The 57671-nt window shown below is 60.3% G+C and carries 46 protein-coding genes (1 of these 46 running past the window's edge); 17 read left to right on the forward strand and 29 right to left on the reverse strand.

The annotated features are described in order from the left end of the window. Window positions 1-102 precede the first annotated feature (102 nt). The 9 genes from EIEH_RS10775 to EIEH_RS10815 all read right to left on the reverse strand — a co-directional run bounded on the left by EIEH_RS10775 (window position 103) and on the right by EIEH_RS10815 (window position 15925). On the reverse strand, window positions 103-705 hold the full coding sequence (locus EIEH_RS10775; protein WP_015872520.1) for a DUF5384 family protein: 603 nt from the start codon (window positions 703-705) through the stop codon (window positions 103-105). A gap of 12 nt (window positions 706-717) precedes the next feature. Next, complete coding sequence (locus EIEH_RS10780; RefSeq protein ID WP_015872519.1) at window positions 718-1233, reverse strand: hypothetical protein; 516 nt, start codon at window positions 1231-1233, stop codon at window positions 718-720. An 891-nt stretch (window positions 1234-2124) separates the two neighbouring features. Continuing rightward, the gene (lpxL, locus tag EIEH_RS10785) at window positions 2125-3051 is read right to left on the reverse strand and encodes an LpxL/LpxP family Kdo(2)-lipid IV(A) lauroyl/palmitoleoyl acyltransferase (RefSeq protein WP_015872515.1); all 927 of its coding nucleotides are present in this window, start codon (window positions 3049-3051) and stop codon (window positions 2125-2127) included. Between the two features lie 560 nt (window positions 3052-3611). Next, a complete protein-coding gene (locus tag EIEH_RS10790) occupies window positions 3612-6659 on the reverse strand; it encodes a chondroitinase family polysaccharide lyase (protein WP_015872513.1) in 3048 nt (1015 codons plus the stop codon). A gap of 65 nt (window positions 6660-6724) precedes the next feature. Then, complete coding sequence (locus EIEH_RS10795) at window positions 6725-9793, reverse strand: chondroitinase family polysaccharide lyase (protein WP_015872512.1); 3069 nt, start codon at window positions 9791-9793, stop codon at window positions 6725-6727. Between the two features lie 28 nt (window positions 9794-9821). After that, window positions 9822-11912: an autotransporter family protein gene (locus EIEH_RS10800; protein ID WP_015872511.1), complete on the reverse strand. Its 2091-nt coding sequence runs from the start codon at window positions 11910-11912 to the stop codon at window positions 9822-9824. A 35-nt stretch (window positions 11913-11947) separates the two neighbouring features. After that, the gene (locus EIEH_RS10805) at window positions 11948-12832 is read right to left on the reverse strand and encodes an OmpG porin family protein (protein ID WP_015872510.1); all 885 of its coding nucleotides are present in this window, start codon (window positions 12830-12832) and stop codon (window positions 11948-11950) included. Between the two features lie 147 nt (window positions 12833-12979). Further along, window positions 12980-14545 carry a sulfatase family protein gene (locus EIEH_RS10810; RefSeq protein WP_035609534.1) on the reverse strand — a complete coding sequence of 522 codons (1566 nt, stop codon included), beginning with the start codon at window positions 14543-14545 and terminating at the stop codon, window positions 12980-12982. A 444-nt stretch (window positions 14546-14989) separates the two neighbouring features. After that, complete coding sequence (locus EIEH_RS10815) at window positions 14990-15925, reverse strand: LysR family transcriptional regulator (RefSeq protein ID WP_035609551.1); 936 nt, start codon at window positions 15923-15925, stop codon at window positions 14990-14992. 145 nt (window positions 15926-16070) lie between these two features. Here EIEH_RS10815 and lysA point away from each other — a divergent pair, with 145 nt between their 5' ends. The 3 genes from lysA (at window position 16071) to hycA (ending at window position 20651) form a co-directional block, all read left to right on the forward strand. Next, complete coding sequence (gene lysA, locus EIEH_RS10820) at window positions 16071-17330, forward strand: diaminopimelate decarboxylase (RefSeq protein ID WP_015872507.1); 1260 nt, start codon at window positions 16071-16073, stop codon at window positions 17328-17330. 416 nt (window positions 17331-17746) lie between these two features. Further along, the gene (gene flhA / locus EIEH_RS10825; RefSeq protein WP_015872506.1) at window positions 17747-19879 is read left to right on the forward strand and encodes a formate hydrogenlyase transcriptional activator FlhA; all 2133 of its coding nucleotides are present in this window, start codon (window positions 17747-17749) and stop codon (window positions 19877-19879) included. 301 nt (window positions 19880-20180) lie between these two features. Continuing rightward, window positions 20181-20651, forward strand: a complete 471-nt coding sequence (gene hycA, locus EIEH_RS10830; protein ID WP_015872505.1) for a formate hydrogenlyase regulator HycA — start codon at window positions 20181-20183, stop codon at window positions 20649-20651. Between the two features lie 47 nt (window positions 20652-20698). Here the strand turns inward: hycA and hypE are convergent, their stop codons facing one another. From hypE to galR, 18 genes are all read right to left on the reverse strand, one after another. Beyond that, complete coding sequence (hypE, locus tag EIEH_RS10835) at window positions 20699-21727, reverse strand: hydrogenase expression/formation protein HypE (protein WP_015872504.1); 1029 nt, start codon at window positions 21725-21727, stop codon at window positions 20699-20701. Window positions 21728-21729: 2 nt separating this feature from the next. Then, entirely contained in the window at window positions 21730-22848 is a 1119-nt protein-coding gene (gene hypD, locus EIEH_RS10840; protein WP_015872503.1) for a hydrogenase formation protein HypD, read from the reverse strand. Between the two features lie 3 nt (window positions 22849-22851). After that, window positions 22852-23145, reverse strand: coding sequence for a hydrogenase maturation factor HybG (gene hybG, locus EIEH_RS10845; protein WP_012849729.1), 294 nt, complete (start codon window positions 23143-23145; stop codon window positions 22852-22854). Beyond that, a complete protein-coding gene (gene hypB, locus EIEH_RS10850) occupies window positions 23145-24203 on the reverse strand; it encodes a hydrogenase nickel incorporation protein HypB (RefSeq protein ID WP_015872502.1) in 1059 nt (352 codons plus the stop codon). Before hypB ends, hybG begins: the two co-directional genes overlap by 1 nt. 25 nt (window positions 24204-24228) lie before the next feature. Then, complete coding sequence (gene hypA / locus EIEH_RS10855) at window positions 24229-24570, reverse strand: hydrogenase maturation nickel metallochaperone HypA (protein WP_015872501.1); 342 nt, start codon at window positions 24568-24570, stop codon at window positions 24229-24231. A gap of 70 nt (window positions 24571-24640) precedes the next feature. Continuing rightward, on the reverse strand, window positions 24641-26965 hold the full coding sequence (gene hypF / locus EIEH_RS10860; protein WP_015872500.1) for a carbamoyltransferase HypF: 2325 nt from the start codon (window positions 26963-26965) through the stop codon (window positions 24641-24643). Between the two features lie 306 nt (window positions 26966-27271). Further along, complete coding sequence (gene hydN, locus EIEH_RS10865; protein WP_015462257.1) at window positions 27272-27814, reverse strand: electron transport protein HydN; 543 nt, start codon at window positions 27812-27814, stop codon at window positions 27272-27274. A gap of 176 nt (window positions 27815-27990) precedes the next feature. Then, a complete protein-coding gene (locus EIEH_RS10870; RefSeq protein ID WP_015872499.1) occupies window positions 27991-30135 on the reverse strand; it encodes a formate dehydrogenase H subunit alpha, selenocysteine-containing in 2145 nt (714 codons plus the stop codon). Window positions 30136-30437: 302 nt separating this feature from the next. Next, window positions 30438-30917 carry a hydrogenase maturation peptidase HycI gene (gene hycI, locus EIEH_RS10880; RefSeq protein WP_015872498.1) on the reverse strand — a complete coding sequence of 160 codons (480 nt, stop codon included), beginning with the start codon at window positions 30915-30917 and terminating at the stop codon, window positions 30438-30440. Then, window positions 30910-31353, reverse strand: a complete 444-nt coding sequence (locus tag EIEH_RS10885) for a formate hydrogenlyase maturation HycH family protein (protein WP_015872497.1) — start codon at window positions 31351-31353, stop codon at window positions 30910-30912. The genes hycI and EIEH_RS10885 overlap by 8 nt, the downstream gene beginning before the upstream one ends. Next, the gene (locus tag EIEH_RS10890; RefSeq protein ID WP_015872496.1) at window positions 31350-32174 is read right to left on the reverse strand and encodes an NADH-quinone oxidoreductase subunit B family protein; all 825 of its coding nucleotides are present in this window, start codon (window positions 32172-32174) and stop codon (window positions 31350-31352) included. The genes EIEH_RS10885 and EIEH_RS10890 overlap by 4 nt, the downstream gene beginning before the upstream one ends. Further along, window positions 32171-32728 (reverse strand): formate hydrogenlyase complex iron-sulfur subunit, encoded by a 558-nt coding sequence (locus EIEH_RS10895; protein ID WP_015872495.1) that lies wholly within the window; start codon window positions 32726-32728, stop codon window positions 32171-32173. Before EIEH_RS10895 ends, EIEH_RS10890 begins: the two co-directional genes overlap by 4 nt. Before the next feature lie 19 nt (window positions 32729-32747). Beyond that, window positions 32748-34448, reverse strand: a complete 1701-nt coding sequence (locus tag EIEH_RS10900) for a hydrogenase large subunit (RefSeq protein WP_015872494.1) — start codon at window positions 34446-34448, stop codon at window positions 32748-32750. Window positions 34449-34523: 75 nt separating this feature from the next. After that, a complete protein-coding gene (locus EIEH_RS10905; protein WP_015872493.1) occupies window positions 34524-35462 on the reverse strand; it encodes a respiratory chain complex I subunit 1 family protein in 939 nt (312 codons plus the stop codon). Window positions 35463-35474: 12 nt separating this feature from the next. After that, window positions 35475-37376 carry a proton-conducting transporter transmembrane domain-containing protein gene (locus tag EIEH_RS10910; RefSeq protein ID WP_015872492.1) on the reverse strand — a complete coding sequence of 634 codons (1902 nt, stop codon included), beginning with the start codon at window positions 37374-37376 and terminating at the stop codon, window positions 35475-35477. Further along, window positions 37373-37987, reverse strand: a complete 615-nt coding sequence (locus EIEH_RS10915; RefSeq protein WP_015872491.1) for a 4Fe-4S dicluster domain-containing protein — start codon at window positions 37985-37987, stop codon at window positions 37373-37375. The genes EIEH_RS10910 and EIEH_RS10915 overlap by 4 nt, the downstream gene beginning before the upstream one ends. Before the next feature lie 186 nt (window positions 37988-38173). Continuing rightward, window positions 38174-39184 carry a LacI family DNA-binding transcriptional regulator gene (locus EIEH_RS10920; protein WP_015872490.1) on the reverse strand — a complete coding sequence of 337 codons (1011 nt, stop codon included), beginning with the start codon at window positions 39182-39184 and terminating at the stop codon, window positions 38174-38176. A 42-nt stretch (window positions 39185-39226) separates the two neighbouring features. Next, window positions 39227-40234, reverse strand: a complete 1008-nt coding sequence (galR, locus tag EIEH_RS10925; RefSeq protein WP_015872489.1) for an HTH-type transcriptional regulator GalR — start codon at window positions 40232-40234, stop codon at window positions 39227-39229. A 593-nt stretch (window positions 40235-40827) separates the two neighbouring features. On the opposite strand from galR, the gene aas reads away from it, so the two are divergent. The 4 genes from aas to EIEH_RS10945 all read left to right on the forward strand — a co-directional run bounded on the left by aas (window position 40828) and on the right by EIEH_RS10945 (window position 46715). Beyond that, window positions 40828-42987: a bifunctional acyl-ACP--phospholipid O-acyltransferase/long-chain-fatty-acid--ACP ligase gene (gene aas / locus EIEH_RS10930; protein ID WP_015872488.1), complete on the forward strand. Its 2160-nt coding sequence runs from the start codon at window positions 40828-40830 to the stop codon at window positions 42985-42987. Beyond that, entirely contained in the window at window positions 42980-44170 is a 1191-nt protein-coding gene (gene lplT / locus EIEH_RS10935; RefSeq protein ID WP_015872487.1) for a lysophospholipid transporter LplT, read from the forward strand. The genes aas and lplT overlap by 8 nt, the downstream gene beginning before the upstream one ends. 120 nt (window positions 44171-44290) lie before the next feature. Next, window positions 44291-45736 carry an alkaline phosphatase gene (gene phoA / locus EIEH_RS10940; RefSeq protein ID WP_035609545.1) on the forward strand — a complete coding sequence of 482 codons (1446 nt, stop codon included), beginning with the start codon at window positions 44291-44293 and terminating at the stop codon, window positions 45734-45736. Window positions 45737-45872: 136 nt separating this feature from the next. Beyond that, window positions 45873-46715 (forward strand): hypothetical protein, encoded by an 843-nt coding sequence (locus EIEH_RS10945; RefSeq protein ID WP_015872485.1) that lies wholly within the window; start codon window positions 45873-45875, stop codon window positions 46713-46715. A gap of 72 nt (window positions 46716-46787) precedes the next feature. Here the strand turns inward: EIEH_RS10945 and EIEH_RS10950 are convergent, their stop codons facing one another. Together EIEH_RS10950 and mutH are read right to left on the reverse strand one after the other, a co-directional pair. After that, complete coding sequence (locus EIEH_RS10950; RefSeq protein WP_015872484.1) at window positions 46788-47504, reverse strand: TerC family protein; 717 nt, start codon at window positions 47502-47504, stop codon at window positions 46788-46790. A gap of 87 nt (window positions 47505-47591) precedes the next feature. Then, a complete protein-coding gene (mutH, locus tag EIEH_RS10955; protein ID WP_081490040.1) occupies window positions 47592-48281 on the reverse strand; it encodes a DNA mismatch repair endonuclease MutH in 690 nt (229 codons plus the stop codon). A gap of 687 nt (window positions 48282-48968) precedes the next feature. Here mutH and rppH point away from each other — a divergent pair. From rppH to rpoS, 10 genes are all read left to right on the forward strand, one after another. After that, window positions 48969-49502 (forward strand): RNA pyrophosphohydrolase, encoded by a 534-nt coding sequence (gene rppH / locus EIEH_RS10960; protein WP_015872482.1) that lies wholly within the window; start codon window positions 48969-48971, stop codon window positions 49500-49502. 12 nt (window positions 49503-49514) lie between these two features. Further along, entirely contained in the window at window positions 49515-51761 is a 2247-nt protein-coding gene (gene ptsP / locus EIEH_RS10965) for a phosphoenolpyruvate--protein phosphotransferase (RefSeq protein ID WP_015872481.1), read from the forward strand. Window positions 51762-51843: 82 nt separating this feature from the next. Next, complete coding sequence (ftsB, locus tag EIEH_RS10970) at window positions 51844-52188, forward strand: cell division protein FtsB (protein ID WP_015872480.1); 345 nt, start codon at window positions 51844-51846, stop codon at window positions 52186-52188. A 53-nt stretch (window positions 52189-52241) separates the two neighbouring features. Beyond that, window positions 52242-52973 (forward strand): 2-C-methyl-D-erythritol 4-phosphate cytidylyltransferase, encoded by a 732-nt coding sequence (gene ispD, locus EIEH_RS10975; protein ID WP_015872479.1) that lies wholly within the window; start codon window positions 52242-52244, stop codon window positions 52971-52973. 3 nt (window positions 52974-52976) lie between these two features. Next, complete coding sequence (ispF, locus tag EIEH_RS10980) at window positions 52977-53450, forward strand: 2-C-methyl-D-erythritol 2,4-cyclodiphosphate synthase (protein WP_015872478.1); 474 nt, start codon at window positions 52977-52979, stop codon at window positions 53448-53450. 3 nt (window positions 53451-53453) lie between these two features. Continuing rightward, the gene (gene truD, locus EIEH_RS10985) at window positions 53454-54500 is read left to right on the forward strand and encodes a tRNA pseudouridine(13) synthase TruD (protein ID WP_015872477.1); all 1047 of its coding nucleotides are present in this window, start codon (window positions 53454-53456) and stop codon (window positions 54498-54500) included. Next, entirely contained in the window at window positions 54481-55245 is a 765-nt protein-coding gene (gene surE, locus EIEH_RS10990; protein WP_015872476.1) for a 5'/3'-nucleotidase SurE, read from the forward strand. Before truD ends, surE begins: the two co-directional genes overlap by 20 nt. Next, entirely contained in the window at window positions 55239-55877 is a 639-nt protein-coding gene (locus EIEH_RS10995; protein WP_015872475.1) for a protein-L-isoaspartate(D-aspartate) O-methyltransferase, read from the forward strand. The genes surE and EIEH_RS10995 overlap by 7 nt, the downstream gene beginning before the upstream one ends. Before the next feature lie 327 nt (window positions 55878-56204). Then, window positions 56205-57137, forward strand: a complete 933-nt coding sequence (nlpD, locus tag EIEH_RS11000) for a murein hydrolase activator NlpD (protein WP_081490041.1) — start codon at window positions 56205-56207, stop codon at window positions 57135-57137. A 51-nt stretch (window positions 57138-57188) separates the two neighbouring features. Further along, window positions 57189-57671, forward strand: the start of a protein-coding gene (gene rpoS / locus EIEH_RS11005) for an RNA polymerase sigma factor RpoS (protein ID WP_015872473.1). 504 nt of this gene lie beyond the right edge of the window; only the first 483 of its 987 coding nucleotides appear in the window; it begins with the start codon at window positions 57189-57191; the stop codon falls past the right edge of the window.

Here is a 57671-nt window from a genome sequence, read left to right on the forward strand (position 1 = left end):
TCCGAAACCGAGAAACAGACCGTTTCAACTCACACATAGCCGACGGTTTTCAACAGATAAAAAAGGGACAAACCGTCGCCTGTCCCATTCCGTCAGAGAGGATCAGTTAAACCATCCGCTGGCCTTGTCTGCGGCGGCCTTTCCCGCATTCTCAATCCCGCTTCCCATTCGCTCCTTGAGATGCTTATCGCCCTCGCTCTCGTTGCGAATGGCATCGCCGACGGCGGACTTGTTGCTGATTTCAGCACGCCGTTCAGCTGCATCCAGCTGCATCTGGTTTTTCTGCTCTTCATCTACCAGCTTGCTGCGGGCATGATTACGGGCTTTGGAAAGCTCCAGTTCCGCGCGGCGGGCGTCCATCTCCATTTTCATGTTTTCCAGCTCCATCTGTCGCAGCTGATCCTGGTAGGACTGCTCGCGCTGCTTATCGGCCATCCGTTCCTGATGTGCCTCCCGCTGTGCGGCAAGCTGCTGCTGCTCTCGCTTGAGGCGGGCCTGCGCTGCGGCACGCTGGCGCTGTGCTGCGACGGCCTGTTCATGGCGTAGATGGGCCTGGTGGGTGGCTTCTTCCTGCGCCTGCCTGTTAGCCTCCTCTCTAACCCCTTGCTGTTCGGCGGCGGCGACTGCGCTTAGCTGGGATGATAGGGGACTGGCGCAGGTCAGCGTCGGCATAGCCAGCAGCAGGGCGATTAATGGCTTGCGCATGTTAGACCCCGCTTATGATTTTTTCGGGCAGGCCGCGTTCGGTTGGATACGGGTTTCCCCTTTCTCCATAGAGATTACCAGTGCGATACCCGGCTGGAACTGGCAGGTTTCTCCAACCTGAGTCGAGGTGTAGATCTTGCTGCCCTCTTTGTAGGTCAGGGAGACGCCGTGTACCAGTACCTTGTCTTTTACCAGTGAGCCTGCGGCGGCGCCGGTTGCAGCACCGGCGGCACCACCTGCAACGGCGCCTGCTTTTGATCCATGTCCCAGATTGTAGCCGCCGGCGGCTCCGGCAACGGTACCCAAGATAGCGCCGACGGCCTGAGCCATCTCTTTGTTCTCTTTATTATCTACAGCAACCTTAGCAGGCAGAATAGAAATAATATTGACGGTTTTGCTCTCCTGCTTCTGATTCAACTGCGTCGGATTATAGACATCGGCGGCGTATTGATCTGCATTATTCATACAACCGGAAAGTAATAAAGATGAGGATAGAGCCAGGAGTGCACAGGAAGTTTTTAATTTCATTTAATATACCATTCTCTGTCAAAAAACGCATGGTGGCACGAGATGCCACGGCGGAATTTCATTACGTAAGAGTTCTCTCGCCGTTTGTGACGGTGAGTGAGAGGAAGAGGATTTGGACAATCGAATTATTCTGCCAGTTTGATTATAAATGCTAATGCATTTACATTCTAGGCTGTGATTATCGTCTCTAGCACAGTGCAAGGAGCGATAGATTAATTTATAACTGATTGGATTTAACGCTTTTTATCTTCCGAAAGTGATTCTATGCCCGCTGTCTCATGCTGTAAACCCTGAGGGGGGGGCATTGTGCTTTGAAAAATACTTAACATTTGACTTAGTGCGCCATTATTATCTGTTGATTTGCGTTAATCCGCTATGCTTAGGTGGGTAAGGGGTAATATATAAAATTAGTTAATGTGTTTGTCGTGTATTTACTGATATACATAAAGCGTTATGTTATTTGATAATGGTCAAGCTGGAGCGGGTAATAGTATAAAAAACAGTTCAATGCTGGGTTTATTTTATGAATTTATTGCGTTAATGTTGTGTTGTTTTTCCTATTGGGTTCTGTACTGTTATTTTATGTTGTATGAATTGGCGCATTAAGCATCCTTGCCAATGGGTTGTTGAATAGATAGATTTTATGCTGTTAGCTCAATGTCGTGACTAACCCCAGCGACGAAAAATCATGGGGTTGGAACGTGTAGGGAAACACGTCTCCTGAAACGCTTAGTTTTTTTCACCAAACACAGATCCAGCAAACAGCATGATTAACTATTATTCAACAACACTCATTACCAATAGTCTCACTGGGCATCTGTTTGTCAGCCCGGCAGCGGATATCTATCAGGATATCCTCTGCCGGGTAAACGGCGCCGTGAGCGGTGTGGCCTAACGGGTATACAGCGACGGCATTCCCTCAGGGCGAGTCTTAAAGCGGCGGTGCAGCCAGAGGTATTGCTCCGGTGCGCGCAGGATCTCGCGCTCGATAATGCGGTTCATGAAGGTGGCGGCCTGAACCAGATCGTGTGCTGGGTAGCCTTCCAGCTCGGGCTCAATAATCAGCTGGTAGCCCTGGGCACCGGGTTTGCGGATCAGGACGGTGGTCAGTATCACGGCGTTGGATAGCCGGGCCAGGGTGGCGGTGCCGTTGGTGGTGGCGGCGCTGCTGACGGCAAAGAATGGCGCAAAGGAGCTGCCGCGCGGACCGTAGTCCTGATCGGGGGCGAACCAGATCGCCTCGCCGCTTTTCAGCGCTCCGACGATCCCTTTCAGGTTTTTGCGATCCAGCATCTGTTTATTGCCGCGCGAGCGCCCGCGGGTCTGCAGGTATTCCAGCACCGGATTGTTATGTGGGCGGTAGACCGCCATCATGGGATTACACAGCCCCATGACCCGCCCTCCGAGGTCGAGCGACATGAAGTGGACGCCGACGGCCAGTACTCCTTTTCCTTTCGCCCGTGCTGACTGCATATGCTCCAGACCGGAGACATCAAACCAGCGGCGGATGCGGCGATCAGACCAAAACCAGGCGATGCCGAGCTCAAACAGCGAGATCCCCAGGGACTTAAAGTTTTCCCTGACGATATATTCGATCTGTTCTGGCGTTTTCTGTGGAAAGCATAGCGTCAGGTTTTGACGGGCGATGGAGACGCGCCGGGCCATCAGCCGCATGGCGCACAGGCCGAGAAAGCGTCCCAGGGCGCAGAGCCAGCGGTAGGGCATCTGTACCAGCAGATAGAGCAGGCCAATACCCAGCCATAGGCTGAAGTAGCGGGGATGCAGGAATGCGTGGCGGAAATGAAGCGGCTTTTTCATTGAAAACCTTATTTTTATCTATTGAACTGCTTATTATTTTTATCGCCATGGCAAAATGATACTGCCATGATTTTTTATGTTATTTTTATCTGTGTCTTTGGGTGCTATGTCTATTTAATTAATCCGTATCTATTTCCTATATATATTATTGACAGGTTTTATAGCATCTCTTTTGTATTATATCAGAGTCATGCCATGGTGACGTTGTGGGGAGGAACCGATGTCCGTTAGTTTCTGATTTTCAGATAAAACCTACTGTTAGCGGGAAAACGGCGCATCAGAGAAGAATGCTGGCGGGAAGAGCCCGGGAGTTCGGTCGAATAAATGCGAAATGTTTGCCCTATGGGTGCAAACCAGCGCTGCATTAACTCACGCACAGGGGGTTTTAGCAAGTTCTATTTTGTCAGGACAGTGGGATGGGCGCGGGTGATTAGTCTGATAAATGTTGTTGCAGTAGTGATATATAAAATATATTCACCTGGTGTGGCATTATTTAAGCATATCCGGGATGGCGGGGGGCGGCGTCGCTGCGGCCCCCTTTTTTTCCGATTGTGCGGGTGTTAGCCGCGGTTGAGTGTTAGTACCTGCGGCTGTGCAGCGTGGGTGGTGACGTGCAGCAGGGTATTATCGCCCTGGCGGATCAGACTGGTGCCGCTGACCGGCTGTGCCAGCTGCCAGTGGCCTTTCAGCGTCAGCTGTGCACGCTGGGGCTCCGGTTCACTGCTGCGCCAGGGACGGGAGTAGATGCTCACCTCTTGCTGTTTACCGTCGGCGTCGCGCTGTTCGGGATCGTCCCCCTGATACAGCGCCAGATCCGGGTTGACGACGCTCAGGCGCAGGGTGTCTCCGCCCGGTGCCAGCATGGCCATCAGTGGCGCGTCGGTGGCGAGCAGCAGACCGTCGCCCTGATGCTGGGCGGCACGGAAGAAGGCATAGCCCTCCTGCCCGCTGAGCTGGTCGCGGACGGCGTGCAGCGTATCGTCCTTTTGCAGAACCCGGTAAGCGGGCGCCTTGGTGTCTGGGTCATCGATGGCGATGGCATACTCATACCCCTGCTGCTGCGGCGCGGTGCCATGCAGCAGGCTGGCGACGGCAAACAGTCCCTGCGTCGGCGCATCGTTACGATCGTCGATAGAGTGCTGCTGACGGTAGCTGACCCGTACCTGCTGGCCTGCCGGCAACCAGTAGCTGTTACCCGCCGGATCGACCAGATGGGCCGCCCCCTGCAGCGTCCGCAGACTGTCCGGCTGCGTGATCCGCTCTCCGTTGACACCGATCGGCTGCTGCTGTGGGACGGCAAACTGGAACAGGGTGGTCTCTGTCGGGTGCTGGCTGTCGCTGTTGCTGATGTTGGAGCCCAGTGCAATCACGCGGTTATCGAACAGGAAGTAGGATTTATTCGCGCGCAGACTCTCCTGCCCATACTTGCTGTGGCCGTGCAGCTTCATCGCAAACATGCTGTTGCCGTCCAGGGCGTTGGCGCCGACGTAGCGCTCTGTCGACAGCAGCATCTCTTCGATGCCCGCCCCCGGCAGCTGGTTCAGCTGCGCTTTTAGCTGGGGATAGGGCAGGATCACCGTCGTGGTGCCCGGATAGCGGTTCCAGTCCCAGCCCGCGTGACGGAATCCCTGTCGTTCAGGATCGGCCGGGATGATCTCCAGTTGGCCATATTGTAGGTAGCGGCCGTAGCGGTTGTTCTTCTCATAGCTTTCGTTACCCACCAGATAGCGGCTGAAGCCGCGGGCGATGGCCAGCCAGGAGCGCCCGTCATTCTGCTGCCCTGCGCGGCGCTGTATGGCCATCGCCGCATAGTTCATCGCCCAGGCGCCGCTGGGCTCGGCCTCGGCGGCGATCTCGGCGAACTGCGTCTCTCCGGCCAGGCGGGCATAGGCGGCGGCCAGATCCTGATCGACCGGTTGGCTACCGTCCGGCGTACCGGCCAGCGCCATCCACTTAAACGGCGCAATGGCAATACTGTGCAGACCGGTGGGGTGCCGACCGCTGAGGGTCAGTGGGATCTGGGTTTCCTTGGTGTAGATGCGCATTTTTAGCAGCACCTCTTTCAGCCGCTGGTGCGCCTCCGTCGGCAGGCGGAAAGGCGAGCTGCTCATGGCATAGACCGTCGGCGCCAGCCCGCCGAAGGCGTCCTTGGCGTAGGCCGGGTAGTGCTGGGAGTGGTGGAAGATGGAACCATCGGGCTTAAAGCCGCCGCCGACCCCCCTGGAGCTTAATACGGTTTTTGCCAGCCACTGGCTGGTCTGGGCCAGCAGCGCATCGCGCTGGGCGGGATCCGGCAGCATCAGAATGCTCTTCACCATCCACTGCAGCTGGGTGTTGAGGATGTCCACATTGGCATCCACAATGTCTGCCGCAGGTTCAAAGATGCGCCCGGTGGCGTTGTACCACATCATGGCCTGCTGCGTCGGCGCCAGCAGATGGTGCTGAGCCAGCAGGTTGCGCTGAATAAACCAGGCGTCGAACAGCTCCCGGGTCTGATAGCCGACGTGGGTGATGATCTGGTAGCCGCTGCCGCGGGCGAAGCCCTGATCGAGCACATAGCGGGTGGTATCCAGGAACTGGCGCTGCAGCGCGTCGCGCTGCTGTGCCGTCAGGCTGTCGCTGCGCAGGTAGCGCGCGCTTTGCAGCAGCGTTTTGCCGACGTCGCGAATGGGATTTCCCGCGGTGAGGGCATCGAGGGTCTGCGGGGTGAAGACCCCCTTCACCTTCATAAAGTGTTGGCGGTTAGGGTGGTCGAGCGGGGTTCCACCGACGGTACCATCCGCCAGCGTACGGATGCCCAGACGGCGGTAGGCCTCAAGGTTCTGCCCGACCTGTTCGGGGCTGACGCGGCTGTCGCTGCGGATCCCCTGGTAGTCGTCGAAGCGACGGTACAGTGAGGCGCTCGGACCGCTGCTGTCGCTGAACGCGACATCGAAGTTGAGGGTGGGGAAGCGCTGACGCAGCATTTCGTCATACATCAGCAGCGCGCTCCAGTTTTTGCTGACCATGTCGTTGACCGCGCGATTGGCAAACGGCGTCGTATAGTCGGGGAGCGGCCAGCGGTTATCCACCGGCACCGCCGGTATCAGCTGATCAAAATAGAGCGTACCGGCCTGAGTCGGCGCGGTGATGGTCAGACGATCCATCGCGGCGCCCGGCGTGCCTTGCATATCGCGATAGGGGACGGCGATGCCGCGCCAGCCCTGAAAGTTGAGGCTGGCCTGAAAGTGGGCGTCGCTGCGTTCGCCCTGGCCAAAGCGGAAGGTGAGCATATCGTCCACGGGCTGCTCATTGTAAACCCAGACCATAAAGGTCAGCGGGGTCGCGCTGTCGGCGGCATCGCGGTAGCGGATCGGGGTCTTTACGGTCAGGGTGGCGCCGGGCTGATAGCGCCACTGCAGCGCGTGCTGTCCATCCTTGGCGCGCAGATCGCTGATGCGTAGGGTGGCATTATGGGTGGAGATCGACGCCGGCAGCGTCTGTTCAAACAGATAAACGTGACCGGCGCCCGGCTCCTGGCTGACCGAGGGCAGGGCGGCGCAGAGGGGGGCCGACAGACAGGCCAGCAGCCCCAGAGTGATGGTATTGATGCCGTGATGGTTTTGCATGGGCGGGAATTCCATTATCAAGCGTGAAACAAGGCGGGCGGGGGAACCCCCCGCCCGCGTTTCGTTTAGGGCATTTTCTTCAGCGCAATTTGCTGGGGGATGCCGAAATCGATGCTGAACCGCAGGCGGGTTTCGTCGCCGCGCGCGGTGCAGGCGATCCCATCGGCCGGAGCGGCAGGCTGCCAGCGGCCCCGCAGGGTGACTTCGATGGTGACCGGTTTGGCCGCCTTCTGGCGCGTCATATTCAGATCCGGCGTCACTGCGCTGAGCACCAGGCCGTCGTCCTGTGGCCGGGTCATCACGATGGCCGGGCGGTTGACGCCGATCACCGGGCCATCCTTCAGGGTTTGCGTCCGGTAAAAGACATAGCCGGTGACCTGGCTGGCGTTGTCACGGATCACGTGTACACCATCCTGGCTATGGATAACCGTGAAGGGGGCATTCCCCTGCTTCAGCTGCTGTGCCAGTCCGTGCATGCGCTGTGGCGTGGCGTCAAGCACCACCAGATACTGGTAGGCGCCGTTCTTGACTGCCTTGCCATGATTGAGCCAGGCGACGCTGAACTCCCCCTCCGTCGGGGCCATGCTCTTATTGTCGGCGGAGTGCTGCAGCTGGCGGCGTACCTCAGCCGTCGGCCCCTGCACCAGCAGGTAGCCGTTGCCATCGGCGTCGATCAGCCAGTCGCCGTCCTGCAGGCTTCCCTGCCAGGTAGCCGCATCGATACGCTGGCCGTTGACCCAGATTGCGCTGTCACGTCCCGCTGCATTGGCCAACTGGAACAGGGTGGTCTCCAGCGCATGTTTATCATCGCTGCTGTTCAGATCGCTGCCGACCATGATCAGACGGTCATCGACGGCCAGGACGCTTTTCAGCGCGCTCAATGCCTGATCGAAGCTGGGTTGATCACGCATCGGGCGCAGATCGAAGGCCAGCATGCCATAGCGGCCATCCAGTGATGAGGTGCCGCTGAATGGGTGGGTACCGCGCTGCATCAGAGTATGGCGATTCGGGCTGTTGAGCGCCTCCAGCGGCAGATGCAGCGTGGTCGCCCCCGGCATGCGGTTCCAGTCCCATCCCGCCTGACGGTAGCCTTGTTCCTCCTGCGGGCCGAGAGAGGCGATCTGGACGACGCCGTGGCTCTGGTAGCGGCCATAGCGGTTGTCCTTAAGATAGATCTCAGAGGACCAGACGTTGCTGTTAAATGCCTTCAGGGTCACCATCTTGTCGTGCCAGCGGTGAATGCCGAAGGCGCCGCCGTTGAAGGCATAGAACCCCTGCGGCAGCGCCGCTGGCTGAAGGCTTTCGCCGAACAGGGTCTTCGCATCCGCCGCCGTTTTGTTTGCCAGGCGCAGGTAGATGGCGGCCAGGGTGGCATCAGGCCGTTTGTCATAGGAGATGGCCAGCCAGTAATAGGCGTTGGTCAGACTTTCCAGCGAAGGGGAGTTAAACGGATGGCGTCCGGCCAGCGAAATGCCGGTCTGCGGATTGCTGTAGATCCAGGCGGCCACCATGGCCTGCTTGAGCTTGTCCAGACCGTCCTGTTGCAGGGCAAAGGGGGTACCGCGCAGCAGATAGGCCAGCTGGGCCGCATTCTTGAAGGCCGGGAAGGAGTAACCCGGGTAGTTCCCCTCGTGGCGCCAGGCGGTGCCGTCGGGACGCAGGCCGTCGTTACTGCCCGGCGGCGTCTGGGCCAGAGCATCGCTGATGTAGTGGCTGAAGCTGTTCAGCAGGTCGATACGCTGCTGCGGGTCGGGCTCCAGCAGCAGCAGGGCCAGATGTTGGCGCGACAGGGTATTGAAGTAGTCCAGGTTGCTGCTCTCGGGTCCAACCTTCATGTCGAAGCTGGCCTTAAACTCGCGTGAGTACCACAGCAGGGCGTCGTAGACCGGCTGCGTCAGCCTGGCCTGATCCAGCACCGGGTTCATCAGCAGCGCCGAGATGTACCACCAGCGGGCACTGTAGCCCCAGTGGTGGGTGGTGACCAGACCGCTGCCCCGGGCGAAGCCCTGGTCGAGCAGGTGGCGGGTCATCAGCAGGTACATATCGGCCAGCTGGCGTTGTACGGCAGGGTCGCTGTTTTGACGGTAAGCGTGGCTGATATTGAACATCAGCGTGGTGTAGTCCCCCAGGATGACATAGCGATCGAACTTGGCCTTATCCTGCGCGCTCAGGTGTTCCGGCTGGTAGAGGATCTTCTGTTTATCGGTGATCAGATGGCGGCCGCTGAGGGTGCCGTCGGCGGCCTGGCGGATCTGCAGGGCGTCGAAGGCGGCGCGTAGTTTGCCCAGATCCGCCTCGGCTTTCAGGGTGCTGTCCTGCGGGCCGTTGACAAATTCGTCGATCAGGCGCTGGCGGATCAACTCGACGCCGGCCTGGCTGGCAGGCGTCATCGCCAGCGTCGGCGTGGCACGATGGAACTGGATCTCCGGTTCGGTATAGCGGGTTTTGACATGGTAGTCAGACCATTGATAGCGCGCGTCATCCACCGAGATCATCACCCGGTCAATGAACAGGCGGCCAGACTTCTCGCCAGATGGAGCACGGAAGCGAATGGTGTCGATACGATCGCCGAGGGTACGCCCCACGCTGGGCTCCGCCGCGTCCTCGTCGCTGCGTACGCCGGCGCCACTCATCTCCCGGTTGGCCAGATCGTTGTTCAGCGAGACGCCGACGGCGCGCCAGCCGCGGAAGTTCAGTTTGACCTGGGTACCGGCGTCGGCCTCATTGGTGCCGTTCAGACCATTACCGAGATCGACGGTCAGGACATCATCGATGGGATGCTCGTTGTAGATCCAGAACGACAGTACCGGCGTGGCGGCCCGTCCCCAGATCTTGGAGACCTGGGCATCCGTCGGAATGTTCATGGCGTGGCGCAGCAGCAGGCTGCCGCCGCGCTGCCAGTCCCAGACCAGCGCCTGTTCCCCCATGATGGCGCGCTTATCGCTCAGGGCGACGCGCGATCCGGGCGTAGTGGTGATGTCGCGGAGATCTTCCGGCTGATCAAAGCTGTAGATCTTTGAGCGCATCATTTCGGCGCGATCCTTGGCCGTGGCATCCGGTGCAGCCATGGCCGGTGCGTTGAGGAGCAGGGCCGCGATGGATGCGGCCAGCAGGGTGCGATGCATGGATAACATGGTAGATTCCCTTTCCCGTATGCGCCGGTTAGAAACGATTGCCCAGGGTCAGGCCGATAACGCCTTCGCCGTAGCGGTCATCGCGGTTATAGCCCACACCGATCCCCAGGTTGAGCGACTCGCTGATATCCATGCGTGCGCTGGCATCGACGCGCAGCTGATTGCCACCCACCCGGGCGCCAACGGTCTCAAAGGTCGAGCCGCCGTTGGTGATGGAGACCAGCGCATGCTGCTGGAGGATGCGGCGATCGCCATCGAGATCGTGCAGGTAGCTGACCCGCATCGATGGCGTCAGCGTACCCCAGCCGGTGGCGTACTGCGCCCAGGCACTCAGGCCGCCACCCAGGTGGTTCAGGCTGTATTTCTGGCTGCTGTTGCTCAGGGAGAGGATGGAGCCGCTTTCACGCCAGGAGTCAAAGTTGAGCCACTGGTACTGGTAGGTGAGCATCGGGCGCAGGTGCAGGGCGCCCAGCTCCAGATTCAGACCCGCGTTGAGCTGGTAGCCCGCCTGCATGCCGGTATAGTCACCGTTGGCCCGGGTTTCTCCCTGCCAGCCGCTGTCGCCGCCGATCTGGCGTTCGCTGTTGACGCGCAGATAGCCGATGTTGAGGTTACCGTCGGCGAACAGTATGCCGCTGCGCCAGCCGAGGTAGGGCATCAGTTCGACCGCATCGATGCGTTTGCTCTGGGTCACACCGCGGCTGTCGGCCTGGCTATGGCTATAGCCGAGGGCGAAGCCGAGCATGGCGCTGTCGTCGATCTCCTGATCGGCGCCCAGGCTGATGCCGTAGCGGTTGATGCGAAAGCCGGTGGCGTAGTCATTGCCGCTCTGGGTGCCGTGGCCGTACAGGGTATTGACCCACAGGTTCCAGCCGCTGTCGCGCTCCTGCAGCGGTAGCTGACCCAGATAGCCGAGCTGGCGCTGGGCGATATTGTTGCGCATGTCGCCGACCAATTGGTTGGCGGCGCGGATCTCACTGCCGTCGCTGTTGGGGGTCATCTGGTTGGCCAGTGTCGCGATGGCTTCGGCGTTGCTGCCGGCGGAGACCAGCAGCGCCAGCGCCTGGTCAGAGGCGGCGCTGTGGGTACCGTTAAATTCACTGAGTACGTTGGGGACGATGAAGGCGGTGGTGCGCAGCGCATTGGATGAGGCGCCGCCCTGCTCCGCCAGGGCGGCAAAGATGCTGGCACCGCCGTAGCTGACACCGTAGTTGACGATCAGCTGATTACCGCTGACACCGCCGTTCATCTGCGGCGGAGAGGCCTCTATCCAGGAGTTGGTTTGGGTCAGCAGCGGGGAGATGTCGAGTTTGGCACCATCCGTACCGGTGATAGTGACCTTGTCGGCGTTGGTGATGCCCTCGGTGGCCTCGATCAGCACAATATCTTTATTGATAATGTTCGAAATATGACTGCCATTGTACCCCATGCTGACGGTGCTGCCTTCCTTATGGAGGGAGAGTTTGTCGACCCGCAGTATGGCTTCATCCAGGTTGGTCCGGTCGTTGAGCTGAAAGACCAGATTACTGTCTTTCTGGTTTACGAAGGTTCCGCCGAAGTGGATGGTGCTGTCTTGTCCGATTATGGTCAGTGTGCCCCAGTTTTCGACCGTATTAAATCCGCTGATATTGTTACCGTTGAAGATGGCGGTACTGTTGTTAAGGGCAAAGTTGATCTTGTTGCCTTTTTCGGTGTTACCGTTGCCCAGGATATCGCCGATAATGGTGCTGCCCTCGACGATGTCTGCGCGCATCGGCCCGCTTGCCTGACGAAAGTCCATGGCGATGCCATTGCCGCCCTGGACGGTTGCACCGCCTTTGACACTGAAGATTCGTCCGGGGGTGAAACTCCCGTCGACCTGAATGGCAGTGCCCTGGTCACTGATTATGTTGACGCCGTTGATATAGACATTGCTGGTGACCGTGGTGCCTTTTTCAACCAGCATAGCGGGGGTGTCCGGAGCACTGACGACGATATTTTTATTTATCGTTGCGCCGCTCTCGCCAATGATCATGGTATTGCAGATATCGCTGGCGGGATCGCAATCTGCCGCCCAGGCAGTATTATAGAGTGCAGAGACAATGGCGGTATAAAGGAAAAGATGCTGGTATTTATTCACGTGATAACCTCGGTGTTGGTATTCTTATTAGTGGATTAGAAACTGGCGCGTACGGCAACCTTAAAGTAGTCGTACTCGGTTTTCTTATCGCTATCTTTGGTTTTGATTTTTTCGTGATAATACTCAGTCATGACACGCCACTGATTATTAATCGGGTAAGCCAGCTGCAATGTGTAGCGTGACATATCTTTCTTGATCACATCACCCAGGGCATTACGCTCGGTAATTTCGCCGAATACTGATTGACGGGTTGAAGGTGAAATGACTAAGCCGATGGGGGTGTTCCAGTTTAAATATAAACGCACCTGCTGATTGCGTTGGATTTCACGGGTGTCAAACTCATTCTGCTTATTGGCGTGCTTGCCACCTTGGAAATAGGCCAGGGTAGTATTGATATTGGGAGTAATAAAGTAACGAATACCCGGCTCGAATTCCCATGACAGATAATCGGTGTTGGTGGTCAGCCCTTTCTTCAGATCCTCTTTCTTTTCGATGCTGAACATGCCGCTGCCCGCCAGCGCCCAGCTGTTGGAGAGGTTGTAGTAATAGGAGGTCTTGGTGCTATAGAAATCGACGGTGAGGCGGTTGCCATTGTCATAGGAGGTAGTATCCTGGCGTACCTTGAAGCTGGGCTGGATCCAACCGTTATTGATCTTGTAGCGATAGCCCGCCTGGAGATCCAAACGCTGATAGCGGCTGTTGTTATCGGCTTCACGCTGACGTAGTCCGGCATCAAAATACCAGTTTGATTTAGTTGGGTTAATATTGATATCTAAGCGGTAACCCGAATAGTTCGCAGGCGTATCGTAGTCGGCGGTTTCCCAGGAAAATATGGTATTAATATTGGCCGCTTGCGCACAGAGGGAGGTCAGCGACAGTGCAATAAACGATCCCAGAAGTAATTGATTGTTCTTGTTCATAGCATTCCTTACGATAATATCAACCGTGATGAATTAATGCTTTTGTTTATATTGTTATGGTTGTCTTTCGCACGTAAAGCCATCGCTGCCCTTACTATCGACAGCGCCGACAGTAAGGGGAGGGGAAAATACGTACGCTGGGTTGCGTTAACTGGCTTTAGCGCACTCAGCCACTTTTTTATTCAGTTTATTGGTGGTGGCGGTGGTAAATTCAACCGGACGCCAAGAGTCACCGGTTTTTTCCAGCCATGGAATTAATTCTTCATCGGTGAGTTTTTTAATCAGATGATCATTGCCAGAGGCAATATTCTTCATCTGATAGGGATCGTTAATATTATCGTACAAGGTATATTTCAGCGGCTGGCCATCCTGTCTATCGATAACCAGAGTATGGCTGGCGGTACGTACACCGCGGCGGCCGAAAGAGGGTTCGCCGTAGGGAACAAACAGGTACAGCTGGGAGCTGGCCGTTTCGCCCTTACCCTCGGTGATGCGCGATGCCAGGTTGCTGCCCTCGACCGTGCCGGGGATCCACTGTTCCAGTCCCATCAGACCGAGGATGGTCGGGTAGATGTCCGGCGCCGACATCAGTGCATCGTCGTTGCCCGGGGCGATCTTGCCCGGCAGGCGGAACATCATCGGGATGCGTATCGCCTCTTCATATGCCACGTTTTTGGTCGGTTGGCCATTGGCCCCGAGACAGCAGCCGTGATCGGAGAAGAACACCACCAGGGTGTTATCCGCCAGCCCCTGCTTGTCCAGCTCAGCCAGGATGCGGCCAAATTGTTCGTCGACCCCGTTGACCATCGCCATATACTCCTTGAAGTACTGCGGGCCATAGCCTTCCTGATAGTTGGCCTGCCAGTCGACGTTGGGACGGGTGTTGAGATCGCGCGAGCTCTTGCCCGGGAAGCGGTCCAGGTATTTTTGCGGCACCTGATCGTAGGGGGAGTGCGGCGGGTTCATGGACACCACCAGCGCGAACGGCTTGTCGGCGGCGCGGAAGCTGCCTTTCTCATTGCGCAGGAACTTAATGGCCATATCGGCTTCGTGTTCGGCGCTCCACTGATCGACATACACCGGCGACTCACGCGGCGTATTATTGCCCCAGTACATCGGGCGCATATGCAGATCGTAGGTGCCGTAGGAGTACCAGAAGTCAAAGCCGTGGCGGCGATCCGGTGCGGTCCACTCGTTCCAGTAGCGCCCCTCCATCGGGTTGTTGTAGCTCTCTATAAAGGGGGCGTGGGGGGCGTCCAGATGCCATTTGCCGATGTAACCGGTGCTGTAGTCCAGCTTTTTCAGTACGTCTGACCAACATTGGGCATAACGCGACAGCTCAATTCCGACCTTGCCGCCAAAGTCATGTGCGTTGCCGGTGATGCCGTTGCGGATCGGGTACTGCCCGGTCATCAGCATGCCGCGGAACGGTGTACACAGCGGGTAGTTGGATACGGCCTGGCGCATTACGCGAGACTGTTTGGCGAAGGCGTTCAAATTCGGCGTCAGTGAGGGGTCCTGTCCCATAAACTGCAGCGCCTGGGTACGGAATTCGTCGGGAAACACGATCAGCAGATTCGGCGCATTTGCCGGTCTGGCCAGTGCACCTTTTCCCTGCTCCTGTCCCAGCGTGGCGGCGATGGCAGCCGGCGCAGAGATGGCTGCACCTCCGGCGGCCAATCCTTTCAGAAAGCTCCTGCGAGTAACGGACATCAACCCCCCTTATTGCTTTTGCGTTTTCTTTCGTTTGGTTTTTACACATCTTATTTATACTTTTTGTGCAGCTCAAATCATAAATTAACGAAAATTATGGAAATTAAAGCAAGATCACACTAAATACAGCGCAGCGTGATGAAAGGGCGAGAAGAGGGAGATAAAACTGTGAGGGAGTTAACAGGTATTTCCGCGTAGTCTACGGTTTTTAAAGGCATTAGTATGCGATAGTCATGCGGATATCGTTAGGGTTAAGGCAACGGGTTTCCGTGGCGAACCGGCGCTGACCGTCGCGCGCTGAAAATAGCAACGCATGTAATCGAAAGCGTCGTGATTAATAGATAAATAACGATAAATCATGTTATTGCATTTTTTTTTATTTTATAGAAATAAAAACGAAAGAATGATGCACAGCAAGATTGTGCGATAAATGATCTTTGTCTTTCAATGGTTTTCGTTACTGTCATAAGGCTCTCGCAGGTGCTCGGCGACAGCCGCGAGCTCCTCCTGCAGCGAGACGATAAGGGCATCTACGACGGCAGAGCCGGGACGGTGGCGCGGGCGGATCAGGCTGACGGTAAAGGGAACGGCTACGCTGAAGGGGCGCCATGCCAGCCCGCGGCCGACGAAGTCCAGTGCGGTCAGCGGATTGACGATAGACAGCCCGATTCCCTGACGCACCAGGGCGCAGACGGCGGCGGCACTGTGGGTTTCTGCCACCATCCGGCGTGCGACCCCGGCCCGTTGAAACAGGGCATCCAGGGTATGGCGATAGCTATCACCGGCCGACAGGCTGATATAGGGCTGCGCCGCAAAGTGCGCCGGGGTCAGGATGGCATGGTGTAGCAGCGGGTGATCGGCCGGCATGACGCAGACCTCATTCAGCGTCGCCAGGGCGTGGCGCTCGCAGCCCGGCGGCGTGCTGCACTCTTCCGTCAGTCCCAGATCGTAACGCTGGGCCGAAAGCCACTCTTCCAGCAGGGGAGACTCCTGCGGGGTAATGGTAAGGCTGACCTCCGGATAGCATTCAAGAAAGCGGCGGCAGACCTGCGGCAGCAGAGACTGAGAGAATGCCGGCAGGCAGACGATGTCCAATGTGGCGCGGCGGAACTGGCGGATCTGGCTGGCGGCGTCCTCGATACGCTCAAGACCACAGTAGGCGCGCTGCACCTCTTCAAACAGCTGTAGTCCCTGGGCGGTTGGCCGCAGCCGACCGCGTACCCGGTCGAACAGCTTCAGTGCCAGCAGCTGCTCAAAGCGGGCCAGTTCGCGGCTGACGGTCGGCTGAGATGTACGTAGCTGCGTGGCAGCCTCGGTGAGATTGCCGCTGGTCATCACGGCATGGAAGATGGCGACCTGACGCAGGGAAATACGGTGCATGGTGGGCTCCGGCGGCACACGGCCGTACAGGAAACGGGCGTATTCCATATCATAAATGAATAGACTTGTGACAAATAGATATTTTTTATTCTCTCTGGGCGCTGCTACATAGAGGGTAATGCTGATTTTTCCGGAGCCTTTTACCATGCCCTATCCCCTGAATCAGGCCGGTTATGCCCTGAATGACACGCTGCTTTCCGCTCTGCCGGGCCGCTTTGGTACACCGCTGTGGGTTTATGACGCAGCGTTGATCGAACGCCAGATAGCCTCTCTACGCACCTTCGACACCATTCGCTTCGCTCAGAAAGCCTGCTCCAACCTGCATATTCTGCGACTGATGCGTCAGGCCGGTGTGAAGGTGGATGCGGTATCGCTGGGGGAGATTGAGCGGGCGCTGATGGCGGGGTTCCGTCCGGACGCTGACGATGAGGAGATCGTCTTTACCGCCGACGTGATCGATGAGGCGACGCTGGATCGGATCTGTGCATTGGGGATCACGGTTAACGCCGGATCCTGTGACATGCTGCGTCAGCTGGGCTGCAGGGCATCCGGCCATCCGGTCTGGCTGCGTATCAACCCGGGTTTTGGCCACGGCCACAGCCAGAAGACCAATACCGGCGGAGAAAACAGCAAGCACGGTATCTGGTATCAGGATTTGGCACAGGCGTTGGCCCTGATCGATACTTACGGCCTGCGTCTGGTCGGCCTGCATATGCACATTGGCTCCGGCGTGGATTATGACCACCTGGCCCGGGTCTGCGATACGCTGGCCAACCAGGCGATCGCGCTGGGGCGCGACATTCAGGCGATTTCAGCCGGTGGGGGACTCAGCATCCCCTACCGCGACGGCGACGCGTCGGTGGACGTCAGGCACTACTACGGGCTGTGGGATGCCGCGCGGCGGCGTATCGCTGAACATCTGGGGCATCCGGTGCGTCTGGAGATCGAGCCGGGACGCTATCTGGTGGCGCAGTCCGGTGTACTGCTGGCGCAGGTGCGGGCAGTGAAGTCGATGGGAGCGCGCCATTTTGTTCTGGCGGACGCCGGGTTTAACGATCTGATGCGCCCGGCAATGTACGGCAGCCATCACCATATTTCACTGCTGCCTCAGGATGGTCGCGACGTCACGACGCCGTGTATCGAAACGGTGGTGGGGGGACCGCTGTGTGAGTCGGGTGATGTGTTTACCCAGCGTGAAGGGGGGAGGGTAACCTCGTGTGCGCTGCCGGCGGTGCAGGTGGGAGACTGGCTGGTGTTTCACGATACCGGCGCCTACGGCGCATCGATGTCCTCCAACTATAACAGTCGTCCGCTGCTGCCGGAGGTGCTGGTGGAGGGGGACTCGGTTCGGCTGATCCGTCGGCGCCAGCGAATGGATGAGCTATTGGCGCTGGAGCAAATATAATAACTCCAGGTATTGTTCCGTGGCATAGCTCTCAAATTAAACGTATTAAATTGTTGCCTTATGTTTCACAGACCAACAATAACGTTATTTAACTAATGAGATCATATTTCCCCCAGAGCGGATCGCCTACACTCGGTGGCCTGATTTCTTACTGTGTGCTTGGGTTGGTCCGTATCCCGTAGCGGGACGGTAGCGGCGATCATGGTGTCCCAGAGTAAAGCCAAATGGCAAGATGCCCCCCAGTACGCCGTGAGTCACGCAGCGGTGGGCCTTTGGCTCCGCTGCGTAGCGCGTGCCAGAAATGGGTACTCTGCACCAGTTGGACCGGAGCCATAGGCTGCCGCCCGCCTCTTGCCTCCCATTTTTGGCTCAGCGCCGACGCCACGCACCGTTACAGCAATGGGATACAGTCGAGTATGAATAGCACGAAAACCTGTTCGTTATCGCGCCTGGAGCCGATCTGGCAGGATTTGTTGCATCAGGCGACGCAGAGTCTGCTGGCTCAGCGTTCGCTTCCCGAGCTGATGCGCGCGCTGCATCAGCTCTCCTTCTCCGCGATCCGTTTCGATCGCGTCAATATTCTGCGCTTGGATCCGCTGCATAACCGCATCACTCTGTATCGCTACGATCCACAGCAAGATCGGGTGATCCAGGACGGCGATGTCCTGCTGGCCGATGGCCCCGGTGGGCGGGTCTGGACCGAACAGCGCCCGGTCTGCTGCTCGGGCGCTGATTTCTGCCTTGACTTCGCCGCCGTCGCCGCGCTGCCGCACTATGCCGGGATTACGGCCTATTGCCAGCTGCCGCTGACCACGGATCGGCAGCGTCTGGGGGGTATCGAATTCATTAAGTATCGGGCCGATGCCTTCAGCGAGGGGGAGCTGGCGCTGGCGGCACCGCTGGCTGAGATTGTGGCGCAGATCTTCGAGCGTCTGCTGGAGCGGGAGCAGTTCCAGCAACAGGAGGAGCTGCTGCGTCGCGAGCGCGACCACTTTCGTATTTTGGTGGACGTGACCAATGCGGTGACCTCCAAGCTGGAGATGGATGCGCTGGCGGGCGAGGTCTCCAAAGAGATCCACCGCTTCTTCGGCATCGACTACATCGGACTGTCGCTGATTGAGCAGGGCGACGAGCGGCTTAAGTCCTATATTACCGGCTATCAGAGCGGTAAGGCGGTGCTGCGCGAGCAAAAGCTGCTGCCGCTGGCTGGCTCACTGGCTCAGCGGGTGATCCGGGATAAGACCCTGCTGCTGATGGATCTCTCCGATTCTGCCCGCCTGGCACCGCAGGATCGTCAACTGGCTCAGATGCTGAGTTTTGGCAACCGTACCGTCTGTCAGTTGCCGCTGATCTTTGGCAATAAGGTGCTGGGCGTGCTGAAGCTGGCCCAATGCCAGGCGGGAGTATTTAATCCGCGTAACCTGAAACTGTTGCGCCAGATCGCCGCCCGCATCGCCATTGCCGTCGATAATGCGCTGGCCTACGGCGAGATTTCGCGTCTGAAGGACAGCCTGGTACATGAGAATCGCTATCTGACGGAGTGCATCCGCCAAGAGGGTGACTTTGGTGAGATTGTCGGTCAGAGCGAGGCGATGCGCAGCGTGTTGGAGCAGGTGGAGATGGTGGCCGCCAGCGACTGCAGCGTGCTGATCCTGGGGGAGACCGGTACCGGTAAGGAGTTGATCGCACAGGCGATCCATAATCTCAGCCTGCGTAATCAGAAGCGGATGGTCAAGATGAACTGCGCCGCTATTCCCAGCGGCCTGCTGGAGAGCGATCTGTTCGGTCACGAGAAGGGGGCTTTTACCGGCGCCAGCGCCCTGCGCATGGGGCGCTTTGAGCTGGCCAACCACGGTACACTGTTTCTGGACGAGGTCGGGGATATCCCGCTGGAGCTGCAGCCCAAGCTGTTGCGGGTGCTGCAGGAGCGCGAGATCGAGCGTCTTGGCGGCAGTCGGGTGATCCCGGTGGATGTGCGGCTGATCGCCGCCACTAACCGCGATCTGAAGCAGATGGTGCAGGATCGCCAGTATCGCAGCGATCTCTACTACCGGCTCAACGTTTTCCCTATCGTTATTCCGCCACTGCGGGAGCGTCCCGGGGATATCCCGCTGCTGGTTAAGTTCTTCACGCGTAAGATAGCCAAGCGGATGAACCGCACTATCGACAGCATTCCAACGGAGACCATTCGTATGCTGAGCCAGCTGCCCTGGCCGGGCAACGTGCGTGAGCTGGAGAATATTATCGAGCGGGCGGTGATCCTGAGCCGTGGTCCGGTGCTGAATCTGCCGCTGGATGAGCTGCAGTATCACCTTTCTCCGCCGCTGGCCAGCCGCAGTATGCCGATGCGGGAGCCGATGGTGCCCGCATCGGCAGCGTCGGAGGAGAGAGCGCAGAGCGAGCGGGATCGTATCCTGCAAGTGCTGCGCGAATGCAACGGCATCGTCGCCGGGCCGCGCGGCGCGGCGGTTCGTCTGGGGCTGAAGCGTACGACGCTGATTTCGCGCATGCAGCGTCTGGGGATCTCGGCCCACGACGCCACCCAGTAGCTTCAGGTTTCGCCAGCGGTGTCATGGCGGCATCGGCACGAGTGTCGGTGCCGCCGTCTTTTTGGGACGTACAGCGTGCCATGCGGCATCTTCTCTGGCGATAAACGCATCATCTGCGCTGAAATACATTATTTAAGTTACTAATTTCCTGTAAAACATCATACAAATAATTAATAATTAAAACTGGCACGTATCCTGCTTATTTTGGTGACCGACGGGCGGTGATATCGACCGCGCGGCGGCCGCACGGCGCATCACATCGCGATGCGCGCAATCTCTGGAGTATGGTGGAGTAATTACTATGAAGGTCAGCGAACTAACCGAGAAGTCGCTATTTATCCATAATAAGAATGAGAAGCTGATGGCGCAGTGGGCGACCTATAAAAGCAGCCTGATCAAGGCGACCACCTCTTCCCGGCTTAAGATTTTTCATGAGTTCAGCTGCGGTGACGGCGACAGCGTCAACTTTACCGTGTTTGACCATTTTATGGTGGAGATCCGTCTGGCCGGGGAGTTTTACAGCAAGACCATTCAGTACGGCTTGCGGCTGAGCGGCGGCGATGAGGATCGCTTTGTCGAGCTGGGACGGGCGACCTTTGACGATGAGGGGATCCTGGATGGCCGGGTGAGCAACCGCGACCGCGACGGCGTGCTGGAGCACTACCTGGAAAAAATTCAGTCGCTGTATGACACTCTGTACCATGCCATGCAGGACAGCCGTCCGCTGCATGAGGTGCTGTTTGCCCGCTGGGGCGGTAACCTTCCCGCCTGATACCCGGGGGAAAACACCGGGCGGAGATGCCCGGTGTCGATCCGCTATCAGCAGATGCGCGGCAGCGGTTCACTGTGTGGCAGGTCGAGCAGACGCGCCGCACCGAACAGGCCGACCAGACGCACCTGACGCCGATCGGTGGCGACGCCGATGGTGGCGGCATCCATCCCCAGCGGGTGGGCATGCAGGCAATCCAGCACCGCCTGCTCTGCCTCGGGCGCGACGGCCAGCACCAGCTTGCCCTCGTTGGCGAAGTTGAGCGGCTCCAGCCCCAGCAGCTCGCAGATCCCGCGCACCGCGTCTTTCACCGGCAGCGACCTCTCGTCGACATCCATGCCGCAGCCGCTGGCCTGGGCAAACTCATGCAGAATAGCGGTAACGCCGCCACGGGTGGCATCGCGCAGGGCGCGTACGCCCGGGATGTTGCGCAGCGGTGCTATCAGCGGCGCCAGCACGGCGCAGTCGCTGCTCAGCTCGGCCTCCAGCCCCAGCTTTTCCCGCAGATTGAGGATGGTGGCGCCGTGATCGCCCAGGGTGCCACTGACGATCAGACGATCGCCCGGCTGGATCTCGGCGGCCGCCCAGCGGATATCTGCCGGAATGGCGCCGATGCCGGCGGTATTGATAAAGATCTTATCCGCCGCGCCGCGTTGCACCACCTTGGTATCGCCGGTGACGATCTGGATCCCGGCGTCGTGTGCCGTCTGGGCCATGCTCTGTACCACCTGCTCCAGATCGCGCAGCGGCAGCCCCTCTTCCAGGATGAAGCCGCAGGAGAGAAACCTGGGATAGGCGCCGCTGACCGCCAGATCGTTGGCCGTGCCGCAGACCGCCAGCTTACCGATGTTACCGCCGGGGAAGAAGATAGGATCGATCACGTAGCTGTCGGTAGTGAAGGCCAGCCGATCGCCCAGCTGGTTAAAGCCGCACAGCGGCAGGCGTGCCTGATCTTCACGGGCGTTGAGCGCCGGATTGTCAAACAGCGGTAAAAACAGGGTATCAAGCAGCTGTTGCATCGCCAGGCCGCCGCTACCGTGCGCCATGGTAATCACATCGTCTTCAGACCATTTGCTCATGCTTATTGCTCCATTCCTCGACGATATTGGTAGAACGCCGCGCAGGCTCCTTCTGAAGAGACCATCAGCGCGCCAAAGGCATTCTGGGGATTACAGCGGGTGCCGAACAGCGGGCACTCCGCCGGTTTGCAGCGTCCGGTCAGTACATCGCCGCAGCGGGCGAGCGGATCGTCAGCCACGCGCTGACGGCGGGGGTGAAAACGCCGCTCGGCGTCAAACTCGGCGTAGGCCGGGCTCAGGGCCACCCCGGAGTGTGCGATTTCGCCGAGACCGCGCCATTCGCTGCTGTCACGGGTGACAAACACCTCATCCAGCGCCCGCTGCGCCAGGGCGTTACCGCTGTCCGGGACGATGCGGCGGTACTGGTTTTCCACCTCGCAGCACCCTTCGCACACCTGAGCCAGCAGCATATCCAGAGACTGCAGGATATCCAGCGGCTCAAAGCCGGTGATCACCAGCGGCTTGTGAAACTCATCGCAGATAAAGGCGTAGGGATCGGCGCCGATCACCATGCTGACGTGTCCCGGCGCAATGAAGCCATCGATGCGCACGTCGGGCTGCAGCAGCAGGCTGCGCAGCGTCGGGGTAATGGTGATGTGCTGGCAGAAGACGCTGAAGTTTTTCACGTTCTGGGCACGTGCCTGCTGCAGGGTGACGGCAGTGCTGGGCATGGTGGTCTCAAAGCCAAGGCCGAAGAAGACCACCTCGCGATCCGGCATCTGCTGCGCCAGATTCAGCGCATCGAGGGGAGAGTAAACGATGCGTACGTCCGCCCCCTGACGCTTGGCGTCGAGCAGGGAGCCGCTGCGGCCCGGTACACGCATGGCATCGCCAAAGGTGCAGAATACCACACCGGGGCGGCGGGCGATCTCCACGCACTGGTCGATACGTCCCATCGGCAGTACGCAGACCGGACAGCCCGGGCCGTGTACGAACTCGATCTCTTTGGGCAGCAGCTGATCGAGGCCAAACTTGAAGATGGCGTGGGTATGTCCACCGCACACCTCCATGATCTGCAGCGGCAGACGGCAGGAGGCCGGCAGCTGGCTGACGCGCTGGCGGATCTTCGTCAGCAGCGCCTCCGCCAGCCGGGGATCGCGGAATTCATCAACAAACTGCATTTATCACTCTCCGCTGCGCGCCGCGCCGGCACCGACGCGCATAAAGTGCGCCACGTCGGCCTCTACCGCTTCCATGGACTTCAGCGCTTCCAGCGTATCCTGCGCCTCCTGCTCGTCCAGTACGCTCATGGCGAAGCCGACGTGCACCAGCACCCACTGACCCAGCAGATCGCGGGTGTCGCCTTCGCACACCAGCGCGATGTTGACGTCACGCTTCACGCCGCAGACGTCGACCTGCGCCAGCTGGTGGATATCGTCGCCGACGGCGACCACTTTTCCCGGAATTCCCAGACACATTATTGATTTTCTCCCAGCGTGGTTTCCAGCCAGGCCAGCCAGGCGTCCATTCCCTCTCCGCTGGTGGCGGACAGCTGGATCACCTGGATCTGCGGGTTGATGCGTCGCGCGTTGGCAATGCAGGCGTCGACGTCGAACTGCAGGTAGGGTAGCAGATCGATCTTATTGATGATCATCAGGCTGGAGGCTGCAAACATATGTGGATATTTCAGCGGCTTGTCTTCACCTTCGGTGACAGACAGCACCGCGACTTTATGGCGTTCGCCCAGATCGAAGCTGGCCGGGCAGACCAGATTGCCGACGTTTTCAATGAACAGCAGGCTGTGGTCCGGCAGCGCCAGGCGGTGCATGGCGTCATGTACCATCTGAGCATCCAGGTGGCAGCCTTTGCCGGTGTTGACCTGAATCGCGCTGACGCCGGTGGCGCGAATGCGTTCGGCGTCGTTGGTGGTCTGCTGATCGCCTTCGATCACCGCGCACGGGAAGCGGCTGGCGATGCGCTTCAGGGTTTCGGTCAGCAGGGTGGTTTTACCGGAGCCGGGGCTGGAGACCAGATTCAGCGCAGCAATATGCTGGCGGGTGAAGTGTTCGCGGTTATGCTCGGCCAGCGCGTTGTTTTTGCTCAGTACGTCCTGCTCGATCTGCACCATGCGGCGCTGGCTGATGCCCGGCGCGTGGGCGCCCGCCTCACCGTGGCCATAGTCCAGATCGTCGTGATGCTGATGGGGCGCGAACGCCGTCTCTTCGGCATGGCTATGCCCGTGCTCGTGCGCATGGTCATGATGGTGGCCATGGTTATGCTCATGACTGTGGGCATGCTGCTGTGCCTGTTCAGGCGTCGCGAAGACATAGTGATAGTGGTGGTGCACATCGCCATTATGGTGGTAGTGATGATGTACATTCACGACGCGCGCGGCGTCCTGGCTCTCATGGCGATGGCCATGATGGTGGTGACCGTGGTGATGCGCATGACCGTCGCTGTCGTGACGGTGGGCGTGATGGTGTTCGTCGCCTTCAATATGCAGTTCGCCGGCTGCACAGCCGCAGGTGGTACACATATAGGGGATCTCCTGAGCGTTAGGGTTACTCAATCTCAATCTGTTTGATTTGCATGCTGTCACCGCCATCGACGCGCAGATTGTGGCTCTGGCAGTGCGGGCAGCCGGCATCGTGGCTGGTTACCGTGATCGGGCGGCTGCAGTTCCAGCACCATGCCTGGGCTGGAACGGTGTTGATCCGCAGCGCGCAGCCTTCGGCCAGGGTGCCGCGACAGACGATCTCAAAACAGAAGGTTAATGCGCTCTCTTCAATGCAGGAGAGGGCGCCAATGTCCAGCCAGACCGACGTGACGCGCTTGGCGCCGCTGTCGCGCGCCTGGCGCTCAATGATGTCAAGTGCGCTTTGGCAAAGGGATAATTCATGCATGGTGATTCTTCTTTCGTTGTACCGGGCTTATCCTCGGGGAAAGCGGAGGGCTGAACCTTGATTACCGTCATCAGTTCACCGATTCCTCGGCGCTGCATGACGCCTGCGCGGGATCTATCGCATCTTTTAGGCAGTGAGCGGCGATGATGGCCTGCCCGAGCGCCAGCGCGCCGTCTCCGGCGGGCAGGCGCTCGGGCAGCAGCAGACGGTAGTCCGCCAGCCGTGCCAGCAACAGCTGACGCAGCAGTCGATTGTGCAGTACCCCCCCGGACAATACCAGCGTTTGGCACCCTTCGCGCTCGGCGTGGTAGCGCAGCAGCGCCGCCAGTCCGTCAGCGATAGCCCGGTGAAAGGCCAGTGCGCGCAGGGGCACCGACGTCTGCCAGCTTAGCCAGTCGCGCCAGAAATCGCCCATTGCCAGCTCGCCCTGTTCGTCGATCTTCAGGGTGACCGGCGTCTCTTGGGGCCAGGCCTGCCAGGCCTGCGCCTCCAGGCGGCAGGCCGCCTCGCCCTCAAAGCTTATCTGCTCGTGACAGATATCCAGCGCCGCCGCTGCCGCGTCAAACAGGCGGCCGCAGGAGGAGGCGCGCGGGCAGTTCAGCTCGCGATCGATGGCCCGGGCCAGCAGCGGCCAGTTTTTTGCCTGTATCCGCTGGGTTTCCGGGTAACGCGGCCAGTCGGGGACAAAGCACAGCAGCTGGGCCAGCAGGTTACGCCAGGGCTGGCGGGCGGCCAGATCGCCGCCGGGCAGCGCCACCGCAGGCAGCCCGCCCAGGCGGGTATACCCCCGGTAATCAACCCGCAGGCACTCGCCGCCCCAGAGTTCACCCGACTCACCGTAGCCGATGCCGTCCAGCGCCAGGCCGATCAGTGGGGTATCCTGCGGCGCAATCCCGTGCTCGGCCATGCAGGCCGCCAGGTGCGCATGGTGATGCTGCACCGCGATCAGCGGCAGCCCGCGCACGTCGGCCTGCTGTTGCGCCAGCCTGTGGCTGTGGTAGCCGGGGTGGCGATCGCAGGCGATGGCGCGCGGGCTGAACTGGTACGTTTGCAGCAGTAGCTGCCAGGTCTGCAGGAACTGCTGCTGAATGCGCGCCTCGCCCAGATCGCCCAGATGCTGGCTGAGCAGGGCGCGTCCGCGCTGCAGCAGGCAGAAGGTGTTTTTCAGATCGCCGCCGACGGCGGCGACGTCCGGGAGCATGCTAAAGGACGCGGGCAGCGCGATGGTGTCCGGCACATAGCCGCGCGCCCGGCGCAGCATCTCGCTCCCCTCCGGCGCGTAGCGCACCAGCGAGTCGTCGGCGCGCTGGACGATATCGCGGTTGTGCAGCAACCACAGATCGGCGATCCCCGCCAGATCCGCCAGCGCCTGGGCATTATCCAGCGCCGGCGGCTGGCCGCTGGCGTTACCGGAGGTCATCACCAGCGGCCGTCCGATATGCGCCATCAGCAGGTGGTGCAGCGGCGTGCCCGGCAGCATCACGCCGACCTCATCCAGGCCGGGTGCCACCTGCGCCGGTACCGCGTCGGAGGCGGGGACCAGGACGATGGGTGCCGCCGGGCTGCTCAGCAGGGCCTGCAGCCCGGCGTCCGGCGCGGCGCGGCAGTAGCGCGCCAGCCAGCTTAGGTCGGGCAGCATCAGCGCCAGCGGTTTTCCCGGGCGCCGCTTGCGTTCGCGCAGGCGGGCGATGGCGGCGTCATTTTCGGCGTCACAGGCCAGATGAAATCCCCCCAGCCCTTTGACGGCGACAATATGTCCGGCATCCAGCGACCGGGTGACAGCCTGCCAGGCCGCCTCGCCTTCGCGCCGGTCGGCGCCGTCGGCGCCGCAGCTCCACATCGTCGGGCCGCAGAGGGCGCAGGCGGTCGGCTGGGCATGAAAGCGTCGGTCGGCGGGATCGTGGTACTCGCGGGCGCAGGCTGGACACAGCGGAAAGTCGGCCATGGCAGTAAAGGGGCGATCGTAGGGCATACGGCGGATGATGGTAAAACGCGGACCGCAGTGGGTACAGTTGATAAACGGGTAGCCGTAGCGGCGGTTGGCCGGGTCGCGCATCTCGGCCAGGCAGCGTGGGCAGGTGGCAGCGTCGGGCACGATCTGGGTATCCATGGCGCCCTGGCGGCTGTCGACGATCCGGAAGCCGTCCGCGGGCGTCTCTGCCCAGGGGTGCCGTTCGATGGTATCGATATGCGCCAGCGGCGGACAGTCTGCGTACAGTCGCTGGATCAGCGTGTCCAGATCCGCCGGTAGACGAACCACCAGCCAGACGCCGCCAGCATCGTTGCTGACTTCGCCATGTAGCCCCAGCGTCTGGGCTATCTGCCAGACATAGGGGCGAAAGCCGACGCCCTGAACCTTTCCTTTTATCCGTAATGCGATGGCGTTGTGTTCCAAAAAATAACTCCGTGCCAGCGCGTTGCGGGGCTGGCTTTGATATCTGGGTTGTCCGGGGATAGCAGCGCTGCGCTGGTTGATCGGGGATAAGCCTAGCGGCAGCGGCGCCAGGCCGCTTTGATATCAGGCAGCCTACACGCAAATCGCAGCGCGTTAAATAAAGCGAACAGTGAATAAATTGTCGCAAATGGGTCGGTGAGCGTGCAACGCGGCATGTCATATCTGAGCGTTGGCTCTCGCTTTGCCGCGGTGCGCCGGTGGCGGGGGAGACCCCCGCGGGAACGCTGGAGAGGGGCATACGCCCGTTTACAGCAGATCGCCCAGGTTATCGAAAGCGGCGCGCTGGCGTCGCTCCTGGATCAGCGCCTGCATGGCGTTGCGATCGATAAGCTTCAGGGCCTTGGTCGGGCAGGCCTCCACGCAGGCCGGGCCGTTGGCGCGGTGATTGCACAGATCGCACTTGTTGGCCTCAGCCTTGCTGCTGCTGATGCAGCCGCTGCTGCCGTAACGCTGCGTCACCGTGGTGGTGACGACCTCCATGGTGCCGTAAGGACAGGCGACCACGCAGGTTTTGCAGCCGATGCATTTTTCCTGGTCAACGCAGATGAAGTCCTGCTGGCGGCTGATGGCACCGTTGGGGCAGACATTGGCACAGGGGGCGTCTTCACACTGGCGGCACAGGATCGCCGTGCTGATGTTGTCTCCCTTAATGACATGAATGCGCGGAGTGAAGTTATCGCGGCTGAGGTTATGCAGCTCGCTCTCCTCCCGGTGGGCCATGACGCAGGCGATTTCGCAGGTACGGCAGCCGATGCATGTTTTGGGATCCGCAATGACAAACCGATTCATTCAATTACTCCCGATATCGTTATAGTGTCGCGCCGTTGAACCCCGCTGGAGCCGCTGTTGCTGCCCCGCCGGAGGGTTATCAAAAGTGATACGCGGCATGTTAGTTTGATAATCCGCCGCGTACTCCGTTGATAAGGCGTTTAAAGGCGCGTTATTGTTTTGAGAGCCGCAGCCCGTCAACCCTCTGCGCTTTCGCGCAGATGCCGCTTGATACTGTCATACTCGCGCTCCACGTAGGCTTCCGCCGCCGGCTGATCGGCGATGGCCTCCAGGGTGACGGCGCAGTATTTGTATTCCGGCGTCTTGGTTATGGGACTCAGGTTCTCCGCGACCAGCTCGTTACAGGCGCCGATCCACCACTGGTAGGTCATGTAGACTGCCCCGCGGTTGGCGCGCTCGCTGACGGCCGCCCGGCTGATGACCTTGCCCTGGCGGGAGCGGATCCACACCAGATCCTGATCGCGGATGCCAAAGTTTTTGGCGTCCTCGGTATTGATCTGGACATAGCCAGGCTCGTCGGCCAGTGCGGCCAGCGCTTTGCAGTTACCGGTCATGGAGCGACAGGAGTAATGACCCACTTCGCGTACCGTCGCCAGCACCAGCGGATAGTCGTCGCTGACGCGATCGATCGGTGGGTGCCATTCGCAGGTAAAGAACTGGCCTTTGCCATTGGGGGTGTCGAACTTACCGCCCTGGTACAGGTACTGGGTGCCGGGGCTTTCCAGCGTCGGGCACGGCCACTGGATATAGGCCAGATCCGCCATCTTCTCGTAGGTGGCGCCGTAGTAGATTGGGCACAGCTCGCGCAGCTCGTCCCAAATCTCCTGGGTATCGCTGTAGCGCATCGGGTAGCCCATCGCCGTTGACATCAGGCCGATGATCTCCCAGTCGCGCTTCACGTCACCCACCGGTTCCACCGCTTTATAGAAGCGCTGGAAACCGCGATCCGCGGAGGTATATACCCCTTCGTGTTCACCCCAGCTGGAGGCCGGGAAGATCACGTCGGCGATGGCCGCGGTCTTGGTCATGAAGATGTCCTGTACGATCAGCAGATCGAGCTGCTCGAAGGTGCGGCGAATGGTGGCCAGATCCGGTTCGGTCTGCAGCGGATCTTCGCCCATCACGTAGTGCGCCTTGATCAGGCCATGATCGATATTGTGCGGCACCTCGCTCAGGGCGTAGCCAATCTTGTCGTTCAGCTTTTCAACGCCCCAGGCCTTGGCAAACTTCTCCAGTACGCCCGGCTGATCCACATACTGATAGCCAGGGAAAGTATTGGGCAGTGCGCCCATATCGCAGGCGCCCTGTACGTTGTTCTGCCCGCGCACCGGGCCGACGCCGACGTGGGGCTTGCCCAGGTTGCCGGTCAACAGCGCGATGCTGGTCAGGGTTCGTACGGTCTCCACCCCCTGATAGAACTGGGTAACCCCCATGCCCCACAGAATGGTGGCGCTGGGCGCCCTGGCATACATCCGCGCCGTCTCGCGGATCATCTGCGCGCTGATGCCGGTGGTCTCTTCAACCGATTCCGGGGTGTAGGCGGCGACCAGCTCGCGGAAGGTGTCAAACTCTTCAGTATGCCGTTCGATAAATGCGCGATCGTGCAGGTTTTCAGCGATGATCACCTGCGCCATCGCGTTGAGGAACGCAATGTTAGAGCCGTTTTTCAATGGAACGTGGATGTCGGCAATGCGCGCGGTTTCAATGCGCCGCGGATCGCAGACAATGATTTTTGCCCCTTTCGCCTTCGCATGGAGGATGCGGCGGGCGACGATGGGGTGAGAGTCCGCGGCGTTGTAGCCGAAGACAAAAATGCAGTCAGTATCTTCAAGTTCGACGATGGAGTTGCTCATGGCGCCGTTACCGACCGATCGCTGCAGACCTGCAACCGAAGGGCCGTGTCAGACGCGTGCGCAGCAGTCGATATTGTTAGTACCGATAGCCGCACGGGCGAACTTTTGCATCACGTAGTTGGTTTCGTTGCCGGGACCGCGTGATGAGCCGGTGGTCATAATGGCATCCGGGCCGTACTTCTCTTTGACCGCCAGCAGCCGGGAGCTGGCGAAGGCGATCGCCTCGTCCCAGGAAACCGCTTCCAGTTTACCGCCGCGTTCGCGGCGGATCATCGGTGACTTCAGGCGTGGGGTCAGGATTTTGGTATCGTGGATAAAATCCCAGCCATAGTACCCTTTCAGGCACAGCTCGCCCTGGTTCGTCACGCCATTCGCCCCTTCGGCACGAATGATTCTGCCGTTATCCACCACCAGGTTGATTTTGCAACCTGAGGCGCAATAAGGGCAGACCGTGATGACTTTCTTCATCAACATTGCTCCTATTTTTATGACCACCGGACGTCGCGTGCCCGTCCGGCGTAACTATCTACAGAGAGCCTTGGCGCATCGGTGTGCGTCCCGCCTGTCATGTACGGGCGGCGGCACAGAGGCCGTTCGCCGTGCTCTCCCAATATATATGCATGATACGTGCCAAGTTTCCCCATCAAGCCAGATGGCCTAATTAGCTGAACTATAAAGGCTGGCGTGGGAATCCCATGATGATCCGCATCAAAGTGCCGACGGACTCGACAAAACTGTCGCACAATTTTGGCACCCCGTCAGGCGGCGCATCAGATCTCGCATGAGGGCACTGTCAGGCGCGCAATGCCGCCGTCGTCTCCCCAGCGGTGCAGGCGCTGATACAGCGTTTCGACCGCCTCTTTGACCGGCTGCATCATCGGCGCGTAGAAGGCGACGATGGCCGGTTGGATCCCGATAAAGGTGATATCGTCCACGTCCTCGCGCAGCTGGGCTATCAGGTAGCTCAACGGCAGGTTATGGGTGGTGACGATAAACAGCTCGGCGATGTCGCGCTCGTCGATAATGCGGATTTCACCCGGCTCCAGCCCCATCTCCGTCGCATCGACGATCAGCAGTTTCTGCGGGCGCAGTTCGCGCACGGTGTGGGCGTAGCTTTCCGGACTGCTGCCGCCGTCGATGACCTGCCAGCCGGGGATGGGGTGTCCGCACAGCTTCTCCGCCAGCAGTGGGCCGGCGCCATCGTCGCCCATCATGCTGTTGCCTACGCACAGGATTAGATTGTCAGCCATTGTGTCGTTTCACCATCAGATAGATTGTCGGTTCATTCTCGATCAGCTGCAGCGCGTCGATCAGGCTGCGGCTCCACGCCTGCTGCGGGGGCGTCATTGTCGGCAGCGCCCGATCCAGCGCGCAGGCCAGCGTATGGGTATGGCTGATATCGATGCCGATCTCGCCAAAGCGCAGCACGCCCTCCAGCTTACGTCGCGCCTCGCCGGCCTCCAGCTGCGCTATCCACGCCCGATAGTCGCTCAGGGGCAGGGAGATGCAGGGCTTCAGGCAGTCGATAACCCCCAGGTGGTGACCGATGGCCAGGCTGTAGTAGATAACCTCCCGCGCTGCCGGCGGCGTTGCCGCTTCATCTTCAGCCTGCTGGACAAACTTGGCGTTGAGGATATGAAACACCACCGTCGGGTCGGGAAAATAGGCGGATGCACGTTCGCTCATCGGTGGTCTCCCCGGGGAGCGGCATCGCTGCACACCTGCATCAGCCGTCCCATTACCTCGCTCAGGCGCGGATCGTTTTCCGCCGCCAGGAAGCGGTCTAGGCGTTGCTCCAGGGTAGCGGCGTCGCGGCTGGCCAGCAGGGCCATAAACTTGTCGGCCAGCTGGCGACCATAGCGGTAGCCGGACATGCGCCGGGCCTCGCGATCGATCAACACCCGCAGGGTCTGCGGGATATCCGGGTGCAGGATGGCCGCCTGCTCATCATCCTGCTGGCTGTGGTGCTGCGCCTTGAGCTTTTGATCCAGCAGGCCGAGGGCGACGGCAAAGCCATACAGGGTTGCCGCCGGTGTCGGCGGACAGCCCGGAATATAGACATCCACCGGGACGATTTTGTCGGTGCCGCCCCAGACGCAGTACAGATCGTGAAAGATGCCGCCGCTGCAACCGCAGGCACCGTAGGAGATAACGATTTTGGGGTCGGGGGCTGACTGGTAGGCGCGGATCGCCGGAATGCGCATGGCACGGGTCACCGCGCCGGTAAACAGCAGAATATCGGCGTGGCGCGGCGAGGCAACCACCTTGATGCCGAAGCGCTCCGCGTCGAACAGCGGTGAGATGGCGGCGAAAATTTCAATTTCGCAGCCGTTGCAGCCGCCGCAGTCAACGCGGTAGACATAGGCCGAGCGGCGGATGTCCTTCAGCAGGGTCTGCTTCAGGCGGGCCGCCTGCGCATCCAGTGTGATGGGCACCGGCTGGCCGTTGGCGTCGCGCGGACCGATTAACGCGCCCGCCGCCGGTGGGGTAGTGATGATCTGGCTCATTGTGACGCCTCCGGCATCAGGTGACGGCCCAGCGCAATGCGCGCCGTCGGGATCATGTTGTGTTGACGCTTGCACGCCGGACAGGTTTCAAACTGGGCCCGGCGCGCCTCGGCCTGTTCGGCCGTCAGGTGACCGGCCTGGACCAGCAGGGCCATGGCGTAGTCGATCTCTTTCTGCGCGGCGTAAGGCGCGCCGCACCCGATGCAGCGGCAGACGCGGAACTCGGCGCGCTGCTGCAGATCCTCTTTGCGCCACACCGCCAGCTCAAACTCCGACGACAGTACGATGGCGGCGGTGGGGCAAACTTCCTCACAGCGGGCGCAGAAGATGCAGCGCCCCAGATTGAGTGCCCAGGTCCGTACGCCGCTGGCGGCGTCGGTCTGCATGGTCAGGGCGTTGGCCGGGCAGGCAGCGGTGCAGGCACCGCAGGCGATGCACTGCTGGGCATCATACTGCGGCTTGCCGCGGAAGTTGGCGTCGACATCCAGCGGACGCGCCGGATAGGCGACGGTAGCATGGCGATGACGCAGGGCAGTTTTTAACAGTTTCAGCATAGTCTCTCGTCTCCGGCGATCACTTCAGCGGTGAGTCCTTGCGCTCCAGTCCATAGCGCTCGATCTCCTTATAGGGCACGGTGACCGATTTGCGTCGGTTGACGTCCACCAGGGTGACGCGGTCGGTACAGGAGTAACAGGGGTCGAGACTGCCGATGATCAGCGGCGCATCGGATACGGTGTTGCCGCGCAGCATGTAGCGCAGGGTCGGCCAGTTGGCATAGGTCGCTGCCCGGCAGCGCCAGCGGTACAGCTTCTGGTTGTCGCCGGTCATCGACCAGTGGATGTCGTCGCCGCGCGGCGCCTCGGTAAAGCCCAGGGCAAAGCGCTGCGGAACATAGGTAAAGCCCTCGACCGCCAGCGGACCGCCCGGCAGGTTGTCCAGGCCGAACTCGATCATGTTGAGGGCGGTAAACACCTCGTTAATGCGCACCTTGACGCGTGAGATGACGTCGCAGCCCTGCTCGCTGTGAACCTGCATCGGCAGCAGATCGTAACCGGCGAACGGATGGTCGGCGCGGGTATCGCGCGCGTGGCCGCTGGCGCGCACCATCGGGCCGACGTTGCTGAAGTCGCGGGCGATCTGCGGGTCGAGGCGGCCGATACCGACGGTGCGCTGTTCGATATTGGGGGTGCTGAACAGGATGTCGACCAGGGTTTTGACCTCGGCGCGCATCTCTGCGGCCAGACGGCGGGTGGCGATCATATCCTCTTTGAGCATGTCGCGACGGATGCCGCCGATCAGGTTCAGGCCGTAGGTTTTGCGCGAGCCGGTGAGGATCTCCGCCATCTTCATCGATTTTTCACGTACCCGGAAGAACTGCATGAAGCCCGAGTCGAAGCCGACGAAGTGGCAGGAGAGTCCCAGATTGAGCAGGTGGCTGTGCAGGCGCTCCACCTCCAGCAGGATGGAGCGGATGGCTTGGGCGCGCTGTGGCACCTGGATGCCCAGCGCGTTTTCGACCGAGCTGGTGTAGGCGGTGCTGTGGGCAAAGCCGCAGATACCGCAGACGCGGTCGGAGAGGAAGGTGACCTCGTTGTAGCCCATGCGGGTCTCCGCCAGCTTTTCCATGCCGCGGTGGACATAGAACAGGCGATAGTCGGCGTCGACGATGTCCTCGCCGTCCACGAACAGGCGGAAGTGGCCCGGCTCGTCAGAGGTGATGTGCAGCGGGCCGATGGGAACGATTTTACCGCTGCTGCTGTCGTTGACGAAGGGGTAGGTCTCGCGATCGGTGGTCGGCGCCGGGCGCTGACGATAGTCCATCGCATCCTTGCGCAGCGGGTAGAGATCGTCCGGCCAATCGTCCGGCAGCACCAGGCGGCGCTCGTCCGGCAGGCCGACGGCGATAAGCCCATACATGTCGCGGACTTCGCGCTCGCCCCACACGGCGGCGGGTACCCGCGGCGTGACCGACGGGTATTCGCGGGTCGTGGCGTCGACCAGCGCTTTGACGGTTATCCAGCACTTGGTGCCGCGCTCCATCGACAGAACGTAGTAGACCGCGTAGCTGCCGCACAGTGGGCGCTCATCGTTGCCGAACAGGACGGAAAGCCAGCCGCCCTGCTGGTAATACAGGTATTCAACCACCTCCGGCAGCATATCGGTCTTGACGGTGATGGTGGTCTGGGTATCGGTCTGCCAGCTCTCCTCGATAATGGCGTGGGGGAACTGTTGGCGCAGCGCCGCAATGTAGTGTTGTCCGGTGTGTTGTGTCATTTTACTTTGCGGCCTCATGGGTTGTGCCAAAAAAGGAAAAACGGGTCGTCGTGGCGATGGATGTCATGGTTCGCCTCACGCGATCAGCCAAGAGAAGAACGCCAGCAGCGCCAGGCCAAAGCCAGCCCAGGTGGTGTAGCCAGTCCTCAGGAAACGCAGGCGTGCCATGCTGTTTTCCAGCAGGGAGATGACGACGATGCCGATCAGCAGCTTGATCAGCGCGATGGCCAGTGCCAGCAGCAGGGCGCCACCGCTCAGGGTGGTGCTCTGCCCCCAGGGGATGAACACCGCGATAAACAGCTGCAGCACCACCAGCTGCTTTAGACTGATGCCCAGCTTGAGGACACCCAGCGCGCAGCCGGCATACTCCGTCAGCGGCCCCTCCTGCAGCTCCTGCTCGGCCTCGGCCAGATCGAACGGCAGCTTGCCCATTTCAATAAAGGTGGCGAAGGCGCAGGCCAGCAGCGCCAGGCCCAGCGCCAGCGAGGCGTGCTGATGCCAGTCATACACATAATCACCCATCAGCCCCAGGTTGCTGGAGCCGGCCAGCAGCGCAGTTACCCACAGCCCGAGCATCAGGATCGGTTCGACCAGAATGCCCAGCAGAGACTCACGGCTGGCACCGATGGCGCTGAACGGGCTGCCGGTGTCCAGCCCCGCCAGAATGAAGAAAAAGCGGGCGACGGCGAACAGATAGACCAGGGTAATGACGTCGCCCAGCCCCGGCAGCGGCGTGCTGCGGGTGACCATCGGCAGGGCGCTGGCGATGGTCAGCATGGTGCCGACCATGATATAGGGCATCATCTGGAACAGCGCACCGCTGCACTGTGGCGCGATATTCTGGCGTCGCAGCAGCTTGGCGATATCGCGGTACTCCTGCAGGAGACCGGGACCTTGTCGGCTGTGCATGCGCGCCCGCAGTACGCGCGAGATACCGCTGGCCAGCGGCGCCAGCGCCAGTAGGATCAGCGCCTGGCCCAAGGCCAGGGCGAAAATGGAAAGTGCACTCATCATCACATCATCTCCTCAGGAGAACACGGCAACCAGCAGCAGCGCCAGTTCGCACAGTGCCAGTACCGGGTAGACACGCAGGGCGCCCTCGCTCAGCAGTCCACCGCACAGCGGTGCCGGATTGCAGACCCGACGCAGGGCAAACAGCGGGGAGAACAGGACGCGCAGCGGCTGGGCAAAACCACCGGCGGTCACCACCATGCCCGCCTCATGGCCGTAGCCGCAGGTCCAGGCGTCGCCGTGGCGGCGCGCCGGCAGGCGGCTGCCGCGGTACAGGGTGGCCAGCAGCAGCGGCAGCAGCGGGAGGGCCAGCAACAGCAGGGTCATCAGTGGCGGCGACAGCAGGGTCAGGTTACTGCTGCCCGGCGACATGATGGCGCCCATCGTCAGCGCATCGCTGCCGATGGCCAGCTGCAGCACCTGCGCGCTGAGGCGCAGCAGCGTGGGAACGCCCCAGGGGGCGCCGACCCCAAACAGCACGCAGCACAGGCTGAGCAGCAGGGGGGGCAGCAGCATGTTCCACGGCGCTGTGCCCGGATTGGCCGCCGCCTCGCTGCGCGGGGCCCCCAGGAAGGTCATGCCGAAGATTTTGGCCACGCACATTACCGCCAGCGCACCGGCGATCGCCAATGCCACCATCGCCAGCGGCGCCAGAAGACGCAGGGCCCCGGCGCCGTTCTGGCTCAGGCTGAACAGGGACTGGTAGGTGTACCATTCACTGACAAACCCGCTCAGCGGCGGCAGGGCCGCCATGGCCATCAGCGCCAGCAACATCATCACTCCCAGTAGCGGCATACGGCGCAGCAGGCCCCCCATCTTATCGATGTCGTGCAGGCCGGTGGCGTGGATCAGGGCGCCGTTGCCGAAGAACAGCCCGCCCTTAAACAGGGTGTGGTTGATCAGGTGGAACAGCCCGGCCAGCAGCCCCATCACCGCCAGCAGCGGACTGCCCAGCGCGACGCCGATGACGCAGGCCGACAGGCCGAGCAGGATGATGCCGCTGTTTTCCACGGTGTGATAGGCCAGCAGGCGGCGCAGATCGTGCTCCGCCAGAGCGTATAGTCCGCCGATAAAGGCGGTGAGGGCGCCACAGCACAGCAGCAGCAGCCCCCACCACAGCGGTGGGACACCGAGCCAGTCGATGCTGAGTTTCAGCAGGCCGAACAGGCCGATCTTGAGCATGACGCTGGCGAATAGCGTGGCCGCCGGGGCCGGGGCGTTGGCGTGCAGCTCCGGGATCCAGCCGTGCAGCGGCACCAGACCGGTGACGATGCCAAAGCCGAGCAGGCCGAGCAGCAGGACGATACTCTGTTGCGCGTGGCTGAGGCTGGCCAGATGGAACCCGCTCAGCAGCAGGGTGCCGCTGGCACGCCACAGCAGCCAGAAGCAGAGCAGCAGCGCCAGCGAGCCCAGGCGGGACATCAGCCAGTACAGTCCGGCGGCGCGGCGCGCCTTGGCGCTGCCGCCCTGGCAGACCAGCAGCGCGGCGCTCAGGCTCATCAGCTCCAGCATCACCATAAAGGTCGGCGCATCGTTCGATACCACCAGCAGACTGATGGCAGCGCTCAGCAGGTTCATCAGACAGCCGCTGCGCGCGGCTTTACCGGTGTCGTGCCGGGAGACGCTAAAAGCGGACAGCGCGCACAGCAGACTGATCAGCGAAGTGAGCAGCAGCATCAGGTTATTCAGCGGGCTGAACAGTACCGGCAGGCGATTAACGATCAGTGCGGTAGGCGGAAGCAGCGGCGACTGCAGTAGGAGCGCGGCGGCGGCAACGCTGCCGCAGAGGCCGGCCAGTAGCCCGCCGACAGCGGCGATGTGGGCGCCCAGTCGGCCGATACCGCTGAATGCCAGCGCGATGATGGCGCTGCACAGATACAGCGCCAGCATCAGATTAAACAGCTGCAGAATACTCATAGGGCGTCATTTCCCCCGGATAAGCGAGCGAGAGCCAGCAGGTCGGCGCGCTGGGCATCGAGTACGTTCAGGCGTTTGGCGGCGCTGGCATCCTCCAGGCGCCGCTCATCCACCAGTACGATGGCGTGGGTTGGGCAGGCGCGGACACAGGCCGGCCCGGCGTCGCTAAACTGGCACAGATCGCACTTCACCGCGATGCTGCGGATGCCGGGATACCAGTCCAGGAACGGGCCGACGCTGAGGGGGGCCGGGGGCGCAGGCGGCGCCAGCGGCGTATTGCTGTTGGCGGGAATATGCAGCGGTTTGCTGCCGCCCAGGGTGATGGCGCCGAAGGGGCAGGCGATGCCGCACAGCTTGCAGCCGACGCACAGGCTCTCATTGAGCTGAATAGCGCCATCCTGGCGGGTAATGGCATTGACCGGGCAGACCAGGGCGCAGGGGGCATCTTCGCAGTGATGACACATCTGCGGCGCCGACTCGTGGCTGGTCTTGACCAGCGTCAGGCGCGGCTGTGCCTGCAGGCCCTGCGCCTGATGCTCCTGCGAGCAGGCGGCCATGCAGGTATTGCACCCGATGCACAGTCGGGGATCCGCAATCACAAAGCGGTTCATGTTATGACCTCAAAGACAGACTATAAAAACGATCCGCCCCTGATAAGCACAAAGCGTGCCAAGTGAATTATTTCATTTTTTATTAATTAAAATCAATTGATTGCTATGAAATGACGCTGTCGACATCGATCGACAAGGTGACGATGTCGACAGCGGATGCGGCATATCGACACTTATGACGATGCATTACTGCACCGCGGGGGCGTCCGCCACCGACTCACGCAGACGCATTTCGCCGCGAAAGGGTGGCAGAGTGTCGACGGGGTCACCGCGGCTCAGACGCAGAGCCTGTTGAATCGCGGCGGCGATCATGGCATCGATGGGCAGGTAGACCGTGGAGAGCGCAGGCATCAGGTAGGCGGCGATGGGCTGGTCGTCAAAGCCGAACAGAGAGACCTCCTGTGGGACGCGTATTCCCGCTTGGCGCAGGGCGCGAAGGGCGCCGATGGCCATATCATCGTTGCAGCAGAACAGGGCGCTGAACGGCGCATCGTGGTTCTCCAGCAGACGCAGGCAGGCGTGGTATCCGCCCTCCACGCTGTTATTGCCGTGGGCAACGTCCTGGGGGGAGGCACTGAGTGCATGGGCCTGCAGTGCGTCATGGTAGCCCTGCAGGCGTGCCTGTCCGGTCGGGGTATCGATGGTCAGGGTGATACAGGCGATGCGGCGATGGCCACGTTCGATTAGATACTCCACCGCCTGGCGCGCTGCCGCGCGCTGTTCAAAGAGGATACAGCGCTGTGCTGCCTGCGGCAGCGCACGGTTGATCACCACCAAAGAGGGATACTGCGATACCAGCTTCATCAGATCGGTCTCGGCCATAAAGCGGGTATACAAAATGATGGCATCGCAGCGCCGATCGCTGAGCATCTGCACCGCCTGGCGTTCGCCGTCGGGCGTATCGTGGCCGTCGGTCACGATCAGCTGTTTGCCGCTGGCTTCGACCTGTGCGGCGGCCTGGCGCAGCAGGCGGCCAAAGTAGGGACCATCAAAGTGGGAGATCACCAGTCCCAGGGTGTTGGAGGTCTGGTTGGCCAGTGCCTGGGCCAGCAGGTTGGGGCGGTAGCCCAGCTCCTCCATCGCGCAGAATACGGCGCTGCGGGTGCTTTGTCTGACCTGCCCGGTGGCATTGAGCACGCGGGATACCGTCGCTTTGGATACGCCTGCGCGGCGTGCAACGTCCAGCATGGTGATCATGGTTCCTTATCCCCCTTGATGGCGATGGCGTACAACAGTGTATCACAGCGCCCGGAGGGGAGAGACGGAATGGCGGCATACCAGCGTGGGACTGAACATATTGGTGGTTTCTGGCGGCGTTTTCCCTGCGGCCAGTGCCAACGCCAGCTCTGCCGCCTGGGTCGCCATGGCGACCACCGGATAGCGGATGGTGGTTAGACGCGGGCGCAGGTAGCGTGAGATCAGTACGTCGTCAAAGCCGATCAGGGAGACCGCGCCCGGCACTTCAATGCCGTTGTCATTCAGCACCGATAGCGCGCCGGCAGCCATGGGATCGTTATAGCAGGTGACTGCACTGAATTTACGACCATGCCCCAGCAGTTCGGTCATCGCCAGCTCTCCGCCGAGCTCATCGGGTGAGGCATGGACGATCAGCCGTTCATCGATCGGCTGATCGTACTGGCGCATGGCTTCCAGATACCCCTGCAGGCGATCGTGGGCATCGGAGATCTCATGGTTGGAGCAGATGCAGGCGATATGCCGGTGCCCCTGCTGGATCAGATGGCGTGTCGCCAGCCAGCCGCCATAGCGGTCGTCCAGTGCGACGCAGCGCTGTTCATAGCCGGGCAGAGTCCGGTTGATCAGTACCATACCGGGGATCTGCTGCATCAGTGCCGCCAGCTCATCGTCGGGGATGGTCTTGGCATGGACTACCAACGCCGCGCAGCGGTGGCGGATCAGCTGTTCGATGGCTTGCCGCTCTTTATGCTGTTCATGGTATCCATTGCCGATCAACAGAAAGTTGCCGGTGGCGTAGGCTATCTGCTCGACCGCTTTGACCATGGCGCCAAAGAACGGATCGGAGACGTCACAGACCACCAGTCCCAGGGTCTCTGTCGACTGCTGAGCCAGTGCCCGCGCGTTGGCGTTTGGGTGATAACGCAGCTGTGCCATGGCGGCGTGCACCGCAGTGCGGGAGCCTTCGCTGGCCTTGGGGGAGTTATTGATAACCCGGGAGACGGTGGCTACCGATACGCCGGCAAGCCTGGCAACATCTTTGATCGTAGCCATTTTCTTGTGTGTCCAACTGCAAACCGTAAACGTTTACACCAGTGTTGCGGAAAAGCGCCGCGCCTGCAAGCCGGGGATAGGCGTTTGAGCCTCTAATATGTGCGAAAAAAGACAAAGTACACCGCTGGTTACATTTTGCGGTCGAATGTTGCCATTCGGGACTTCATGGATAGTGGGGATGCCCCGTATGCTGAATATCCCAGAGGTATTGATTGGTGAGAGTTCAGTGTTCAGTTGCTGAAGCCAACAAAATTACACCGACCTACGCGGATGCGTAGGTTTTTTTTGCCTCATTATTCCCCATGATCACATGCTGTTTCACTTTTAATTGTTAGTTTGCGAATTATTCGTGGCGGCGTAGGTCGTTATTTTCCTACACTGGTTGTCCCAGAGGTATTGATTGGTGATGTTCTGGTTTTCCCGCCGGAAAGCCGACCAACGCTTACACCAACCTACGCAGATGCGTAGGTTTTTTTTTCCCCTCTTTTCCGCCCGGGTCCGGGCGCAGATATTCCCGCCTGTGCAGTTTGCTGCGCTTCTGGCATCGGGTAGTATGCTAGCCGTGCTATCCTGCCGCACATAGGGAGATGTCCATGCTGTACCGATTCCTCGGCGTGCTGCTGAAAATGTTGTTCCGTATTCGTCTGACCGGCTTCGGTCAGTGTCTCGATCACCCGAAGCTGTTAATCGTTCCCAACCACGTCTCCTTTTTGGATGGTGTCCTGCTGACGCTGTATCTGCCGGTTCGGCCGGTGTTTGCTGTCTACAGTTCGATAGCCGACAGCTGGCTGATGCGCCTGGTTGGGCGTTTTGTCGATATCGTCGCTCTGGATCCGCGTAAGCCGATGGCGATCAAACGGTTAATTCGCTTGGTTGAGCAGGGAAGGCCGGTGGTGATCTTTCCTGAGGGACGTATCACCGTGAGCGGATCGCTGATGAAGATCTATGACGGTGCGGCGTTTGTGGCGGCCCGCTCCGGCGCAGCCCTGCTGCCGGTACGCATTGAGGGGGCTGAGTTCAGCCACTTTGGCCGTCTGAAAGGGCTGTTTCCTCTGCGCCTGCTGCCGCCGATCTCCCTTCATCTGCTGCCGGTGACGCATCTGGCGATGCCGCAGGCCGCGCGGGCGCGTGATCGGCGCCTGCTGGCCGGTGAACGCCTGCGCGACATTATGATGCGTGCCCGTCTGGACGCGCAGCCGATGACCACGCTGTTTGCCGCCTATCTGTCGGCGATGCGGCGCTATGGGGCAGGCAGCCGTGCGATCGATGACATTAACCTGCGTGAGGACAGCTACCGTGGGCTGCTGAAAAAGAGCCTCGCCGTCAGCCGGATCCTGCAGCGTTTTACCTGCGAGAATGAGCACGTTGGTCTGCTGCTGCCTAACGCCACCGTCACGGCGGCGGCGATCCTGGGGGCGACGCTGCGCAATCGGGTGCCGGCGATGCTGAACTACACCGCCGGCGCTGCCGGGCTGCGCAATGCCCTGCTGGCCGCCGGGATCGATACCGTGGTCACCTCGCGGCAGTTTTTGCAAAAGGCGCGTCTGGAGCCGTTGCCTCAGCTGGTGGACGGCGCACGCTGGGTCTATCTGGAGGATCTGCGGGATACGCTAGGGTGGCGGGATAAGCTCTGGGTGTTGTGGCATCGGGTGTTCCCCCACGGTGCCATGCTTCCGCGCCAGCCTGACGATGCGGCGCTGATCCTGTTTACCTCCGGTTCAGAGGGAGCGCCCAAAGGGGTAGTACACTCTCACCGTAGCCTGTTGGCCAACGTGGAGCAGATCCGCTGCGTAGCGGATTTTACCCCGCGCGATCGCTTTATGTCGGCGCTGCCGCTGTTTCACGCCTTTGGGCTGACGGTGGGGCTGCTGACGCCGCTGCTGTGCGGCAGCCGGGTCTTTCTGTATCCCAGTCCGCTGCACTACCGCATGGTGCCGGAGATGGTTTATGACCGAAACTGCACCGTGCTGTTTGCCACCTCGACGTTCCTGGGACACTACGCGCGTTTCGCTCATCCCTATGACTTTGCCCGGCTGCGCTATGTGGTTGCCGGCGCAGAGAAGCTGGCGCCGGAGACGGCCCGGCTGTGGTTTGAGAAGTTTGGCATCCGTATTCTTGAGGGATACGGGGTGACCGAGTGTGCGCCGGTGGTGGCGATCAATGTGCCGATGGCGACCCGCACCGGCAGCGTCGGCTGCATTCTGCCGGGAATGGAGGCGCGGCTGATCCCGGTGGCGGGGATCGCGCAGGGTGGTTGTCTGCAGCTGCGTGGCCCCAATATTATGAAAGGCTACCTGCGGATCGAGGCGCCGGGGGTCCTGGTGCCGCCGCAGGCGGCGAACGTACAGGGTGAGATGGAGGCGGGCTGGTACGATACTGGCGATATTGTGACGCTGGACGCACAAGGCTATTGCACGATTATCGGACGCCTCAAGCGGTTTGCCAAACTGGCAGGGGAAATGGTGTCGCTGGAGCGTGTTGAACAGCTGGCGCGCGCGGCGTCGCCGCAGGGCGAACATGCCGCCAGCGCGCGGAGCGATCGACTCAAGGGAGAGGCGCTGGTGCTGTTTACCACCGATGTCGGGCTGGGGCGGGAGCAGCTGTTGGCGGCGGCCCGCGCCAGCGGTGCCCCTGAGCTGGCGGTGGCACGGGATATTCGCTATCTGAAGGCCCTGCCGCTGTTGGGCAGTGGCAAGGTGGACTTTGTGACGCTGCGCCGTATGGCAGCATCTGAGGATAGCGTGGATGGATGAGACACAGTGCACCGCCGTCGACGGGAGCGGACGGGGAATGCGGGCGGTTTTTGTGGCGCAGTTTTTCTCTGCGTTTGGCGACAATGCCCTGCTGTTTGTGACGCTGGCGCTGCTGAAGGGGCTGCATTTCCCGCAGTGGAGTCAGCCGGCGCTGCAGATGGCTTTTGTGGCGGCCTATATCGTGTTTGCCCCCTTTGTCGGACACCTGGCCGACGGCTTTGCCAAAGGGCGGGTGATGATGGGGGCCAACGCCCTCAAGTTGCTGGGGGCGCTGCTGATCTGCCTCGGGGTGAATCCCTTTGTCGGCTATACTCTGGTCGGGATTGGCGCGGCGGCCTACTCTCCGGCCAAGTATGGGATCTTGGGTGAGCTGACGGACGGCGGCCGCCTGGTGAAGGCCAATGGCGCCCTGGAGGCATCGACGATCGCGGCGATCCTGTCGGGGTCAGTCGCCGGCGGCATGCTGGCCGACTGGCACGTCAGCACGGCGCTGGCTATCTGTGCGCTGATCTATGCCGCGGCGCTGATCGCCAACCTGTATATTCCGCGTCTCGCGGCGGTGCGCCGGGTTGAGGCGTGGCGACCGGGGGCGATGCTGGCGGAGTTTAGCGCGGCCTGCCGCACCCTGTGGCGTCATCCGCAGGCCCGCTTTTCGCTGGTGGGAACCAGCCTCTTCTGGGGCGCCGGGGTGACCCTGCGCTTTCTGCTGGTGCTGTGGGTGCCGACGGTGCTTGGCGTCGCGGATAACACCACCCCGACGCTGCTGAACGCTATGGTGGCCATCGGCATCGTGATCGGCGCGGCGGCGGCGGGGCGACTGGTCACCCTGAGCACGGCGCAGCGCTGTATGCCTGCGGGGATCCTGATCGGCCTGCTGGTGCTGCTGTTCTCCCTGCAGTACAGCCTGGCACTCTCCTACCCGCTGCTGCTGCTGGTCGGGGTATGCGGTGGCTTTTTTGTGGTTCCGCTCAACGCGTTATTGCAGCAGCGCGGGCGCGAAAGTGTCGGCGCCGGCCACGCTATCGCGGTGCAGAATCTGGGGGAGAACGGGGCCATGCTGCTGATGCTGGCGTGCTATTCCGCCGCGATTCGCTGCGGGGTTCCGGTGGTGGCGACCGGCGCGGGCTTTGGCCTTCTGTTTGCTCTGGCTATCGTGGCGGTCTGGCGCTGGGGGCGGCGCTGAGGCGCCGCCTGTCATTCAGCGTTCACGGGATCGTCACCGAACCGACATTATCTCTCCTTATACTCTGTTCCAACTTATTCATTAGTTGAATGATTTTCCTCTTGGACACGGAGTCTTATCATGGCGAGCCATACCCCTTTCTCCCTTTCTCTGCTGATGTTTTCTCTTGGTCTTGCCCTGCCGCTGCAGGCCGCGCCCGCTGCGCCGAGCGCAGAGCAGGTGCTTACCGAACGCGCCGCGCACGGCGATATTACCCAGCGGGGAGGCGCCCGCCGCCTGCTCGGCGATCAGACAGCTGCGCTGCAGGCGTCGCTGAGTACCCGCCCGGCCAAGCACGTGATCCTGCTGATCGGCGATGGCATGGGAGATGCGGAGATCACCGCCGCCCGTAACTATGCGGCCGGCGCGGGCGGAATGCTGCGCGGTATCGATGCCCTACCGCTGACCGGGCAATACACGCACTATGCCCTGGATCGTAAAACCCATAAACCGGACTATGTGACGGACTCTGCGGCATCGGCTACCGCCTGGAGCAGTGGGGTGAAAACCTATAACGGCGCATTGGGTATTGATGTAACAGGTAAACCTTATCCGACGCTGTTGGAGATGGCGCGTGCAGCGGGCAAGGCCACCGGAAACGTCTCGACCGCAGAGCTGCAGGACGCCACGCCGGCGGCGATGTTCGCCCACGTCAGCGGACGCAAATGTTATGGCCCGCAGCAGACCCTGGAGAAATGTCCGGAGAATGCGTTGGAAAACGGTGGGGCTGGCTCGATCAGCGAACAAATGTTGAAAGCGCGGGCCGATGTGACGCTGGGCGGCGGTGCAAAAACGTTTACCCAGATAGTGGGGGCCGGTGAGTATAAGGGTAAGACGTTGCTCCAGCAGGCACAGGCGCAGGGGTACCACATCGTTAACGATCTGGTGGGTATGGATGCGGTGACGGTGGCAGATCAGAAGCGTCCTTTGCTGGGGCTGTTCGCCGAGGGCAATATGGCGGTGCGTTGGCTGGGGCCAAAAGCCAGTCTGCACGGTAACCTGGAGCAGGCGCCGGTCACCTGCCAGCCGAATCCGCAGCGCAGTGACAGCCAGCCGACGCTGGCACAGATGACCGGCAAAGCCATTTCGCTTTTGAGCAAGAATCCAAATGGTTTCTTCCTGCAGGTCGAAGGTGCTTCTATCGATAAACAGGATCATGCCGCCAATCCGTGCGGTCAGTTTGGTGAGACGGTCGATTTGGATGAGGCGGTTCAAAAGGCGCTGGAGTTTGCCCGCCGTGACGGGAATACCCTGGTAGTGGTAACGGCGGATCATGCTCATAGCAGCCAGATTATCCCCAACGATGCCAAGGCGCCGGGGCTGACTCAGACGCTTATCACCCAGGATGGGGTACCGATGACCATTAGCTACGGCACCGCTGAGGAGGCGGACAGCCAGGAGCATACCGGCTCCCAGATACGTATCGCTGCGTATGGTCCTCATGCCGGTAACGTAGTGGGGCTGACGGATCAGACGGATCTGTTCTTTACCCTGCGCGATGCGATGGGACTTAACGCCGCGAAATAACGGCATAACAGCAGTATCGGCCCGGTGCGGCGTAGTGGCGGCAGCGGGCCGTTTTTTATTGCGTTAAAGTATCAGTGAACTATTTGTTGTTGTTGTGTTATGTTTTGTGGGTATTTATTCACAAGCCTAATTAAACATGTTCATAAAACAGCCTGCTTCGCCCGGTGCGGACGATGACGTCAATGCTGAATGGGATGAGCATCTGCGCTTTTATCAGTTATGTGGCGTTATGGCGGCGGCCAGTAGCGTACTGCTGACATTCATGATGGTGCTGATGTTTCCCGCTGATTTTAAAGGGCGTGCCTTTATGCTAGCCGGGAGCTATCTGGGGCCGGTGACGCTGTTGTTGCTGGTGGGGATGCTGCGTTTTCCACGCAGTTGTTCTTGGGCGCTATTCATTGGCTTTAACGTCTTTCTATTGTACTTATTCTTACGGGGAACTGCCTTTAATCTATTGATAAGTTTTCTGTTTGTTCTATTTTTTCTGTTTGGCGCCGTGGCAGCGACACAGCGCGGGCGTAGGCTGCATGGCGGCGCCCGCCCGCTGTGGCTGGCCCGGCGCGGTTGGCTTCCGGTCTCTGTATTAATATTGCTGGCGCTGTCAGTGAGCAGCTTCAGCAGCGGTTTTGTCCTGCGCTGGCTGGAGAGAAAGCTGGAGAATCCATTGCTATGGATTGAATACCGCCACCAGATGCTGGTTCGCTATCTACATCTGTCCGGGGAGGATACATCGGATGCGCCGGGGATTTGGCTACGGCGGGTACGCCTGGAAGGGCGTACGCTGGTGTTTGTCTACCGGGTGCGTATGGAGGCGGAGACAGCCAGTGAGGATACCCTGCAGCATCACGCCATGGCGGACTTTCGCCAGCACTGTCACGAGCGTGGCGTGCGTCAGTTTGGCATGAAGGTGATGTATGTCTACCAGGTGCTCCAGGAGGAACGTATTCTGGTGCTGAGCCGTAGGGACTGCGTGGAGTGAGCGGTACAGACAGAGGCTCGGTGGGATAGACAGAGGGACGTTTACGCCCCTCTGTCGTTGGTATCGCATGGCTTATTCGCCGTCGCTGGCCTTTTTGTTACGGATCAGGTTGAGGCTTTCCACCGCCATGGAGAAGAACATGGCAAAGTAGATGTAACCTTTGGGCACGTGTACCGCAAAGCTCTCCAGGATCAGGGTGAATCCCACCAGGATCAGGAAGGCCAATGCCAGCATTTTGACCGACGGATGGCGGGCGACAAACTCGCCGATCGGCCGGGCGGCGAACATCATCACGCCCACGGCGATGATCACCGCCGCCATCATGATGAACAGATGATCGGACAGTCCAATGGCGGTGATCACGGAGTCCAGGCTAAAGATGATATCCAGCATCATGATCTGCACGATGGCCCCCATAAAGGAGTGCACGTGGGTAGCGTGGTTATCGTTGCTGCCCTCGATGGTCTCGTGCACCTCTTTACTGGCCTTATAGATCAGGAACAGTCCGCCGAGCAGCAGGATCAGATCGCGGGCGGAGACCGCGTGTCCAAACAGGGTGAACAGTGGGTGTACCAGATGGGCGACCCAGGCGATCGAGGCCAGCAGGCACAGGCGCATCCCCATGGCGGCCAGCAGGCCGATGCGGCGCGCTTTGTTTTGCTGTTTCTTGGGCAGCTTGGCCACCACCAGGGAGAGGAAGATGATGTTATCGATGCCCAGAACGATTTCCAGAATCGTTAAGGTCCCCAACGCCAGCCAGGCGTTAGGATCGGCAATCCACGCAAACATAGAGATAAATACCTAAAAAAATCATAATCTGGAATTATACACCGAGAGTGTCCCGCTGCGCAGCGCTCGCGGGGTGTAAAACAGAATTTACAGTAGAAAGTAGCGGGCCAACAGCGCCGTCGTGAAGTTCTTTTTCAGATAGAAGCCGCGTGGCAGGGTCATTATCGGTTCGCCGCGCTGACCGATGCCTTCGGTCAGCGCCCGGCTGTTGGCCGCCTTGGGACGTAGCTGCAGCACCTCGCCGTGGCGGGCGGTGATCGACTCAACCCGCCCCAGCACGATCAGGTCCATCAGCTCCTCCCAGTCTCGCCGCAGCGCCTGCTCCTCCTGTGCAGAGGGGGTCCACAGCAGTGGGGCACCGACCCGGCGCTCTGCCAGCGGGATCTGACGCTCCCCCTCCACCGGGATCCACAGAACGCACTGTAGCTTGTGGCGCAGATGACAGTGCTCCCAGGTCAACCCGGTATTTCCCGTCAGCGGAGCCACGCAGACAAAGGTGGTTTCCAGGGGGCGTCCCTGGGCATCGATGGGGATACTCTTTAACTCGACGCCCAGCGCGGGGAAGTCCTGCTGCGCCTTACTGCCCGAGCTGGCGCCGAGGCAGCGCTCCAGCAGCAGGCCGACCCAGCCCTTATCGCGTCGCAGATCGCGCGGTATGGTCAGCCCGGCCAGCGCGGCCAGCTCGGCATAGGTATATCCGGCCAGACGCAGGGCGCGCTGCAGCAGCGCCTGGCGATCCACCGGCGGCGAGTGGGGAGGAAATGGTTCGTTCATCATCTGGTTAAAAAACGTACACCTATTCGGGGCTTATCAACAGCGCGGGAGAAAGCGGCGCAGACTATAAATAATATTATGATTCATAATGAAATTTTTTCTCACAATCTCTCCACTCCGGTTTGGGATCTGTTATTGTGCACCACTAGCCACTGACAATGAACAGGATCTTACACCTATTTATCCACAGATATTTTGGATAACCCGTTTTATCGGTGGGCACTGGTTTGATTTACAGCCTTGACGGACGCTATTTTTTGCGAAATTGCTGCCTCAGTGTGCAAGTTTTGCGGATATGTTGTGGATAAAATCGGCGTTGCGCGATCTTTAGACAGCGTGGGATCCCAAGCGTGCATGGATCACATTTTTATAGTGCATGCCGTGTGGGGTAATTGGTTAATTATTTGAAAATAATTGAAATATTTTTTTTGTGTGTGCAGGGGTTATTACGGTGTCGATAAGTTTTACCCCTCTTTCCAGACACTTCTACACAAATATATCCACAGAAAAAGTGAATAAAAGCGGCCTCGCTACCGAATGTGTGTTTATAACTTTGCATTTATCTGTGAGTTATCCCGAAATTATGCGGTACAGGTGTAGGAAATCTTGGCGTTGAGCCAATGGTTTACCGCTTGGTGCGAGTGTGAAACAATCATGTCATCTTGCGATTTTGCTTCTTGAGGTAGTCTGGTGATCGATGATGATGGCTACCGCCCGAACGTAGGTATTGTAATCTGTAACCGTCAGGGACAGGTGCTGTGGGCACGTCGCTATGGGCAAAACTCCTGGCAGTTCCCGCAGGGCGGGATCAACGCCGGGGAGACCGCCGAGCAGGCGATGTACCGCGAACTGTTTGAAGAGGTGGGGCTGGGACGTAAGGATGTGAAAATTCTGGCCTCTACCCGCAACTGGTTACGCTATAAATTACCTAAACGTTTGGTGCGTTGGGATACGAAGCCGGTATGTATCGGCCAAAAGCAGCGCTGGTTTTTACTGCAGCTGCAGTGCAGTGAAGCGGAGATCAATATGCAGCGTAGCAATACACCGGAGTTTGATGGCTGGCGCTGGGTCAGCTATTGGTATCCGGTGCGTCAGGTGGTGTCGTTTAAGCGCGATGTTTACCGCCGGGTGATGAAGGAGTTCTCATCCGTTGTCATGTCGTTGCAGGAGAGCGTAGCCCAGGGAGGGCGTTCGGCTCCCGGCTATCGCCGTAAAAGAGGTTAAGTGGCAGTAATCATGCTTACACGCCTGCGCGAGATCGTGGAAAAGGTGGCTGCGGCTGCCAGCCTGAATGACGCGCTGAATGTGCTGGTGGACGAAACCTGTCGGGCGATGGAGACGGAGGTTTGCTCTGTTTACCTGGCCGACAACGATCGCCAGTGCTACTACCTGATGGCGACCCGTGGTCTGCAAAAGCCGCGTGGTCGCGTGGTGGCGCTCTCTTTCGACGAAGGGATCGTCGGCCTGGTGGGTCGTCTGGCGGAGCCGGTGAACCTGGCGGATGCGCCCAGCCATCCCAGCTTTAAATATCTGCCGCAGGTGCGCGAGGAGTGTTACCGTGCATTCCTGGGCGTGCCGATGATCTATCGCCGTCAGCTGCTGGGGGTGCTGGTCATACAGCAGCGTGCGTCCCGTCAGTTTGATGAGGTTGAAGAGTCCTTTCTGGTAACCCTGGCGACTCAGCTGGCCGGGATCCTGTCGCAAACCCAGCTCAACACCCTGTTTGGCCGCCTGCGCCAGAATCGCCTGCGCGCTATCGCCGCGGCGCCAGGTGTCGCAGTGGCCAAGGGATGGATGGACATCAGCCAACCGGCGCTGGAGCATGTTTATGAAGCATCTACTCTGGATACCGACAGCGAGCGTGAGCGACTGGCGCGGGCGCTGGAGGAGGCAGCCAGCGAGTTTCGCCGCTATAGCAAACGCTTTGGCGCCAGTGCCCAGAAAGAGAGCGCGGCGATCTTCGATCTCTACTCTCACCTGCTCAACGATCCGCGTCTGAAGCGTGAGCTGATGCATCACGTCGACGGCGGCGCGGTGGCCGAGTGGGCTGTGAAGCAGGTCACCGAGCACTTTGCCGACCAGTTTGCCAGTCTGCAGGACAGCTATATGCGCGATCGCGCCAGCGATTTACGCGCGCTCGGGCAGCGTCTGTTGTTCCATCTGGATGATAACGCCATCGGTCCGGCGCCGTGGCCGGAGCGCTTTATTCTGGTGGCCGATGAGCTGACGCCGACCCTGCTGGCGGAGATCCCGCAGTCCTGTCTGCTGGGGGTGGTGGTGCGTGACGGTGCCTCTAACTCCCACGCGGCAATTATCCTGCGCGCGATGGGCGTACCGACGGTGATGGGGGCCGATATTCGCCCTGCGCTGCTCCATGAGCGGCTGCTGATTATTGATGGCTACCGCGGAGAGGTGCTGGTCGAGCCGGAGCCGGTTTTGGTGCAGGAATACCAGCGGCTGATCAGCGAAGAGCAGGCGCTGAGCCGTAAGACGGAGGCCGAGTCGGATCGCCCGGCGCAGCTGCGCAGTGGCGAACGGATCGTTGTGCTGCTGAACGCCGGCCTGAGCGCAGAGCATGAGCAGCGTCTGGAGGCTTGCGTCGACGGCGTGGGGCTATACCGTACCGAAATTCCTTTTATGTTGCAGAGCGGCTTTCCGTCCGAGGAGGAGCAGGTTGCACAGTATCAGGGTATGCTGCAGATAAACCCGGCGAAGCCGGTAGTGCTGCGCACCCTGGATATCGGTGCCGACAAGCAGCTACCCTACATGCCGATTAGCGAGGAGAACCCCAGCCTGGGCTGGCGTGGGCTACGGATCACCCTCGATCAGCCGGAGATCTTTCTGGTGCAGGTGCGCGCCATGCTGCGCGCCAATGCGGCCAGCGGCAACCTGGGGATCCTGCTGCCGATGGTGACAACCCTGGCCGAAGTGGATGAAGCGCGTCGCCTGATCGAGCGCGCCGGACGCGAGGTTGAGGAGATGTTGGGCTATGCCCTGCCGCGCCCGCGTATCGGGGTGATGCTGGAGGTGCCGGCGTTGGCCTTTATGCTGTCGGGGCTGGCCTCACGGGTCGACTTTATTTCGGTCGGCACCAACGATTTGACCCAGTATCTGCTGGCGGTGGATCGCAACAATACCCGGGTGGCCGCGCTGTATGATGGCCTGCACCCGGCGATGCTGCGCCTGCTGCAGCAGGTGGTGCGGGAGTGTGCCGAGCTGGGGCTGCCGGTCAGCGTCTGCGGCGAGATGGCCGGCGATCCGATGGGCGCACTGCTGCTGGTGGGGCTGGGGTTCCGCCAGCTGAGCATGAACGGGCACAGTGTGCCGCGTATCAAGTATCTGCTGCGTCACCTGGATCTGCAGGATATCGAGGGGCTGGCCGCCCGCATGGTGGCGGCCCATTCATCGACCGAGGTGCGTCACCTCACCGCCTCGTTTTTAGAGCGGCGCGGCGTCGGTGGTCTGATCCGTGGCGGAATGTAGGGCACCTCCGGGGAATTTTGCCGTCATGATGGAGTCCTGACGGAAGTTATGGGATGATTGGGCGGTTTTTCAGGGGGCGTGAATGGGTAAACTGACGCTATTATTGGTGGTGCTGTTGGGCTGGCTGCAGTATTCGCTTTGGGTCGGCAAAAACGGCGTCCATGACTATATGCGGGTGAAGCAGGACGTCGCGACGCAGCAGGCGAATAATGCCAAGCTGAAATCGCGCAACGATCAATTGTTTGCCGAGATCGATGATCTTAATGGCGGCCAAGAGGCGATCGAAGAGCGCGCGCGCAATGAGCTGGGGATGATTAAACCGGGCGAGACCTTCTACCGCCTGGTGCCCGATCAGAACAAACGCCGTACGGTGGGAACGGCTTCCCAGTCAGTCGCATCCTACCCGTCAGTGACGGCGAGTCACTGAATTCTTTGCATGGCCTGCGCCATGTCTTCATATCCGATAACGATAATTCACCGATGAACGATAACGACTCCGTTAATGAACCGTCCATTGTCGCCATTGTACCGGCAGCCGGGATCGGCAGCCGGATGCAAAGCGCTACCCCCAAGCAATACCTCATGCTGAATGGCAAGACCATTCTGGAGCATGCCGTGACGGCGCTGTTTGCCCATCCGGCTGTGCGCCGTGCGATCGTTGCGCTGCACCCGCAGGATGCCTGCTTTGACGCGCTGCCGCTGGCGGTGGATCGGCGGGTCAGCCGCGTGACGGGCGGGGCGACACGCGCCGAGTCGGTGCTTGCTGCGCTGCTGGCCGCCGACGATGCCGACTGGGTCCTGGTGCACGATGCGGCGCGTCCCTGCCTGCAGTCTGGCGATCTGGCGCATCTGGTGGCCTGTATGGACGCCGCGCAGCAGGGGGCGATATTGGCGACGCCGGTCTGCGACACGATGAAACGGGCTGAAGCCGGTCTCCCGCAGATCGCCCATACGGTGGAGCGCCAGGATCTGTGGCATGCGCTGACGCCGCAGCTGTTTCCCCGGGCGCTGCTGATCCAGTGTCTGCAGCGTGCTCTGAGCGAGGGGGCAACGGTGACCGATGAGGCCTCGGCGCTGGAGTATTGCGGCTATCATCCGCGCTTGGTCAGCGGGCGTTCAGATAATATTAAAGTTACCCGTCCGGAGGATTTGGCGCTGGCAGAGTTCTATCTGGCGCGTCATGCCTTTTTGACGCACTCACAGGAGCAATAACCGATGAGAATTGGTCACGGTTTTGACGTGCACCGCTTCGGCGGCGAGGGGCCGCTGATTATCGGCGGTGTGCGCATCGCGCATCCACAGGGGCTGCTGGCCCATTCCGATGGTGATGTCGCTCTGCATGCGGCGACTGATGCCCTGTTGGGGGCGGCGGCCCTGGGGGATATTGGCAAGCTGTTCCCGGATACGGATCCCGCCTATAAGGGGGCGGACAGCCGCGCGCTGCTGCGTGAGGCATACCGCAGCATTCGTGCCAGGGGCTACCGCCTGGGTAATCTGGATATTACCCTGATTGCCCAGGCACCCAAAATGGCGCCGCACATTCCGCAGATGCGGGTGTTTCTGGCCGAAGATTTACAGTGCCCGATTGATGATGTCAACGTGAAGGCGACCACCACTGAAAAGCTGGGCTTTACCGGGCGTGGGGAGGGGATCGCCTGCGCAGCGGTGGCCCTGCTGATCAAGGAGTAAACGATGGAGTTTTCTACGCTGCAGTATCTGCATGGGCGCCCGGTGGCGACCGGGGTGGTCAAAGCCTTTGCCGAGGATTTTTTTGTTGCAGAGGATCTGGGATTTACCCCGGACGGCGAGGGTGAGCATGTGCTGGTTCGCCTGCGTAAAGAGGGGTGTAATACCCAGTTTGTGGCGGAGAATCTGGCCCGCTTTGCCCGTATCGCCGGGCGTTCGGTCAGCTACGCCGGGCTGAAGGATCGTCATGCGGTGACCGAGCAGTGGTTCTGCCTGCATCTACCGGGGCGTGATACGCCAGACTTCAGCCAGTTTGTGCTGGAGGGATGTCAGGTTCTGGCCGTGGCCCGCCATCGAAAGAAGCTGCGTATCGGTACGCTGCGTGGCAACCAGTTCCGCCTGGTGCTGCGTCACATCAGTGACAGCGCCGAGGTCGAAGAGCGCCTGCGCCGGGTGGCGACGCAGGGTGTGCCCAACTATTTTGGCGAGCAGCGCTTTGGCCGTGGCGGTAATAATCTGCAGCAGGCGCGTCGCTGGGCCACCGATCAGATTCGGGTGAAAGAGCGCGCCAAGCGCGGTTTCTATCTCTCCGCGGCGCGCAGCGCGCTGTTTAATTTGTTGGTAAGTGAGCGGCTGGCTGCGGGTTGTTTTTCTCGGGTTCTGGCGGGCGACGCGCTGCAGCTGACCGGTCGCGGCAGCTGGTTTGTCGCCCGGGAGGCGGAGCTGTCGGTGCTGCAGCAGCGGCTGGACGTCGGCGAGCTGCGCATTACGGCGGCGCTGCCGGGCGACGGTGACGGGGGCGTCGGCGGCGATGCGGCAGAGTTTGAACGTCGGGTGCTATCTGAGACGGCTGATCTGCAGGCCCTGCTGACGCGTGAGCGGGTAGATCCAGCACGCCGTGCGGTGTTGCTGCAGCCGCAGGCGATGACCTGGAGCTGGTGGGATGACGCCACCGTCGAGCTGACCTTCGATCTGCCCGCCGGTAGTTTCGCCACCAGCGTAGTGCGTGAACTGTTCTGTCAGGAAAACTCCGATGCGGATCTTGCTGAGTAATGATGATGGTGTAACGGCTCCCGGTATTCAGACGCTGGCAGCGGCGCTACGAGAGTTTGCCCAGGTGCAGGTCGTCGCTCCGAACCGCAATCGCAGCGGGTCGTCCAATGCCCTGACGCTGGAGTCACCGCTGCGCAGCGAAACCTTGGCCAACGGCGACATCAGCGTGATCGACGGTACGCCGACCGACTGCGTCTATCTGGGGGTCAATGCGTTGATGCGCCCGCGCCCGGATATCGTGATCGCCGGTATCAACGCTGGCCCTAACCTGGGAGATGACGTGATCTACTCCGGCACGGTGGCGGCGGCGATGGAGGGGCGCCATCTGGGCTTTCCTGCGCTGGCGGTATCTCTGGACGGTGAGCGTCACTATGACACGGCGGCGGCGGTCACCTGCCGACTGTTGCGTATGCTGTCTGATGCACCGCTGCGCAGTGGGCGCATTCTGAATGTGAATGTGCCGGACGTCCCACTGACGGCGATCCGAGGCTGGCGCGTAACCCGCTGCGGCAGCCGTCATCCGGCGCAGACGGTGATCCATCAGCAGGATCCGCGCGGTAAGCCGCTGATGTGGATCGGTCCGCCGGGGGCCAAGCAGGACGCCGGTGAAGAGACCGATTTCGCCGCCGTGGCGGCGGGCTATATCTCCGTGACGCCACTGCAGGTGGATCTGACCGCCCACGGTGCGCGTGGCCGCCTGGCGGAGTGGCTGGGCCGGGTGGATAAGGGCGGTGCGGCATGGTAGATGTTGATCGCCGGGTTCTGCTGCTGATCCAGCAGCTGATGCGTCAGGGGATCCGCGATGAGGCGGTGCTGAAAGCCATTGCTTCTGTGCCGCGCGAGCGCTTTATCGATGAGGCCATGTCCCATAAGGCTTATGACAACACCGCGCTGCCGATAGGGCTGGGGCAGACTATCTCTCAGCCCTATATGGTGGCGCGGATGACTGAGCTGCTGGCGTTGCAGGCGGCTTCCCGGGTGTTGGAGATAGGCACTGGCACCGGCTATCAGACGGCGGTGCTGGCGCATCTGGTGCCTCACGTCTATTCGGTCGAGCGGATCAAGAGCCTGCAATGGCAGGCTAAACGACGTCTCAAGCAGTTGGATTTACACAATGTATCGACCCGTCACGGCGATGGATGGCTGGGCTGGGCGTCGCGCGGTCCCTTTGATGCCATTATCGTGACCGCAGCAGCACCGGAGATCCCGCCGGTGCTGCTGGCTCAGCTGGCCGAAGGGGGGCGCTTGGTGCTGCCGGTCGGCGAGCAGTCCCAGCCTCAGTTTCTGCGGCGTATCCAGCGGCGCGGCGGCGAATACCTGGTCGAATCGATCGAGCCGGTGCGCTTTGTCCCGCTGGTGAGCGGTGAGCTTGCTTGACGGGCAATGGCACACCTCGCTGTGCAGAAGAGTGCCATTGCCGTTATGCTGAACTACGATGGCCTGCGGCGGAGCGCGCCGTAGACGTTTCTGTCGCAGCCCTGCTGAGGCGAATAGGGATAATTCTTACTTAATCCGTATTTGACCTGCGGGCGCTTTTTAGTGTCCAATTCCCTGACTTAGGGTATGAATACAATATTTGGCTGAGCGATATCAATGCCTTTCGGCCAGCATGGGCCGACGCTAATCCAGCGTTTTCCGGGTGTATCAAATGACTTATTTAAGAGAAGAATGCTGTCATGGGGGGGCATGAGCATGGGAAGCCCAATGATTAAATGGCGCCGGGTGGCGGTGTGTACGCTGGTTACAATGTGGCTGGCTGGGTGTAGCAGTAGTAATAGTTCCGCACCGATAAGTTCAGTAAATGGCTCGGGCGGTGGACGCATGCTCTCCTCCAGCGGTCGTGTGCAGACGGATGCCCGCGGACATATTGTTTATAACCGCAGCTATCAGTCGATTCCCAAGGGGAGCTATAACGGTGAAGCCTACACCGTTAAGCGCGGCGATACGCTGTTTTATATTGCCTGGATCACCGGCAGCGATTTCCGCGATCTGGCTGTGCGCAATAATATTCAGGCGCCCTATAGCCTGAATGTCGGACAGGTTATCCGCATCGGCGGAAACGGCGGCGGCGGTATGTTGGCCTCCAATAATATTGTTCCCGTTCAGCCAAGCAGTGCACAAATTCAGACGACGAATGTTGATTCTAAATCGGCCAGCGCGTATTCTGACCCTTCGGGTAAACAGAATGTAGGCAGAATGTTGCCTGCAGCAGGAGTGGCAAGTGCCGCTCCTGCCGTTTCCGCGTCGTCATCCAGCTCTGCGCCGGTAGGGACTTGGCGCTGGCCGACTGACGGTAAGATTATCGAAAACTTCTCGTCTGCCGAAGGGGGCAACAAGGGGATCGATATTGCAGGCTCGCGTGGCCAGCCGGTGCAGGCCACCGCCGATGGGCGGGTGGTGTATGCCGGTAATGCGTTGCGCGGCTATGGAAACCTGATCATCATTAAACATAATGATGATTACCTGAGCGCCTACGCCCATAACGACACCATGCTGGTCCGGGAGCAACAAGAGGTGAAGGCGGGTCAAAAAATTGCCACCATGGGCAGTACCGGTGCCAGCTCAGTTAGATTGCACTTTGAAATTCGTTACAAGGGAAAATCCGTAAACCCGCTGCAATATCTGCCGCAGCGATAGTTTGAGCAGGATCGCTGTATCCTGCTCGCAAATCACGGGTAGGGTACAGCTATGAGTCATACTACGCTGAAAGTTAACGAATTACATGATGAAGTCGAGTTGGAGGATGGCGTTGAGGACGGTTTTGACGAGAAGGACCTCGTTGAAGAGTCCATGGAAAATGACATCACCGATGATGAATTGCTGTCTCAGTCTGTTTCACAGCGCGTTCTGGACGCCACGCAGCTTTATCTTAGCGAAATCGGTTATGCGCCGCTGTTGACGGCGGAAGAGGAGGTTTTCTTTGCCCGCCGGGCCCTGCGTGGGGATGAGGCATCGCGTAAGCGGATGATCGAAAGCAACCTGCGACTGGTGGTCAAGATCTCCCGCCGCTACAGCAATCGCGGTCTGGCACTGCTGGATCTTATCGAAGAGGGTAATCTGGGTCTGATCCGCGCGGTAGAGAAGTTTGACCCGGAGCGCGGCTTCCGTTTTTCGACCTACGCTACCTGGTGGATCCGTCAGACCATTGAGCGGGCCATCATGAACCAGACC

Source organism: Edwardsiella ictaluri ATCC 33202, assembly GCF_000264785.1.
Lineage (GTDB): Bacteria > Pseudomonadota > Gammaproteobacteria > Enterobacterales > Enterobacteriaceae > Edwardsiella > Edwardsiella ictaluri.

Excerpts from the sequence above, each read along its gene's own strand:
- ptsP (WP_015872481.1), top strand. The coding sequence starts at position 49,515 with ATGCTTACACGCCTGCGCGAGATCGTGGAAAAGGTGGCTGCGGCTGCC.
- flhA (WP_015872506.1), top strand. The coding sequence starts at position 17,747 with ATGAATAGCACGAAAACCTGTTCGTTATCGCGCCTGGAGCCGATCTGG.
- EIEH_RS10920 (WP_015872490.1), bottom strand. The coding sequence starts at position 39,184 with ATGATCACCATGCTGGACGTTGCACGCCGCGCAGGCGTATCCAAAGCG.
- ftsB (WP_015872480.1), top strand. The coding sequence starts at position 51,844 with ATGGGTAAACTGACGCTATTATTGGTGGTGCTGTTGGGCTGGCTGCAG.
- hypD (WP_015872503.1), bottom strand. The coding sequence starts at position 22,848 with ATGCAGTTTGTTGATGAATTCCGCGATCCCCGGCTGGCGGAGGCGCTG.
- hycA (WP_015872505.1), top strand. The coding sequence starts at position 20,181 with ATGAAGGTCAGCGAACTAACCGAGAAGTCGCTATTTATCCATAATAAG.
- EIEH_RS10805 (WP_015872510.1), bottom strand. The coding sequence starts at position 12,832 with ATGAACAAGAACAATCAATTACTTCTGGGATCGTTTATTGCACTGTCG.
- EIEH_RS10900 (WP_015872494.1), bottom strand. The coding sequence starts at position 34,448 with ATGACACAACACACCGGACAACACTACATTGCGGCGCTGCGCCAACAG.
- ispF (WP_015872478.1), top strand. The coding sequence starts at position 52,977 with ATGAGAATTGGTCACGGTTTTGACGTGCACCGCTTCGGCGGCGAGGGG.
- ispD (WP_015872479.1), top strand. The coding sequence starts at position 52,242 with ATGAACGATAACGACTCCGTTAATGAACCGTCCATTGTCGCCATTGTA.
- hydN (WP_015462257.1), bottom strand. The coding sequence starts at position 27,814 with ATGAATCGGTTTGTCATTGCGGATCCCAAAACATGCATCGGCTGCCGT.
- hypE (WP_015872504.1), bottom strand. The coding sequence starts at position 21,727 with ATGAGCAAATGGTCTGAAGACGATGTGATTACCATGGCGCACGGTAGC.
- EIEH_RS10885 (WP_015872497.1), bottom strand. The coding sequence starts at position 31,353 with ATGAGCGAACGTGCATCCGCCTATTTTCCCGACCCGACGGTGGTGTTT.
- lplT (WP_015872487.1), top strand. The coding sequence starts at position 42,980 with ATGGATGAGACACAGTGCACCGCCGTCGACGGGAGCGGACGGGGAATG.
- EIEH_RS10950 (WP_015872484.1), bottom strand. The coding sequence starts at position 47,504 with ATGTTTGCGTGGATTGCCGATCCTAACGCCTGGCTGGCGTTGGGGACC.
- EIEH_RS10915 (WP_015872491.1), bottom strand. The coding sequence starts at position 37,987 with ATGAACCGCTTTGTGATTGCGGATCCCCGACTGTGCATCGGGTGCAAT.
- mutH (WP_081490040.1), bottom strand. The coding sequence starts at position 48,281 with ATGATGAACGAACCATTTCCTCCCCACTCGCCGCCGGTGGATCGCCAG.
- EIEH_RS10775 (WP_015872520.1), bottom strand. The coding sequence starts at position 705 with ATGCGCAAGCCATTAATCGCCCTGCTGCTGGCTATGCCGACGCTGACC.
- lysA (WP_015872507.1), top strand. The coding sequence starts at position 16,071 with ATGCCCTATCCCCTGAATCAGGCCGGTTATGCCCTGAATGACACGCTG.
- galR (WP_015872489.1), bottom strand. The coding sequence starts at position 40,234 with ATGGCTACGATCAAAGATGTTGCCAGGCTTGCCGGCGTATCGGTAGCC.
- EIEH_RS10780 (WP_015872519.1), bottom strand. The coding sequence starts at position 1,233 with ATGAAATTAAAAACTTCCTGTGCACTCCTGGCTCTATCCTCATCTTTA.
- truD (WP_015872477.1), top strand. The coding sequence starts at position 53,454 with ATGGAGTTTTCTACGCTGCAGTATCTGCATGGGCGCCCGGTGGCGACC.
- aas (WP_015872488.1), top strand. The coding sequence starts at position 40,828 with ATGCTGTACCGATTCCTCGGCGTGCTGCTGAAAATGTTGTTCCGTATT.
- EIEH_RS10945 (WP_015872485.1), top strand. The coding sequence starts at position 45,873 with ATGTTCATAAAACAGCCTGCTTCGCCCGGTGCGGACGATGACGTCAAT.
- lpxL (WP_015872515.1), bottom strand. The coding sequence starts at position 3,051 with ATGAAAAAGCCGCTTCATTTCCGCCACGCATTCCTGCATCCCCGCTAC.
- EIEH_RS10890 (WP_015872496.1), bottom strand. The coding sequence starts at position 32,174 with ATGAGCCAGATCATCACTACCCCACCGGCGGCGGGCGCGTTAATCGGT.
- EIEH_RS10895 (WP_015872495.1), bottom strand. The coding sequence starts at position 32,728 with ATGCTGAAACTGTTAAAAACTGCCCTGCGTCATCGCCATGCTACCGTC.
- hypA (WP_015872501.1), bottom strand. The coding sequence starts at position 24,570 with ATGCATGAATTATCCCTTTGCCAAAGCGCACTTGACATCATTGAGCGC.
- EIEH_RS10905 (WP_015872493.1), bottom strand. The coding sequence starts at position 35,462 with ATGATGAGTGCACTTTCCATTTTCGCCCTGGCCTTGGGCCAGGCGCTG.
- EIEH_RS10795 (WP_015872512.1), bottom strand. The coding sequence starts at position 9,793 with ATGTTATCCATGCATCGCACCCTGCTGGCCGCATCCATCGCGGCCCTG.
- nlpD (WP_081490041.1), top strand. The coding sequence starts at position 56,205 with ATGATTAAATGGCGCCGGGTGGCGGTGTGTACGCTGGTTACAATGTGG.
- surE (WP_015872476.1), top strand. The coding sequence starts at position 54,481 with ATGCGGATCTTGCTGAGTAATGATGATGGTGTAACGGCTCCCGGTATT.
- EIEH_RS10790 (WP_015872513.1), bottom strand. The coding sequence starts at position 6,659 with ATGCAAAACCATCACGGCATCAATACCATCACTCTGGGGCTGCTGGCC.
- hybG (WP_012849729.1), bottom strand. The coding sequence starts at position 23,145 with ATGTGTCTGGGAATTCCGGGAAAAGTGGTCGCCGTCGGCGACGATATC.
- phoA (WP_035609545.1), top strand. The coding sequence starts at position 44,291 with ATGGCGAGCCATACCCCTTTCTCCCTTTCTCTGCTGATGTTTTCTCTT.
- EIEH_RS10910 (WP_015872492.1), bottom strand. The coding sequence starts at position 37,376 with ATGAGTATTCTGCAGCTGTTTAATCTGATGCTGGCGCTGTATCTGTGC.
- hycI (WP_015872498.1), bottom strand. The coding sequence starts at position 30,917 with ATGGCTGACAATCTAATCCTGTGCGTAGGCAACAGCATGATGGGCGAC.
- EIEH_RS10815 (WP_035609551.1), bottom strand. The coding sequence starts at position 15,925 with ATGCACCGTATTTCCCTGCGTCAGGTCGCCATCTTCCATGCCGTGATG.
- EIEH_RS10810 (WP_035609534.1), bottom strand. The coding sequence starts at position 14,545 with ATGTCCGTTACTCGCAGGAGCTTTCTGAAAGGATTGGCCGCCGGAGGT.
- EIEH_RS10995 (WP_015872475.1), top strand. The coding sequence starts at position 55,239 with ATGGTAGATGTTGATCGCCGGGTTCTGCTGCTGATCCAGCAGCTGATG.
- hypB (WP_015872502.1), bottom strand. The coding sequence starts at position 24,203 with ATGTGTACCACCTGCGGCTGTGCAGCCGGCGAACTGCATATTGAAGGC.